Below are 57,671 nucleotides of genomic sequence, written 5' to 3'. Positions count from 1 at the left end.
TGTCTGCTGCGCTCATGCGCCGGTAGTGCACGTAGGGGAACGCCGGATAAAGGAAGTGACCATCGCGAGCAATGCCCTGACGCATCGCCCGCTCGAAGGCCGGCAGTGACCATTGGCCGATACCGGTCTCTACATCCGGGGTGATGTTGGTGCTGTACAGCGTACCGAACGGCGTTACCAGCGGCAGCCCGCCGGCCAGATATTCACCGCCGGGGCGGGTATGGCACACCGCACAATCGCCGGCCTCGACCACCCGCGCCCCGCGTTGCAACTGCGCAACATTGAAGGCCGGCGGGCGCTCGATCGGCGCAATTGCCGGGCGCCACATCAACCAAACGGCGCCGATCAGGCCGAGCACGGCGACGACTGCCACGCTGATCCATAGCGTTCTGGACTTCAGAAATGAGCTGTTCATGGGACGGAGAAAAACGCGGTAGGCAATGGCAGAACGGAGGGGATACGGGTCATGACAACGCTCCTTGTAACAGCCGGGGAAGGGCGCCGATGGGGACGACGGCGCCAGGGGCCAAAGCGTAGAGAAACCGTCTGCGCGGGAGAATCAGCGGCGCACGCAACAGCGCGTTGCGCGAGAAGCAACGCCTGCGCCGTTGCGCCGGACGCATCACTGCGTTGCCCGCCGTGTGGATTCTGTGCATCGCCACAGGGCCGTAGCCTTGGCAGCACTTTCCTGAACTCAATGAGGTGTCATCATGCTTACGGGCAATCCGGCCGTTGCGGCGAATGCCGAACAGCCAACTTCACTTTCCGGCCTGATGGTCGCGTTCCTGGCATTCTGCTGTGGCGCGGTCGTGGCCAATCTTTATTACGCGCAGCCGATCGTCGAGCTGATTGCACCGCAGATCGGTCTGTCCAGCGCCAATGCCAGCCTGATCGTTTCGCTGACGCAATTTGGCTACGCGCTGGGCCTGTTGCTGCTGGTACCGCTGGCCGACCTGATGGAAAACCGCCGGCTGGTGGTCGGCTTTACCTTGGCGGCGAGCGTCACGCTATTGTGCGCCGGGCTGACTCATTCGCCGTCGATGTTCCTGCTGTTGTCTTTGCTCATCGGTCTGACGTCGGTGGCTGTGCAGATCCTTGTGCCGCTGGCGGCGCACCTGGCGCCCGAGGCCAGCCGTGGCCGCGTCGTCGGCAATATCATGAGCGGCCTGCTGCTGGGCATTCTCTTGTCGCGGCCACTGTCGAGCCTGTTGGTTGAAGTGTTCGGCTGGCGTGGGGTGTTTTACAGCGCGGCGGCCCTGATGGCGGTCATCGCGCTGGTCACTGCGGTGGCGCTGCCGCGTCGGCTGCCGACGCATAAAGCCACCTATGCTGCGCTGATCGGTTCGGTGTTTGCCTTGGCCCGGCGCTATCCGCTGTTGCGTCAGCGCTCGCTGTATCAAGGGCTGTTGTTTGCCAGTTTCAGTCTGTTCTGGACCCTCGCACCGATTGAACTGATGCGTCACCACAGCTTTACTCAGGCACAGGTGGCGATCTTTGCCCTGGTCGGTGCGGTGGGTGCCATTGCGGCGCCGATTGCCGGGCGTCTGGCCGATGCCGGGCATGGTCGTCGCGGCACGCTGGTCGCCTTGTTGCTGGCGCCGGTTTCGCTGTTGATCGCTGCACTCCCGGGCAGTGGCTATGTCTGGCTGGTGGTGTGCGCGGTGCTGCTGGATTTCGCCGTGCAATTGAACATGGTGCTCGGCCAGCGTGAGGTCTACGCCCTCGATCCCCACAGCCGTGCGCGCCTGAATGCGGTGTACATGACCAGCATTTTCGTCGGCGGCGCCGTGGGTTCGCTGGTTGCCAGTCCGCTGTACGAGCACTTCGGCTGGAACCTGTCTGCCGTCGCGGTGGCGCTGCTGCCAGCGCTGGCGCTCGGATTGTTCCTGAGTCGCAAGGCCGATGACTGAACAGCCGGCAAGTGTTTTCAAGCACGGCGGTACAAGACGTCGGGGGAACAGTGATGCACAATCATCCGCGTTCCCTTTCGACCGGACTCCGCTTATGGACAAGTTGCTGGCACTGAAGATGTTTGTGGAAACCGTGCGCTGCGGGGGCTATTCCTCGGCAGCGCGCAAACTCGGGATATCCACGTCGTCAGTGACACGGCAAGTGGCCGGGCTGGAACACGAGTTGGGCGCGAGTTTGCTCAATCGCACCACGCGCAATACCAGTGTGACCGTTGCCGGCCAGACCTATTTCGAAAAAGCCGTGGCGATTCTCGACGCGATCGACGAAGCCGATGCCGTCGTCGCCGATCGTGGTGCCGAAGCGCAGGGCCGTCTGCGCATCAGCGTGCCGGTGGAGTTCGGCCGACGCCTGATCGCGCCGCACCTGAGCCGTTTGCTTGAACGGCATCCGGGGCTGGAGATCAGTCTGTCGCTGAGCGATCAGGTCAGCGACCTGCTCAGCGAACAGATCGATGTTTCGGTGCGTCTGGGGTCGTCCGTGGTCAGTGAAGACATTGTCAGCAAACGCGTGGGGCAGTTCGAACGCTGGGTGGTAGCCAGTCCGGCGTATCTGGCGCGTAGCGCGGCGCTCTGTCATCCACGGGATTTGCTGGAGCACCAATGCCTGCGTTTCGATTACGGCGGTACACACCAGCACTGGACCTTTCAGAATGAGGACGCGCCCATTCAACTCAACGTCCACGGGCGCCTGCAAAGCAACAACGCCGACATCCTGCGCGAAGCTGCCATCGGTGGAGGCGGGGTAACGCTGCTGGCTGACTGGCTGGTACGCGACGACGTCGCAGCCGGCCGCCTGACCCGATTGCTTGAGCAGTACGAAGTCAATCCCGGCAGTGCCAGCACCTGCATCAACGCCTTGTATTTACCCAATCACCGAGGCTCCAGCCGGATCAATGTGTTTATCGATTTCCTAATGGAAATTCTCAGCCCGTCGCCGGCACCCGCAGCGTGACCCCTGCGGCTCAACGGCGCCCGGTCCGCGTACTGACATCAACCCAAACCGCCAACACCAAGATGCTGCCCTTGACGATCATCTGCCAATAGCTGTCGACGTCGAGCATCGACATGCCGTTGTCGAGGCTGGTGATGACCAGCGCGCCGAGGAGGGCGCCGTACACCGTGCCGGAGCCGCCGCGCATGGAGGTGCCGCCGATAAAGCACGCGGCGATGGCGTCGAGTTCGCGTTCACGCTTCAAGTCCGTGTTGAGCAGGGTTTCATAGCCTTCTCGACCACCCCACAACACGTAGTTGGCGCCTTTCAGGCGATGGGTCGCGTTCATGGCGCTGAACACCTGAGCAGCGGCGCAGGCGAACACTTCCGGATCGGGGTTGCTCGCGGCACCTGCGGCGAAGCGCGGATTGCTGAAGCAGTTGGCGGTGCCCCACAGCAGCTTGATGCCGCTGGCTTCCTGGTGTTGCTCGAGGTGATCAACCATCTGCGCGAAGTGGTTGCGATACTCCTTCAGAGAGCTGCCTTCGGGGGCGACATCGGTGTCATGGAAGCAGTAATAGTCGATACCCAGTTTGGAGAAAAACTCGAAGGCGGCGGCTGCTTTGCCGATCGCCAGTTCCATGGGGTCCCCAGCGTGTTGCCAAGGGCGCTTGAACGTCCCCGCGCCGAACACATCGGAACCTGGCCAGACGAACGTATGCCAGTAACAGGCGGCCATGCGCAGGTGTTCGCGCATGGGTTTGCCGAGGATGAGTTTGTCGGCGTCGTAGTGACGAAAGGAGAGGGGAGAATCGCTGTCTGGACCTTCGAAGCGAATCGCATCGACATCGGGGAAATACTGCATGGACCTTGTCCTTGTTGTTCTTGGCGGTGTCTCGATACTAGCAACGGCTCTGTGCCCGCCGATTATGAAAAACATCAACACGGAGTGCGATTTTGCGTATTGAGCTTCGTCGTCCACGCGCCTAGTCTGTGCAAACCGTCTCCTTGAGAAGGGGGCCTCGAACAAGCATAAAAACAATGAAAACCGTACCGCCTGTTCACCGCATCGCCCTGTTGTTCAACGGCAGCAAGATCTACGACCGCGGCATCATCAGCGGCATCGGCAACTACCTGAGCAGCACCCGTGCCTCCTGGGACTTGTTCCTGGAAGAGGATTTTCTCTGTCGTTTGAAAGGCATCGAGCGCTGGCAGGGCGACGGGATCATTGCCGATTTCGACGATCCGCTGATTGGCGAGGCACTGGCCGATATCCAGATGCCGGTAGTAGCAGTAGGGGGCTCGTACGAGGATAAACGCGCCTATCCGAAAGCGATTCCCTACGTCGCCACCGATAACAACGCGTTGATGACACTGGCCTACACGCATTTGATCGAGGCGGGACTGCAGCGCTTTGCCTGCTTCAGCCTGCCGGAAGCGCAAGCCAATCGTTGGGCGCAGGAGCGGGAAAAAGCCTTTCGTAAACTGATGAAACGCGACGGCCTGCACGGCGAAATCTATCGCGGCATGGGCACCAGCGCACCGCTGTGGGACAGCGCCGTCGAACAACTGATCGCCTGGCTGCAAAGCCTGCCCAAACCCATCGGCATCATCGCCGTCAGCGACGCCCGCGCCCGCCAATTGCTGCAAGCCTGCCTGACCGCCGGCATTGCCGTGCCGGAGCAGGTGGCATTGATCGGCATCGACAATGATCCGCTGACCCGCAGCCTGACTCGAGTGCCGCTGAGCTCGGTTATTCAGGGCACGGAAACCATGGGCCGAACCGCCGCGCAACTGCTGCATCAGATGCTGCACGGCATGCCGTCGACCGGCACACAAATCCTGATCCCGCCGGATGCGGTCAACGTGCAGGTGTCGAGTTTGCACCAACCATTGGGCAATCCGTACGTCATGCAGGCGCTGCTGTTTATTCGCCAATATGCCTGCCAAGGCATCAAAACCGCGCAGGTGGCGGCTTATGTCGGTGTGTCGCGTTCGTCACTTGAAGCGCATTTTCGTGCTGAGCGTAGTTGCAGCGTGCATGACGAGATTCTACGTTTCAAACTGGCAGCGGCGACCAGTGGCTTGAAAAATACTGACTCGGTGATTGCCGACGTTGCGCGTAGTTGTGGGTTTAAGTCTGCGCAGTATTTGCACACGGTGTTTCGAAGGGAGTTTGGTTGTACGCCGCGTGAGTATCAGCAAGGGGCGGGAATGCGTTAAAGGATGCAGGTGGTTGCTGAGATCTACAGGTGCTGATGGATTGTCGAAATGGAAACAGACGTTGCTGCAAGGGCGCGCAGCGTAATACATGATTTAACATAATATACATTACACGCAACAAGATGTTGCGAGATCAGCTTCGTTGCCCACGAGATTTCATTTTCCTGCACAGCCTCAAAACGTCTTTCCCTTCAATCTGATAATCCTTTGAATCTGCGTCGCTCAATCCTCATCCCGCGTCAGCTTTTTAATCAACGCTCGATGCTGTGGAAACGCTGTCGTGAGCTTCTGGCGATTCCCCATCTCCATGTCGGCAAAATCAAACCCTGGCGAGACCGCTTCACTGATCAATCCAAATCCGTTTGCGCCATCCAGCAATCGTGATGCTTTCCAGATGCTACCGGGTACGTGCAATTGCAGATGCTGTCCTGCCAGAACATCGTTGCCCATGACGACTGTCAGCAATGAACCGTCCGCATGGATCAGGCTGTATTCGATCGCGTCGCCCAAATGGAAATAATGCAGGATGTCGGACTGGTTGAAATGAAACTGGCCCACCGGTGATTGCTCGGTCAGCAGATAGTAGATCGACGTCATCGGGTAACGCGATCCTGCAGCGGTTTCAAGCCAGTCACGATGGTCCGCCTGATAGGTTCTGCGAAAATAGCCGCCTTCGAGATGAGGTTCGAGATTCAACGCATTGATCACGTCTTGTGCGCTTGCTTTACGTTGAATCATCGCCTGCTCCGTTGATTTGATCTTTTTTTGATAGCTCAACTAAACGACCATTTAGTGTAGTTAAGCGCATATCAAAGACGAACGACGAATTTACCAGCTATATCTCGCTCGCATGCTGACTCACTCATCACTCGGGTCATAACTGTTCACATTGGGCACTTGCAAATGCAGGCGCCCAAGCAAGTCAATCAAAGTGTCGACCTCAGCCGGGGTCAATCCGCTGAGCAGTCGCGCTTCTCGCTCAAGTGCAACTTTCAGCACGCGGTCATGTAGTTCCTTGCCGCTGGCCGTCAATCGCACGGTATAACGCCGCGCATCCTTGGGATCCAGCTGACTGGTGATCCGCCCCGCCGCTTCCAATGTCTGCAATGAACGACTGACAGCGCTCTTGTCGAGACCGATGGCCTGGCAGATTCGATTGGCGGTGATGTCGGATTCAACGGCGAGCATTGAAAGCATCCGCCATTCAACAACGCCGATGCCGAAGTGTTTGCGATAGCACTGGGAGGCCCCGGTGGCGAGTTTGTTAGCCAGGAATGTCACCAGGCCAGGTACATAACGCGACAGGTTCAGTTGTGTATCGGTAGGCATCAAGAAACACCGTAGATCGAAGATCTTGCAATTTGGTTGACACCGCAACTAAATTATCTGAGGATTCACTCAGCCTGGCATTGCGGACGATGCGCCGCATGATACGCCCTAGCACAACCTCAAAAAAATAATTAACAGGTCTTGCTTATGAACCCTCGCCAACCGTGCCCTTCCCTGGCGCCCATGATTAGCCACTCCTCCTGCTTCTTCGCGCCCGGCTGATTCGTCACCCGCTCGCCCCCCTTTTTGCCATACGTTTTTCAGCAGCCACTTCAATGTGGAGGGAGAAGTCATGCTTCAAGTCAACGTCACCCGCAAAGTCGTTGAGGCCGAGGGCATTTGCAGTTTTGAGCTGTGCGCAGCAGACGGCCGGCCGTTACCACCGTTCAATGCCGGTGCTCACATCGACATCCATATTGCCGGCGGCCTCACCCGACAATACTCGCTGTGCAATGACTCCCGAGAGCGTCATCGCTACGTAATCAGTGTGCTGAAGGATCCCGCCTCTCGGGGTGGCTCCACTGCGATGCACGACACCATCAGTCAGGGACAGACACTCAGCATCAGCGACCCCCGCAACCTCTTCCCACTCGCTGATTCAGCCAAGCGCCACCTGCTGTTTGGCGGCGGTATTGGCATTACGCCGATGCTGGCAATGGCCCATGAGCTTCATCATCAAGGCGCGGATTTCGAGCTGCATTACTGCTTTCGATCCAGCGAGCGTGCCGCGTTTATCCAATACCTGCGACAAGCGCCGTTCGCCAGCCACGTGCACTTGCATGACGACAGCGGATCGCCCGAACAGAAACTCGATGCAACCGCCCTCCTCGCCGCGCCAGATACCACGACTCACCTTTACGTGTGCGGCCCCGCCGGTTTCATGAATTTCATCCTCGACACTGCGCAGGCCGCTGGCTGGCCGGAAGATCGCGTGCACAGAGAGTTCTTCGCCGCCGCACCTGTCGATGCAAGCGCTGATTCGCCCTTCGAAGTTCAACTGGCGAGCACAGGGCAGATTTTTTACATCCCCGCCGATCGCACCGTTTTCGAAGTGCTCGATGAGGCCGGAATTGCCATCGATTCATCGTGCGAGCAAGGGGTCTGCGGCACCTGTGTCACGGGCTTGCTTGAAGGCATTGGCGATCACCGTGACCAGTTCATGACGGCTGCAGAACACGCTGCCAATGACCGTTTCACCCCGTGCTGCTCACGTGCCAAATCGCCCCGCCTGGTATTGGACCTTTGACCTGAACCGAGCATCGACCGCTCGCCGGAGAACATCATGACTACCGCTGCCCAACCCCTCGCCCATGAAATTGCCCCGGCCACTGCGCCGAGCTTCCCCCTCGATCAATGGTATGTCGCGGCCTTGAGCCGGGAACTGAAAGACCAACCCCTTGGCCGTACGTTACTGAATAAACCGGTGGTGCTTTTCCGCACGGCAGATAACCAGGTCGCCGCGCTGGAAGACCGCTGCTGCCATCGTGCATTGCCGCTGTCCGGTGGCACAGTGGAGGAACGCGGTTTGCGCTGCGGTTACCACGGTCTGCTATTTAATGAAGGCGGTAAATGCATTGAAATTCCCGGCCAGGACAAGATCCCGAGCAAAGCCAAAGTCCCTGCTTACACTGTCCGGGAGCAGGATCAGATCATCTGGATCTGGTTCGGCAGCGCCGAGCATCCTGAGCCGACATTCGCGCCACCGGTCTACGACGTGCACAGCAGCGGCAAATACCTGTTCGACGGCGATGTCTATCACTACGACGCGCCCTATCAACTCATCCATGACAACCTTATGGATCTCAGCCACTTGGGCTACGTCCATTTGCATACCATTGGCGGCAACGCCAGCATTCACATGAACGCGCAGATGAGCGTGGACGGGGATGACTCGATGGTTCGCGTGGTTCGTCACATGCCCGATTCCGTTCCGCCGCCGACCTACACCGCGGCCTACCCGTTCAAAGGCAACATCGACCGCTGGCAGGAGATCGAATTTCACTTCAATCACCTGCGCATCTGGACCGGCGCGATAGACGCGGGCACAGACGACCTGAACAACCCGGATCGAGGCGGTTTTCATATGCGCGGCTTTCACGGTGTAACGCCGGAAACAGACACCACAAGCCACTATTTCTGGACCATGGCCACCAACCCTGAACATGATCCCGAGGCCGTCACAGCCAAAGTTCTGCATCAGACGCGATTGACGTTCGACGAAGACAAAGTGGTGATCGAAGCGCAGTACCAGAACATGTGCCGGTTCGGTACACGTCCGATGATTGATATTCATGTCGACGTCGGAGCCAATCGTGCCCGCAGAATCATCGAGCGACTGCGCAATCCGACAAGTTGATGGCCGCAACACAGTGGCGGCGGCAAACGCCGTCCACTGTGTTCAAAGCTTCTGCCGTGCTAACGCGGCGGAAAGGCTACGCCGACCCGCTCGGCATACTTGAGCCACGCGGCTTTGAGCCGTTCGACCGTCTGCGGCTGAGCGGCCGCCAGGTCATGGGTTTCACCCCGATCCTGCGCAACATCAAACAGCTGCCATTGCGGAGGCTGAGTGTTATCGCCGAAACCTGCTGCCGGGCGCATGCCCAACAATTTGAGGTTGCCCTCACGATAATAAGCATTGCCGAACAACTCTCCGGCCAGACTCTCAGCGTCGTGAGGGCTGCCCTTGCCTTCGAGCATGGGCAGGATGGATCGGCCGGTGATCGGGTGTTTATCCGCTTCTTTCGGTAAGGAAATGCCCGCCAACTCAAGGAATGTCGGCGCCAGATCATCCACCCGCGCCACGCCTCTTTCTACGCCCTGACGACGCAGTGTCTTGGGCAGTTGAATGATCGCCGGCACACTGATTCCGCCTTCGGCCGTGGTGCCCTTGAACAAGTGAAAAGGTGCGGCACTGACTTCCGCCCAGCGCAAACCATAATCGATCTGCGAGCCGCGCTGGCCCAAATTGGCCAGGCTGTTATCGGTGTTCGCGCCGGGTGGATAGAACTGCGCGTGGTTTTCCGCCGCCGCGCCGTTGTCGGACATGAACACGATCATCGTGTTGTCGTACTGGCCGCTTTGGCGCAGGTAGTCGATAACCCGGCCAATGTTGTGATCGAGGTTGTCGACCATTGCCGCGTAGATTTCCATTTTCCGCGCTTCGATTTTCTGCTGCTCAGCCGTGAGTTGCTGCCAACCGGGCAGTCGAGGGTTCACGGGCAACGGTTGCGCCGGCTGAAAGTCCTTGTCCAGCAAGCCGAGCTTTTTCAGCCGATCAATGCGCGACGAGCGCGCGGTGTCGTAGCCCTGATCGAAGCGGCCGCGGTATTTGTCCAGGTATTCCTTGGGCGCTTGCAACGGCCAGTGCGGTGACGTGTAGGCGGCATAGGCAAAAAACGGTTTGCCTTCACGTTGAGTGTTTTGCAGATAGCCAATCAGCTTGTCGGTGTAAAAGTCTGTGGAGTAGAACGTCTCGGGAACCTCTACCGGCTGGCCGTTTTCACGGTAATGCACTTGCTCCAGTGGCGTCGGTGCAACACTGGCGGGTTTGAAGTGCGTCGCCCCGCCTTCCAGCAGCGCGAACGACTGCTCGAAACCGCGTCGATCAGGACCTTGATCGGCCTCCAGACCCAAGTGCCATTTGCCGACCATCAGCGTGTTGTAGCCGCCCGTTTTGAGCAACTCGGCAACTGAGTAGGCCCGCCCGTTCAGGTACCCTTCATACCCCGGTTTACCGCGTTGAAACGGTTGCAAGGCTTCGGCCATGGTGCCCAGCCCGACGAGGTGATTGTCAGTGCCGGACAGCAACATCGAGCGGGTGATGGAACAGGTAGGCGCCGCGTACATGCTGGTGAATTGCACGCCCTGTTGGGCCAGTTCATCCAGCCTGGGCGTATGAATCTCGCCGCCATAGCTGCCCAGATCCGAGTACCCGAGATCGTCCGCCACGATCAGCAGAATATTCGGTTGGCTGGCCGCCATGGCCACGCCGCCGCCCATTGCCAGGGCGCAAAAAAGTGCCGTCAGCGGTAATCGCGATAGAGCCATCGGTTTTCTCTTATTGTCGTTGAAGGAATGCCTCAGACAGCCCGATCACTCTTCGAAAATAGCCACCGCGCGCACAAAACCTGCCGACGCATGCCGGATCTTGTATGGGAAGCACGACACCGTGAAACCACTTGCTGGCAGGGATTCGAGGTTGGCCAGTTTTTCCATTTGCCCGTAGCCGATATCGCGCCCGGCCTTATGCCCTTCCCAGATGATCGAGGCATCGCCGCTGGCAGCAAAACGCTCACGGGTGTATTTGAACGGCGCGTCCCAGCTCCAGGCGTCAGTGCCGACCACGCGCACGCCGCGTTCCAGCAGATACATCGTCGCTTCGCGTCCCATGCCAATGCCGGCGTCGAGATACCCGGGCTGACCGAACAGTGCACCGGCGCGTGTGTTGATCAGCACGATATCCAGTGGTTGCAGCGTGTGCTCGATACGCGCCAACTCCGCTTCGACCTCTTCTGCCGTGACCACGTGACCGTCAGGCAAATGGCGAAAGTCCAGTTTGACCCCCGGCTGCAAACACCAGTCCAGCGGCAACTCATCAATGCCAAACGCCGGCTCGCCGCCATCGGTGGTCGAGGCGTAATGCCACGGCGCGTCCATGTGGGTGCCGCTGTGGGTGGTGATCTGCAAACGCTCGGCGGCCCACGACTCATTGCCGGGCATTTGTTCAAGCTGCAACCCCGGGAACATCGCCGCCATCTCCGGCCAGCCTTGTTGGTGATCCATGTAATCGATTTTCGGCAACAGCGGCGGCGGATCCGTGTAAGGGTTGTTATCGAGGGTCACCGAAAGGTCGACCAGACGACGTTTACGCTGGATGGGCTGTGACATGAGGCGTATCTCCGTTCAACGGCAGAGGCCGATAAGGGGCTGGGTTGAGGGCGTTGCGAATAAGCGTGGCGACGCTGCCGTCATGGCTGAAGCCGGCAGCGCGGGCCTGCGGGGTTTTCAAGGGCGGCATGCGCCCGAACAGGGTTTCGAGGTCAAGGTCAGCGGCGAAACTGATCAGCGCACGGCGTTGCTCGCCGTAAGTTGCCGCCAGTGCATCGATGACCTGGGCGATGGACAAATGCAGCACCGGCAGTTGCCAGACCCGCTGTTGCGCGGTGGCGTCATCCAGTTCGGCGGCGTGGATCAGGTTGTTCACGCAACAGCGCGCCGACATCCACCACGCCGTTGCTTGCGGTGATACCGGGCAGCAATACTCAGCGCCCTCGGCAAAGGCACGCATCAAGTCGCTCATGAACGCCGAGCGCAAGCCGTTGGGTTCACGCGGGCGCGCGACAATCCCCGGCAGGCGTACCGCGCGGCTGTCGACTTCACCGCGCCGACCCAGATCGATCAGCGCGCGCTCGACCATCAACTTGTGTGTGCCGTACGACAGTTGCGGGTGCAGTTCAGCCTGCTCGTTCATCTTTGCCGGCAGATTAGCGCCGTACACCGCCACGCTGCTGGCGTACACCAACACCGGAGGTCGCGCCTTGTTGCGCAGTTGATCGAGCAGTTCGAGGCTGGCCAGCAGGTTGACCTGATAACCCGATTCGTAATGCGCCTCCGCCGCTCCGCCGGGGACGCTGACCAAGTGAAACACCACATCGATGCCATCGGCCAAGACCCGACGCATCAACGCCGCATCCGTCACGCTGCCGCTGTGCCGGCGCAGGCGCGGATCGTCTGGCAGGCCTTGGACGTCGGTGTCCAGTACCAGCAGGGAACGAATGACTTGCCCGCGCAAACTGCCGCGTGCGAGCAGACAACGCAGCAGTTCGCGACCGACAAAGCCATTGGCTCCGGTAATCAGTACACGCATGGGCGTTCCTTAGCCGTGGGCCTTGACGACGCGTTGATCGATCGCACCGAACAGGGATTGACCATCGCTGCCGGTGACGTCCATGCGCACGCGATCGCCGAAACGCATGAAGCCTGTCACCGGCGCGCCCTGCTCGATCATCTCGATGGCCCGACGTTCGGCGATGCACGCCGAGCCGACGTTGCGCTCGGCGTTCGACACCGTGCCGGAACCGATCAGCGTGCCGGCGCGCAAGCGTCGGGTTAAGGCTGCGTGGGCGATCAGTTGGCCAAAGTGAAAATTCATCTGCGCGCCGTGCGGCTGGCCAAACCACTCGCCGTTCCACTGCACTTGCAAGGGCAAATTGACGCGGCCGTCTCGCCAGGCTTCGCCGAGTTCATCGGGGGTAATCGCCAACGGGGCAAAACTGGAGGACGGTTTCGCTTGCAGAAATCCAAAACCGGTGCGCATTTCACGCGGTGCCAACGCACGCAGGCTGACATCGTTGATCTGCAGGATCAGCTTGATGTGCTGCAACGCCTTTTCCGCCGAACAGCCCATCGGCACATCATCGACCAGCACGACAAACTCGCCTTCGAAATCGATGCCCTGGCTTTCGCTCGGCAGTTCGATGTCATCGTGTGCACCGATGAAGTCATCACCGGCGCCCTGGTACATCAACGGCGTGCGGTCAGCGCCTTCGATTGGGTCGAGGTTGAACGCCTTCTGCATCAGTGCGCCGTGACTGAGAAACGCCGAGCCATCGCACCATTGATAAGCACGCGGCAACGGCGCCATCGCCTGCACGGGGTCGAAGGCAAAGGCCTCGCGGCAATCGTGGTTTTCAAGTTCACGCGCCAGGGCTTGCAAACGCGGCGCGGCTTCAGCCCAGTTTTCGATGGCTTGCTGCAAGGTCGGCGCTACCGAACGGGCGTCCAGCGCCCGGGCCATGTCGCGTGAAACCACCACCAACTGGCCGTCACGGCTACCGTTTTTCAAAGTCGCGAGCTTCATGCCGTTTCTCCTGGGCAGTCTTGCAGTTCAGCGGCGAAACGCCCGTCCAGCAGGATAAACACCATGCGCGCCATGGCCTCGGTACGGTTGCTCCACGCGTGATTGGTGCCACGCTGAACCACCACATCGCCGCGTTTGAGGTGGACTTCTGTATCGTCGAGCACCAGCCAGACTTCGCCTTCGGTGACGATGCCGTAATCGAGGGTTTCGGTGCGGTGCATCAGTTTGTGCCGCGAATTTGCCTGGCCGGTGCCGGCATGCGCCTGGCCAATCTCGGCGAATGCGGCCGCTGCATCGGCAGCGCTGACCTGGTTCTGCACGCTGTCCGGCGGAATGTCGACGACACGAATCACACTGCCTAGCGGGCCGGGGCTCAGTTGTAAGGGTTTGCTGGTTGGATCATCGGCATTGTCGAGCAGTGCCGGACTGCCGCTGCTGTTCCATATCTCATGAAACACCGTGCCAGGCACCGCTTGCAGTGCGAAGACGTTGGCCGTTGCTCCAAGACTGGCGACGACCGCACGGCCCTGGGCATCATGCCCGGTGACCATGCGTTTGAAGGGGGGAAGCGCTTGCATGGAATATCCTCGTTCAATGGCCGTTGCCGATGGAGTCGTGCCCGCCGACATGGCTGCGGGTCAACAGTCCACCGAGCCTCGGCACGGACAGACAAAACAGCGCCACAACCAGTTGCAGCCAACCGATCATGGCCAGTGCTTGAGGCAACGCCGTGGAAGCCCCGGAAGTGATGGCGAGTACCACCAGCGGGCTGATGAACTCGCCGGCAAAAATCGCCGCGGTGAAGCACCCCGCCGCTCGCCCACGCTGAGCAAAACCGACTTGCGCCATGATCCAGGTGATCAACGTCGGCAACATCAGGCCGATGCCCAGACCGTTGACCAGCACCGCGACCACCACGTGCGCGTGGCTGCTGGCCGCGGCCATCAACAAGCCGCCAATGCCGGCCAGGCCATAAGCAATCAGCAACACATGCTGGCTGCGCAGACCACTCAACAAACGGAAACTCAAGGCCCCGACGAGCACGCCGAGTTGATTGGCGCCCATGGTCATGCCGATTTGCTGCGGCGCATCCACGTGCAACAAGTTGAGCAAGTAGCCGGCCTGCACCGGCACGATGAACAGGCTCAGGCCCGCGAGCAGCGATAATCCATACAGGGGCGTCAGTGCGCGCCACGGAAAAACGCGCGGGGCTGGCACCGGCACCGTTGTCGCCGGTTGCACGCGGGGTTGCGGCTCCCAAAGTTTCCACGCCATCAGCGGCAGGAAAATCAGCCCGACTGCGTACAGCGCAAACGGTGTGCGCCAGTCTTCCTGACCGAGAAAACCACCCAGCGCGATAAACACCGCAGCGGACAGCGACGTCGCGACCATTTGCAGTGCAAACAGGCGTTCACGGCGTGCGCCGCTGTAGTAGTCGCCCATCAGCGTGGTGCAGCAGGTCATGATCCCCGCCTCCGCGAGACCGATCCCGGCCCGACTGGCGACAATCGCCGGCAGCGAATCCAGCCACAGCGGCAACACACCGCAGAGCGTGTACAGGGCCATGCTCGCTAACAACAGCGGTTTGCGTCCGAGCCGATCGACGATGACCCCGGCAAACGGTGCCAGTACTGCAATCATCAATGCCGGCAAGGTCAGCACGATCGGCACCAGCACCGTGCTGCCCACGACCTCGGCAAAATGGGCCTGCATGCGCGGCAATACCGGTGCGAGCAATACCGCGCCGAGCACTGGCAGACAGCTGCCGAGCAGCAACAGCAACGATTGCGTCAAACCGGCGCGGCGGCCGCTGTTTTCCAATGAAGACTCAACGGCCATGACAGGTCTCCCGATGACGCGATTGAACAACATCTACCGCCACGGCTCGCGACGGCAGGCTCATATTGAACGCCTCCTCCGGCGTTTCTGCGTCGGTATTCGTGTGCCGAGCAGGCAGCAGGAAGTACGCCAGCGCTGGCAACAGCAGCAGCGCGCCCACCATGTTCCAGACGAACATGAACGCCAGCAGCACGCCCATGTCAGCCTGGAATTTGATCGGCGAGAAAATCCACGTGGCCACGCCAATGGCCAGCGTGATGCCGGTGAGCATCACCACTTTGCCGGTGGACACCAGTGCGCGGTAATAGGCTTCTGAAAGGCTCGCGCCCTGGCGCAGATGGCCGAGCAGGATGCTCATCACATACAACGCATAGTCGACGCCAATGCCGACACCCAACGCGATGACCGGCAACGTCGCGACCTTCACGCCGATGTTCAGCCAGACCATCAACGCTTCGCAGAGGATCGAGGTGACCATCAGCGGAATCACTGCGCACAGCGTGGCCCGCCATGAGCGGAAGGTGATAAGACACAGGACGATGACCGCCCCGTAGACCCAGAACAGCATCTCGCGATTGGCCTGCTTGACCACGATATTGGTCGCTGCCTCGATGCCAGCATTGCCCGCCGCCAGCAGGAACTGCACATCCTTGTCGTTATTGGCGGCTGCGAATTGCTCAACGTGCTCGACCAGCCGCGTCAGCGTTTCCGCCTTGTGGTCGGTGAGGTAAGCGTACAGCGTGAGCAGGCTGCAATCCTCGTTGTACAAGCCGCGTGGCGCACTGGCGGTGATCATGTTGAGCATCGCCTGATTGTTCTGCAGCTCGTACCACTTGGCGCTGCCTTCGCTGAGGCCAACCAGCATGCGCCGGTTGAGCAAGGCCAGCGAGTTGGTCGAATCCACGCCCGGCAATGCACGCAGTTGCCAGTCCAGCGCATCGACTTTGGCAAGGATGTCGTAACGCGCACATTTCCCGGCCGGGGTCTTGACCATCACTGCGAACAAATCACTGCTGGCGCCGTAATGCCGGGTCAGAAAAGCATCGTCCTGGTTGTAGCGTGAGTCGGCCCGCAGCTCCGGTGCGCCGGCATCCAGATCACCGATCTTCAATTGCAGGCTGACGACAAAGCCCAATGCCGCCAACGCCAGGCTGATGGCAATGCACAGGCTGGCCCAGCGACGTCGGGTAAACAGATCGAGAAAACGCCAGAAGCCATGACGCCGCGCGCCGGCCTGATCGTTCTGCTCGCTCTTCAGGCTCAATTGCGCCGCACGTGGCGTTACGCCGACGTAGGACAGCAACACCGGCAGCAGAATCAGGTTGGTGAAAATCAGCACCGCCACACCGATACTGGCGATCACGGCCAGATCCTGAATCACCTGGATCTTGATCAGCATCAGCACGGCAAAACCCACTGCGTCGCAGAGCAATGCCGTCAGCCCGGCAAGAAACAGCCGTCGAAAGGTGAAGCGCGCGGCCACCACCCGGTGCATGCCGCGACCGATGTCCTGCATGATGCCGTTCATTTTCTGCGCGCCGTGGCTCATGCCGATGGCGAACACCAGAAACGGCACCAGCACCGAGTACGGATCCAGTTGATAGTCGAGCAACGGCAACAGACCCAGCTGCCAGACCACCGCCACCAGCGAACAGAACACCACGAGCAACGTGCTGCGCAGGCAGCGTGTGTACCAGAACAGCACGGCGGTGGTGATCAGAATCGCTACGGCGAAGAACAGCAGGATCTGCTTGAGCCCGGCAATCAGGTCGCCGACCTTTTTCGCGAAACCGGTGATGTGAATGTCGATCCTGTCGTTCTGGTACTCGCTGCGCAACGCCTCCAGTTGCTCGGACAGCACCGAGTAATTCAGCGCCTGGCCGTCGGCAGTCGTCGCCAGTAACGGCACGTAAATGATGCTCGAGGTTTGATCGAACGCTACCAGTTGGCCGAGCTCGTTGGAGCGCTGCACGTTGCGGCGCAAGGCCTCGAGACTGGCCGGGGTGCCGGCGTAATCGTCCGGAATCACCGGACCACCATCCAGCCCATCTTCAGTCACTGCGACCCAACGGGTTGCCGGCGTCCACAGCGACTTCATGTAGGCACGGTCGACGCCGGGCAGCAGGTAAAGCTTGTCGCTCAAGGCCTGCAAGGTTTTCAGATACTCAGCGTCGTAGATATCGCCTTGGCGATTGGCGACAACGATGCGCAAGGAATTGCCTAGACCGCTGAGCTGCTTTTGATGTTGCAGATAATTGGCGATGTAGGGTTGTTGCGTGGGAATCATCTTTTCGAAACTGGCGTTCAGCTCGACGCGCGTGGCCTGATAGCCCAAGAAAAGCGTGGTCACCAGGCACACCAGCAACACCCACAACCGGTGATTGAACAAAGTGCGCTCCACGACCGAGCCGGAGCGCGGGTCGAAACTCGCCAGGCTGGCCGTGGCGTTGTCGAATGGTTTCATAACCTCACTCCGAAGCGGTAGCAGTGGGCGACGCCAAGCGCGTCACCCCGGTGAAACCGGCCAGCACCAAGCTGCCATCGGCGGCCTGAACGACGCTGGCAATCGGTTTGCCCAGCGGTTTGCCGAAAGGCTGCAGGGTTGGTGCGTCGCCCGTGGTGCGAAACATTGCGCCCGCCTGATTGACCAACAACAGCTGGCCGTCAGCGCTGCGGATCGCCTCACTGAAGGACACGGGCACCGGTACGGCCGCGGGCATGAAGCTGTTGCCGTCGTCGGTGGAAATGAACGCGTTGCCTTTCAGGCCTGCCGCCAGCAGCGTGCCGTCATCGCGTACTTGCAGGGCGAAGAAGCTGCCGCTGTACGGGCTGTCGAGCGCGACGAAGGATCGTCCACCGTCCTCGGAACGCGCGACATAGCCTTGCTCGCCGGCGATGAACCAACGCTCGCCGTGTTGTGCGATGGAATACAGATGCGCGCCCATCGGATTGTCGATATGGCCCATTAGCGACTGCCAGCTCACGCCGCCGTCCTCGGTGGTAAACGCGAGGCCGTAGGCGCCGACGATCAGGCCGTGACGCGCATCGGTGAACTTGAGGCTCAGAAACGGTTTGTCCGCGCCTTCGCTGACCATCCGTTCGGCGGTTTGCACACGTGCCGTCGCTGCGTCGGGGTCAGTGGCTGTCGGCAGTTGTTCGCGTGCGGCGTCCAACTCCAGTTGCGCAGCGCGGTTGCCGTCCAGCTGCAACGCCCAGTTTTCGCCACCGTCGTGGCTGACCAGCACCGCACCGGCATGGCCGACCGCCCAGCCCGTGTTCGCATCGACAAACTGCACCGCGGTAAGGCTGACGGAGACCGGCACCTGCGCCTGCCGCCAACCGATACCGTTGTCATCGGAGAGCAAGACGATGCCGCGTTCGCCGACTGCCACCAACCGCGCACCTGCCCGCGCCAGATCAAGCAAGACCGCTTGCCGGGCCTGCGGCGCGCGCATCGCCGGGGTGTGCAATACATCGCCGACGGCGGCGGCCTGAGCCTGGCTTACGGGTAATACGCAAGGCAGCGCCAGCAGCGCTAACAACCGCCCGAGCACCTGACAGATTCTGTTCATACCGACCTCGAAACCACCTGTGAAACCGGATCGCCACACCTGTCGCGATCCGGCCCGATTCAACGAACCCCGGCACCCGCCATCGCCGCTGGCGAGAATTCAGATGCCTTGTAGCGATCGACCACGCCGTATTGCTCAGGCAGACCGGTGTAGACGTTCTGGATAAACCAGGCGCCGGAGGTCAGGTCGTAGAAACCCGAAGACAGCTGCGCTTGCGCTGGCAGATCCGGCAGCACGGCGGGCAGCGACCACAAGGTTTTGGCGAGTTGGCCGTTGGCGTCCCAGCGATCGCCGAGCATCGCTTGCCAGGTATCTTCGTCGAGGTAGTAGCGGCCCTTCGGCAGTTGGTGACGCTTGCCCGGCGCGAGTTCGGCGTCCACCACCCATACGCGGTGCAGTTCCCAGCGCACGTAATCGGGATTCATGTGGTGAGCCAGAAACAGGTCTTCCGGTTTGCCGGCGGTCAGGACCTTGTTGGTGTTGTAGGGGATATACATTTCCTGCTTGCCGACCAGCTTCCAGTCGAAGCGATCGATGCGCCCCTGGAACACGCTCAACTCATCGAACGACATCACCCCGGCGGTGGCCGGCGTCGGGGTGTCGCAGCAGGCATTCGGCAACTTGCGCACGCGGCGCTGGCCGGTCAGATAGACGTGTGCCTGGGACTTGTCGCCGTTGATATTGGTGCGCCCCATGATTTGCTCACCGGCACGCAACGGCGGGCCGACGTTCAGCAGGCGGAACAGCCAGTAATCACCGGCGAAGCTTTCCGGCGTGCCGTCCTGGTAGTAATACGGCATGTCCTGGATCGCCTGGCCGTCGGTGGTCATCACCTGTTTGCCGTCTGCGGTCATCAGGTAATGGCGAAAGTGCATGGCCAGTGACGTGCCGCGCCAGTTGAGGATGTGGTTCCACATGGCTTCGGCGCCGTTATGCGGAATCGGGAATGGAATACCGCCAAACGCGCCTTCGGGCACAGGTCCGGCGCTGCTGTCGACCAGCTTGGCGCGGGTCGCGTTTTTCAGGGTGTTGTCATACACCCATTGCGGTGCGGCGGCCGAGCGACGGGTCGGATAGACATCGATGCGATAGGTGTCAGGAAAACGCTTGAACATTTCCTTGGTGCCATCGCTGAGCTTGGCGGCGTATTGCGCCAGGTTTTTCGAGGTGATGCTGAACAGCGGCTTGTCGGCCGCAAACGGATCGTTGCGTTTGCCGCCCGGTTTATACGCCGGGTCGACTTTGGTGTAACCGCCCTGCCAGGCTGGAATGCTGCCGTCGGCATTGCCTGCGCGCTCGGCACCCATTGGCGTGAGACTGCTCGACAGTTTGGCGGCCTCTTCTGCGGTGGCCGCCGTCGCAACCTGGCTCAGGACGGTCAGCGTTCCGATCAAGGCAAAGCACAGGGCCGTAAGGCGCGGGAGACGATTGTGGTGGTGAGAATTCATGCGCAAGTCCTCTTAAAACGTGGTCTTGACGGAGAAGGCGAGGTAATCCCGATCCTTCAGCGATTGCTTGTAATTGAACTGGCTGAGACCGTTGAGATTGGTGTCCTCGGCGCCGTAGTAATGCGTGTAGGTCAGGCCGGCCGTGACGCGATCGAGGTAAGTGGCGGTGATGCCGATGTTGATGTCGCCACCCTTGTCCGGGCCGAACGAACTGACCACCGCTGATTTGCCCAGCGGGAAATAACTGACGCCAACCGGAATGCTGATATCGATGCCGGAGAAGAACTGGCGGTAGGTCGGCGTGTAGACGACTTTGAAACCGAGGCCATCATCGGTGGCGTTCGGGTCCAGCGCGGCGCGATTTTTGGTGACGCTGAGCAGGCGGTTCCACGCCACTTCACCAACCAGTCCGGACTCGCGGGCGATGAAGTTGGGGCCAAACGATGCCAACACGTTCAAGTTGACGTGAGCGGTGCGACCCACGGCGTAGAGCGCGTCATCATCGTTGTCGGCAATGACGCCGGGCAGCACGGTCTGACCGTTCGAGACCAGCGGCATGTTCCAGCGCATCGACGCTTCACCGGCGAAGCTGTATTCGTCCACGGTGGTGGAAAAACTCGCGCCCAGCGCTCGAATATCTTCGGGGTAAACCCAGTAGTACTCGCCGATCTGGCCGGTGCTGAAGTTCGGCGCCGCCGTCGACGGTTTCAGATACAGCTTCGGCGTCTTGTCGTGGTACTGGATGGCGTAGAGGCCGTACTCGACGGTCTCAGCGCTGTATTTCAGTTGCAGACCGCCCTGCCCCGAACTGCGCGCTTCCTTGTCATTACCGTGGAAAAACGCGGCGGGACTGGCCGGGTTGCCGCCAAGGAATGCCGGGAACGGCGCTCCGACGATCAAGCGCTCATTGCCTTCGCCAATGGTGTCGCTGGTGGAGAAATAACTGCCGGCGGCGGGCAGTCGGGTTTCTTCCCATTCGAGTTGGTAGTACGCGCCGAGCGATACGTCGTCCGTCAGTTGGAAGGTGCCCGACAGTTGATTGACCGGACGGGTGATTTCCTTGAACTGCGTGTTAGGCACCGACTGCGCCTTGACCACGTCAACCGGGGCCATGCCACCGGCAATGCCGTTGGCGCCGAAGAACAGGCTCTCGCCCCAGATCAGACCATGACGGCCGGCGCGCACCGACGTTGCGCGGTCGGCCAGTTCACCGTTCCAGTAGACGAACGCGTCGAGGATTTCGCCGTCACCACCGTGCAAATGACGGGTGTCATCGGTGAACTCGTCGTAGCCGACCGACCGTGCGTTGGCACGGGACGGATCGTTATTGTCGTTGTTGCCCTGGTACTCGCTGTCGTACCACGCTGCGCCGCTCAAACGTGCGCCGAAATCCTGAAACGACAGATCCAGCTCCGAGAGGATGTCGGTGCGATTGGAGATCAGGCCTTTTTTGAACGCACGGTCACCATCGTCCTGATTGAGCGCGACCTGCCCCTCGGTCAACTTGCTGCTCGGATTCTGCGTGCGCCAGGCAGCGCTGTACTTGATCGTGTTGTCCCAGCGCAGCTTGAAATCCGGGTTGCCGGTATCGATGTCGAAAGCGTGAGCGGCCTGGCTGCACAGCACCAGCAGCGCAGCAACGCTCAAACCAAAGGGTGCAGACGAGCAGACCGGGCGACGCGCGAGCGCCGCAGTCGTAGAACTAACCATCGCGTTAACCTCTTGTTTTTATAGTGGTAACTGCTGTGGATGCGTTGCAGGTAGGCTTAGATTGGCTCGGCAGTGCGCGCGAGCATTTGCTTGACCAGGCCAATGCGATCGAAGGCGCGGTCGTGCTGCATCTCCTTGTCGCCGGCCAGCACCGAGCTTTCGCTGATGTACTTGCAACGTTCGAAGCGCCGCGCCATGAAGCGCTGCAGTTGCTGCTCGACGCTGGTGGCGGCGGACTGCTCGCGAATCAGTTCTTCGCTGAGCACAATTGCGTCTTCGATGGCCATGCCGGCGCCTTGACCGAGGTGCGGAGTGGTGGCGTGGGCCGCATCGCCGATCAGCAGGACGCGTCCGCGATGCCACGGTTCATCGACGAACACCACTTCCATCGGCTTGTAGACGACCTGGCTGTTGTCGGTGATTTGCTCGCGCAGTTCGCCGATCAGCCCGGTAAAGCCTTGCAGGCGCTGGCGCATCTGCGCAGCCAGATCGGCAGGATCCATCCACGGATTGGACGGTTCGTGGGACGTCAGAAACAGGTACATCAAGTTGTCGGCCAGCGGCACCAGCCCGGCGTTGCCGTCAGCGCTTTGATAGTTGGCCAGATGGTCGATTTGTGGCGCGCGGGGAAAGTTGTAGCGCCACACCGACTGACCAGTGAAACGCGGGGTGTAGGCATCGCCAAAGACCAGGCTGCGCACTTTCGAGAACAGACCATCGGCGCCGACCACCAGGTCGTAGTGGCCGCGATTGCCGTCGGTAAACAACACATCGACCTCTGTGCCGTTGTCGTCCAGCGCTTCCACACTCAAGCCCAAACGGACGTTGGCGCCGAGTTGCAGGGCGGTTTCGCTGAGCACTTTGTGCAGTGCCAGGCGGGAAATACCGACGTTGGCGGGATACTGCGGGCCGGCCAGTCGCTGACCCGGAATGCGCGCCAGTTGCTGCCCGCCGGGGCCGTAGATAGCGACGTCTTCGAAGGCATAAGCGGCATCGAGATAGCCGTCGAGAACGCCCAGCTTGGCCATTTCACGGACGACGTTGCTCTGCTGAATAATCCCGACGCCATAGACTGTCCATTCGGACTTGAGCTCGATCAGGTCGACCTCGATACCTTTACGCCGCAAGGCGATGGCCGCACACAAGCCGCCGATACCACCGCCCACGATCAGAACGTTGTTCACTGCACTCATGGTGTTCTCTCTTTTTATTCTTGTGATCGATGCTGCGTCGGGCACGGCATCGTTGGATGAAGCTTCCCGGCAAAGCAGGGATTTGACTAATCGCAAGTAAGGATGCGATGTATCGCCGTACGCGATACCTCGATTTATCCCGGCAGCGGCAACTCTTCAGGCATTTGCACCAGCAGCCAGCCATCCTTCTCGCTGAACGGCAGCGCCTCCAGCCTCTGGCCCAGGCACGGGCCGTAGATGCACTCGCCCGTCGCCGGCAGAAATTGCGCACCGTGGGCATAGCAGACGATCAACTGGCCATCGGCGGACAAGAAGCGGTCCTTGCGATACTCCAGGCGCACGTCCAGATGCGGACAACGGTTGCGATAGACCCGCACCTGATGGTCATGACGCAGGGCAAACACGCTGTCGCGTCCCTGCGCCAACGGATCGAATCCGCGCGCCCGGCCCTCCTCCAGTTCGTCCAGCCGACACAATGGCTGCGCGATACCGCTCATGATCAGCGCGGCCTCAACCGAGTTTTGGCGGTGGTCCGCCCGGCGCCCATTTTTCTTTGGCGCTGAACAGGAACAGCTGCGAGTTATCCGCCGACAGCGGCGCGCGACGGGCCTCCCAGGCGTCATCGTGCTTGTCCATGTCGGCGTCATATTCGATGTGGCAGCCCAGCGGACTGTTGAAGTACCAGAACCAGTTGGAGCCAAACAGGTGACGGCCCGGCCCCCAGAAACTGGTCCAGCCTTTTTGCTCGAATCGCGTCCCGGCCAGCAGCACTTCGGTGCCACTGCCCATGTGGAAGGTGAAGTGTTCGCAGCCCTTCATGTGCGGCGGGGTCTGGATCATGAACAGGCAATGGTGATCGTCAGAGCCGGCCGGACGCATGAACGGCCCGGCGCCAATGAAGGTGTCGGTGGTGCGAAAACCCAGCCGCTCGGCGTAAAAGGCTTCTGCTTTCGCTGCGTCGGGTACGAAATACACCACGTGCGACAGAGTGCGCGGTACAGCCGCCATTTCGAGGGTAATGCCCGGCTGGTTGAGCGGCCGCTGTGGCGCATGGCCGGCGGCGTTGGTCAGGTCATCCGGTGCGCTGTAAGGCTTGCGTACAGTGACCTGAAAAGCGATGGCGAAACCCATGTCGTCAACGCTGTGCAGCACGCCGTTTTGATCGCGACTGACGGGGCGGTCACGGGCTAGCTCATCTTCGATGGCATCCAGATCGCTGAGCGCAGCGACCCCGTAGACCGTCTCGCGAATCGACGGCGCCGGGCCGATTGCCGCCGGCAAATCAGGATCGTCGGCTCGACGAATAATCACCGCGGTGCCGTCCAGCGCTTCGAAACGCCCGCCGTTGCTGTCAACGCCGACCGGCGCAAGGCCGTAGTCGCGCAGGCAATCGGTGCAGGCTTGAATGTCATCGACGCCAAAAATCAGGGCATCAAGGCCAATGATGTTCATGGCTTACCACTCCATTGAAATTATGATCCGGTGACGGTCGCCATGGACGCCTTGCAGCGCGCCGGGCCTGACTGGAAACCGGTGGTGGTGTCGGCTGCAGGGCCGACTGCGGCGAAGATTGGCGCAAGGGCTGACAGCTGACTAATCGCGAGTCGGGATGCGACCTATCGGCAAACGCGATACCTGCGACGAAGGTTGACGTGCCGATGGATTCGTTCGAATGTATTGCGAAAATAAATACAAAAACGGACCTGCCCATGCGTTTCAACCATCTGGATCTGAACCTGCTGGTCGCGCTCGATGTGTTGCTCGAAGAGCAGAACATCACCCGCGCTGCCGAACGCCTGCACATGACCCAATCCGCCACCAGCGGCGTGCTCGCGCGTTTGCGTACCTACTTTGAGGATGAGTTGCTGGTCCAGGTCGGACGCAAGATGCAGCCCACGCCCTACGCCACGGAACTGGCTAAACCGGTGCGTGAAGTGCTGCTGACGATCCAGTCTTCGATTACCGCCAAACCGGTGTTCGACCCGGCCACCAGCAAGCGACATTTTCGCTTGGTGACCTCGGACTATCTGATCAGCGTGCTGTTCGCCCAGGTGATCCAGAACATTCATCAGCAAGCACCCAACATCACCTTCGAAATGCTCGGCCCCAGCGACAATTCCGGCGAGTTGCTGGTACGTGGCGAGGTCGATCTGATGATTGTTCCCGAGCGCTACATCATCGAAGGCCACCCTTCACGCCTGCTGTTCGAAGAAGAACACGTGTGCGTGGTGTGGCAAGGCAATACGCAAGTCGGCGACACCCTGACCCTTGAGCAGTACATGGAGATGGGCCATGTCTCGGTGGGTTTCGGCCGTACCCGACACATGAGCATCGAAGAATGGTTCATGAATCAATACGGCTTCAATCGGCGCATTGAAGTGATCACCAGCGACTTCAATACCCTGCCGCAACTGATTGTCGGCACGCAGCGCATCGCCACGATGCACCAGCGTCTGGCGAACCTCTACGCGCACTATCTGCCGCTGCGCATCCTGCCGCCACCGGTGAAAATCCCGGTCATGCGCGAGTACATGTTGTGGCACCGCAGCGTTGACGGCGACCCGATGCACCGCTGGCTGCGCGAACGCATCAGCGAATCCATCCAGCATCTGCAACACGTGCCCATCGTATCTCGCGATACCTCGTATCCGCCGTCACGATTGGCCAATTAGTCGGGTGATCCTTAACGTGCCTTGGGAATGCCAAGGCAACCATAAGGACAACAATAATCATGTTTCGCTATTTCCCGACCAACTACGTTTGGAATCTCTCTGTCGACCTGGCCATTGAAATGGGCGCCCGCATGGGTGAAATCGAAGAGATGTGCGCCCCACTGCAAGAGGCGGCCAAGCAGCCGGACGCGGCCGGCACCCGCGCCTTTCGCGAAACCTGGGCGAAAATGGCTGACAAGCTTTGCGGTCTGGCTGAGGAAGACGAAGGCAATGGCCGGATGCTCTCGGCTGGCGAAAAATACAACCGCGCCGCCACCTATTATCTGACCTGCGAGCGCCTGCAAGGCCACGGCGCGCCGGGCCGTACCGAGCTCTATCAACGCTTCCTGCAAACCTTCAAGCGCGGCGTCGAACTGTCGCGTGAAAACTGTGAACGGGTGGAAATCCCTTACGAGGGCAAACATCTTTCCGGCTTGCTGGTGCGCGCCGAAGGCGTCGAGGGGCCGGCGCCGATACTGGTGCAGGTCAACGGTCTGGACTCGACCAAGGAAATGAAATACCGCGTGGGCCTGCCAGCGTGGCTGGCGAAACGCGGCATCTCTTCGCTGATCATCGACCAGCCCGGCACCGGCGAAGCGCTGCGCCTGCATGGCCTGACCGCACGATTCGACAGTGAACACTGGGCCAGTCGCGTGGTGGATTGGCTGGAAACCCGAAGCGACGTTGATGCTGCACGCATTGGACTCGAAGGTGTCTCGTTGGGCGGCTATTACTGCCCGCGTGCGGTTGCATTCGAACCGCGCTTCGCCTGCGGCGTTGTGTGGGGCGCCAACCACGACTGGCGTGATGTGCAAAAGCGTCGACTGGAAAAAGAAGGCAGCTTCCCGGTACCGCACTACTGGGCGCATGTCTGCTGGGTCTGGGGCGCCAAGGACGTCGAAGAGTTCATGACCATCGCCGAAGACGTCCACCTCGATGGCGTGCTCGACCGGATCAAGGTGCCCTTCCTCGTGACCCATGGTGAGCAGGATTCACAGATTCCGTTGAAGTGGGCGCATCGCACCTACGAACAACTGGTCAACAGCCCAAAATGTGAACTGAAAATCTTCACCGAACGCGAAGGTGGCGTGCAGCATTCGAGCTTCGACAACAGCATCAATGCAGGGCAATACATTGCCGACTGGGTTGCCGAAACCCTGGGCGGTCGCACCGCTTGATCCACTGAAAGACACGCACAAAAAACGCCGGACAATCTCGCGATTGTCCGGCGTTTTCGTTGATGGCTTCAGCCCGGCGCAGCTATTGATGCCATCAATGCGCAGGCATCGATGCAATCTGTTGGTCGTCCCCTCGCCTGCTCTCTAGCCTCTCTTTGCATAACAATCACATAGCGAAGACGCCATGACTGCCCTGCACCTGAAATGCCAGACCCTGTTTGACGGCACCGGACTGCAAACCCGCCAGCAACAGACATTGATCGTCGAAAACGGCCTGCTCAGTTACGTCGGGCCCACCGCGCTGGCACCCGCTCCCAAGCCAGGCGATACCCAGGTGGATGCGGGGGATAATTTCGTCATGCCGGGGCTGGTGGATGTGCACACGCATCTGGCCTTTGGTAACGCGCAGAGCGAGGAAGACATTGATCTGTGGACCAGCGACGAATTTCGCGCATTGCGCGGGATGTTCTTCGCGCAACACGTACTGGCCGCCGGCGTCACCAGCATGGTCTGCCCCGGCGACAGTGGCCAGCTCAGCATCGCCGTGCGCAATGCCGTCACCGCAGGTTTATTCGAAGGTCCGAGGATCGCGGCCAGCAGCCGCGTCATCACCAATCGCCAGAGTCTCAATGACTGGTTCCCGAGCCGGGTCGGCGCTCCGGAATACTTCACCGCGCAGTTGGTCACCAGCCGTAGCGACGCCCTCGCGGAGATCCGCAAGCAGGCCAAGGACGGCGTTGATCTGATCAAGATTGCCATGGACGGCACGCACCGCCGCCCCAACGGCGAAATCATTGCGGCCTTCACCGCCGACGAAACCTTCGAAATGGTTGAGGAAGCGCATCGTCTGGGCTGCAAAGTCGCCACGCATGCCTACGGTCGCGAAGCCGTGATGTACGCGGCGCGCGCGGGCGTTGATCTGGTTTTCCATGCCTTTTACATGGACGACGCGTGCATCGAAGCGTTGCTCGAGGCCGGCAGCATCCTGGCCCCGACCATGACTTTCCCGCAAAACACCGTGGATTTCTGCCAGCCCCATGATCCGGCGATCAGCACGGGTTATGCCGGTTATTGTGCTCGCACATTGGAGGTCGGTTCGGCGGTACTCAAACGCGCCAAAGCGGCGGGTGTTCCGTTCGCCTGCGGCAGTGACAGCGGGTTCGCGGTAACGCCTTACGGCGAATGGCACGCCCGTGAACTGGAACTGCTGGTGACCCGGCTCGGATTTACCCCGGCCGAAGCGTTATACGCCGCGACAGCTGTCGGTGCGCGCTGTATGCCGCGCGGTGAAACCCTCGGCTCGCTGCAGGTGGGCAAGCAGGCAGACTTCCTCGTGCTCGACGGTTCACCACTGGACGACATCCGCATCCTCCAGGATCGTTCGCGCCTGAAGGCCGTTTACAAGGCCGGACAACCGGTGCGCATGGATCGCAGCCCTTACAACCCCAAGCAAGTGTCCGACTTCAACTCGCTGAAATGGACGGATCTTTACACCCGCGACCGCGTTGCCCAACTGGGCAAGTGGGCTGTATGAGGACTGAGGCCATGCAACGACTTGATTTACTGACTGCGACGAACATGGCCAGCGATGCCATCCGCATCGCTCGGGAAACCGGGATCAAACCGCTGGGCGTCGCGGTACTGGATGCCGCCGCCCATCCGTTGGCGGTTCTGCGCGACGAAGACGCCACCTTCCTGCGGCCGCAAATCGCCACCGGCAAGGCGCGTGGTTGCCTGGGCATGGGTTTTGGCGGACGTGAACTGGCGCGACGCGCGCAGGCCATGCCGGCGTTTTTCGACGCGATCAACAGTTTGACCGGCGGCGAAGTTATTCCGGTAGCGGGCGGCGTGCTGATTCGAAATGCCGAGGGCATGATTCTCGGGGCCATCGGCATCAGCGGCGATACCTCGGACAATGACGAACGCTGCGCGTTACTGGCTATCGCCAAGGCAGGATTAATCGCCGACAGCGGCGATCAACCAGAGGGCTGATCGAGCAATGCGGCCTGTTCCAGGAGCAGGCCGCGAAACCATTGCATGGCCGGGTCATGTTCTTGATAGGGATGCCATTGCAAGACTTGCACGGCCTCGGGAAAAGCCAGCGGTGCCGGGTGGACGCGTAATGGATAACACTGGGCGAAGCGCTGAGCCTGTCGTTGAAACACCGTGGCAATACGCGCAGTGCCAACGATGTACTGCGGCATCAGCACAAAGCTTTCAACTGTCACCGCCACTTGCCGCTCAATCCCGAGTTCATGCAGGTGCATGGCATCCATCGCCAGGTTGTGCCCGTCGGCAAACTCGCGCACCACATGCGCTGCCGCGCGATAGTCAGCCATGCTCAGTTGCTCGGCAAACTGTGGCTGTTGCGCGCAGACGATACAACAGAGCTGGTCAGTCATGAGCCGCACATGGGGATAGGCCGGGTTCAACCGTCGCTGTGGCACGATTACGCAATCACTGCGCCGATAATCGAGCGCTTCGCTGACGACATCACCGTCGCGCGGGACAGGCATGTCGCGCAGGCTCAAGCGAATGCCCGGACCGATACGCGCCAAAACACGGCTGACCGCTGGGAGCAGCACGTCGGCGACGTAATCGGAGGCTACCAGAGTGATGTGCCGGTCGCAGTTCGCCGGATCAAAATTCAGCGGCGCGTCAACGATCTCCCGGGTCAGTGCCAACGCTGCACGCACTTTTGGCAGCAACTCCAGGCCCAGCGCTGTGGGTTCGAGGCGGCGCCCAACTTGTACCAGTAACGGGTCGTTAAAATGTTCACGCAAGCGGCCCAGTGCCGAACTGGCAGCTGACTGCCCCAAACACAGACGCTCGGCCGCCCGGCTGACGCTGCACTCGCTCAGCAAAGCATCCAGCGCAACCAAGAGATTAAGGTCGAGGCGTCGATATCGCATGTCGGTCCGCTGAAGTGGGTTCAGGTGTGTGCCCGGAATGGCGGGCATGGTCCACACACAATCATGACCTTAACCAGCGGCTTACCGATGTACCAATCGCATGTATTGCTGGCAGGTATCGTCAACAACGATACCAAACACCAGCGAGGAGTGACTCAGGTTGGGAACTCCCTGCACCCTGGCTCAGCGGCGCAGCAGTCGATTGACCAGGAGCAGGACGGCCGCGCCAATGGCAATCGCGGCGACGGGTTTCTCTTTGACGAACGTCGAGACGCTGTCGAGTGTATCGCCGTAGGTTTTGGTCAGTTGGCCAGCCGCCTGACGACCTGCACCTTCAGCCTCCATTGCCGAGTCACCCATCAGTCTGCCGACTGCGCTCTGCGCCTTGCCGGCCAGCTTTTCTGCTACACCTTCTACCTGTTCGCTCTTCATGATTGATCAACCCTGCGTGCATGAGTGGGGAATGCCGACAGCCCTACCCGAGTGGCTATCAGCACGACATTAGGGGCGCACGCCTGATGATTAGTTCAAAGATGATGAGTCCATTCAGTCAGAAATCCACTGTCGCTGAAAGCAGATAGGTTCTCGGCGTCGACAACGTCAACCCCGGCTCGCTGTCATCAGACGCCCCTGCTGAACTCCAATAACGCTTATCCAGCACGTTCTCGATATTGCCGCGCAAGGTGATGGTTTTGTCGTCAACCTTGAACGCGTAGCGCGTGCCCACATCGAAGCGCTCCCAGGAATCGATTTCCTTTTCGTTGGACTGATCAAGATACTGCGAACTGGAATAGATGCCACGGCTTGTCAGCGTCAGCCCCTGCACTGTCGGCACGTCCCACTCGGCGCCAAGATTGACATTGTATTTCGGCGTCGCCGGCGCGCGATTGCCGTCGAAGGTGCCATTGGTGGTGTGGGTCAGCTCGCTGTCGATGTACATCACGCCGCCGAGCAAGCGGAAGCCTTTGAGCGGTTCGCCGAACACGCTCAGCTCCACGCCATTGTTCTCGCGCTTGCCATTGGGCCCAAAGACTCGCGTGGTGGCGTTGGTTTCGTACGCCGGTTGCTTGATGCGGAACACTGCAGCAGTCAACGCGTAGGCACCGGCGTCGTACTTGGCACCGACTTCAACCTGGCGGCTGATAAACGGCGGGAAGATTTCATCTTCGTTCACCGAGGTCGACGGCGCGATCTTGCCCTGGCTCAGGCCTTCCATGTAGTTGGCGTACAACGACAGTTTGTCGGTCGCCTTGAACAGAATGCCGCCCGATGGCGAAACCTTTTCTTCGTCGTAAGCGGTGTCACCTTTGACGTCATCGCTCCAGTCGTCGACTTTCACCCGCTGCCAGCGAGCGCCGAGGGTCAGCAGCAATCGATCGTCGAAAAAGCCCAGGGTGTCGGACAGCGCGACGCCGCTGAAGCGGTTTTCGGTGTAGACCTTGGCGTCATTGCGTGTCGGCGTGCCGGGTTTTGCTGTTTCCACCGGGTCATACAGGTTGCTGCGCCCTGCCGCGTAACGCGCGCCGCCGTTCTCGAAATCCATGTAGAAGTAGCTGGCCGCGAGGTTGACCTCATGGCTCACCGGCCCGGTATGGAACCAGTTGCGCACGCCTGCCGTGGCGGTACGGACATTCTCGTCACGGGTGAAATCACGCGGTTGCACGCTGAAATCACCGGCATCGTTGGTCACGGAAACGGCGTGGCGCAAGAAGTCATGATTACTTTTGCGCGCGCCGACGCCGCCGTACAGCATCACCGAATCATTGACGTCGAACTCAGCGTTGAGCGTGCCGAAGGTGTCCTCGGTTTTCGCCTGGCTCCACGGTTGCGCGTAGTTGCGATGCACCTTATTGGCGCTCGGAACCTTGGCATTGGCGGCGACTTGCACGCGCTCCTGCGGCGCGTCGGTATCGCGTTCGGTGTGGCCGATATCGGTCGAAAGTCGCAAGCGCTCACCGCGAAAATCCAGGCCGAGCACGGCCATGTCACGGTCGACACTTTGATGATCCCACTCGGTATCACCGGACTGCTTGACGCCGTTGAAGCGCAGGCCGAACTGGTTGTCCTCACCGAAACGACGGCCGACATCCACCGCGCCGCCGACCTGATTGTTCGAGGCGTAATTGGCCGTAAGAGAGGTGATCGGTTTGTCGGTGGCACGCTTGGGCACCACGTTGATCCCCCCGCCTACGCTGCCTCGGGGCGAAATGCCGTTGATAAGCTGGCTCGGGCCTTTGATGATATCCACACGATCGGCCATTTCCATGTCAATGGTGTACGTCGGCAGCACGCCATAGAGCCCGTTGTACGCCACGTCGCTGTTGAACAGGCTGAAACCACGGATGGTGAACTGCTCGTAGCGGCCACCGGCCGGATTGGTTGCACGCACCGATGGATCGCTGGAAATCAGATCGCCCAAGGTGCGCGCCTGCTGATTCTTCACCGCCTCGCTGGTGTAGGTGGTCATGCTGAACGGGGTTTCCATGAAGTCTTTCGACCCTAGTAAACCCTGCGAACCACGCCGCGCGACCTGGCCGCCGGCAAACACATCGGCATCGCTGGAACCGGTGGCACCGAGAATCGACGTCGGCGCCAGTTGCAGGCTGCTGCCCTCGGCGACTGGAATCAATGTGTAGGCATGATCGCCCAGCGGTTGCAGTTGCAGACCGGAACCCAGCAACAAGCGAGCGAACCCCTCTTCCACAGCGAATTCGCCGGATAAACCATTGCTGTTGCGGCCACTCACCAGTGCCGGATCGACCGACAGATTGACCCCGGCCAACCCGGCAAAGCGGGTCAGTGCTGCACTCAAACTACCGGCCGGCACCTGGTAACTGCGCCGAGCGGCGTCTTCGGCCCAACTGGATTGAATCAACACAGGGCTGGCACTCAGGCTCAGCATAAGGCTCAACTGCAACAACGGACGCAAACGACTTGGGAATACGGCGGGCATTGGAAGAAGCTCTCGATTTTGTTCACTTACCTGCAATGACCGGTGAGGCGAAAAAAAGGGACAGGCTTCAGACGATATTTTTTCGCGGCGCCAGCGTTACCCAGAAACGCGTGCGCGAATGGACCTCCAATGGCAGGCTCGCCGCCAGCAGGGCCAGCACTTTATCGGTGTCGTCGAGACGGAAACTGCCGGTGACACGCAGACGTTCAAGTGCCGGTTCCCAGCGCAGAAGCCCCGAGCGATAACGGCTCAACTCGCGCAGGAAATCCCCCAACGGCTGGTTTTGCGCCATCAACACACCGTCACGCCAACCCGGCATTTTGGCGTCGAACAGCACGACCGGGCCGGCGCCGGAGGCCTGCAAATTGACCTGTTGCCCGGCGTTCAACTGCAGCGCCGGCCCGTGCAACGGCTGCAATTGCACCGAACCGCTGACCACCGACACGGTGCAATCACGTTCGTTAAGGCGCACGCAGACTTCGCTGCGGCTGACAATGATCCGACCGTACGGCGCGTTGACCGTCAATGCCGTGCTACCCGGAACGTTGAGCGCCATTTCGCCACGAACCAACGTCAACTGACGGCTGGCCAGATCGACGTTCACCGCACTGGCAGTGTTCAGTTGCAAGGTGCTGCCGTCCGCCAGTCGTGTTCGCGTGTGCTCGCCGGTGGAAGTGTGCAAATCCGCGCGCCAGACGTCGAGCGGCAACTGGCGACTGATCAACCACGCCGTCGGCACCAGCGCCGCCAGACCCAGCGCCCTTTTCAGAGCTGCACGCCGCGCCAGATCCGGGCGATCGAGTGTGGCCATGGCCAATTCTGCTGGCAGACTGGAAAAGCGCTGGCGCAGTAATTGAATCTTCTGCCAGGCGTTTTCATGGCGGCTATCGCTGTCGCGCCAGTGCTTCAGTCGCATGTGATCGGCTTCACTGGCCTCGCCGGATTCGAGCAATGCCAACCACTGTGCAGCGGCACGCGCCACTTCACGCGCTTCGGTGCTGGGTGCGACGCGCATCATAGATCCAACATCAAACAATGCTCGTAAGCCATTGCCATGTAACGTTTTATACTGCGCTCCGAAACCTGCAAACGTTCGGCGATTTCACGGTAACCGAGGCCTTCGAGCTGACTCAGGAGAAAGGCCCGACGCACCGCTCGCGGCAAACCATCGAGCAGCTCATCCAGCGCTTGCAGGGTTTCCAGCAACAGCCAACGTTGCTCGGGCGACGGCACGCATTCTTCGGGCAACTGCGCGAGGGCTTCGAGATAGGCCTTTTCGAGGCTGCGGCGGGTGTAGAAATTGCTCAGCAGGCGTTTGCCCACGGTCAGCAAATACGCACGCGGTTCGCGCATGTCGGCGATCGGTTGCGCACTGCAGAGTACGCGCAGGAAGGTGTCCTGACTCAGGTCCGCCGCATCCCACGCGTTGCCCATGCGCCGCCGCAGCCAGGTTTCCAGCCAGCCTCGATGGTCGCGATACAGTTCGTGCAGGTGCTGCGGCGATGGCGTCGCTGCTTCAGTCATCTCAAGAGTCCTGCGCGAAGTCAGTTTCAAATGAGAGTGATTCTATTTAACTTCAGCGCCGAGACAAAGCCTTTTTAACCGCCAAGGCTTTCATGAGCGCTTCAAGGTCTCGCTCGGCAACTCCTTGAACAACGCCCGGTAACTGCTGGAAAACCTTCCCAAATGCCAGAACGACCACTGCATTGCCACCTCGGCAACTGTAGTTTCCGTGGGCCGGCGCTTGAGCAATTCACGGTGTGCGCTGTTCAACCGGCGCAGGCGCAGCCAGTGACTCGGGGTCATCCCGGTGTAGGCCTTGAACGCCTGCTGCAATTGCCGCAACGGCACTCCGGCCACGTGGGAAAGTTCGAGCAGATTGACGGTGTCCTCCGGCGAATCCGCTGCCCATTCCCCTACACGCTTCATGATCATCCGTTCTTCGCTACGTCTCTGTAACCCGCCGCGATCAAGGCTGGTATGAGCGTTGTCGAGGATGAACAAACAGTCTTCGAGTAGTTGCTTTGTCAGCGCATCTTTATCAAACGGATCAACAGCTTGCGACAACTTCGTGAGAATCGAGCTTAACCAGCGGCTGAACAAGGCGTTCTGTCCGCAGTTGAGTTGCGTCATGAACAACCCTTCAAGTTTCGCCACATTCAGACCGTGCTGACGAACAAACTCCGGGCCGAACACCACGGCGATTTCCTGGTAATTCTCCGGGGTGATCCAGATGTTGCGGCTCTCTTCATTGAGCAGGTAAAGCGCGTTGTCGCTGCGATCAAAACAGAATGCCAAAGCACCCGATGGCGCGCTGAAATTCTGCTCGACGCGGGTGTTCATCTGCTCTTCATAGACCTCGACACCCTGCAGATCCAGATAGCGGATCTGCCCGGCGAAATGGCCCGGCGACATCTGTTGGTAATGCTGGACCCAGCCCGGTGTGGCGCGGACTTGCTCGGCCACATCGGCGGTGTTGAACGCTTGAACCTGGAGCGGATTGCACGTTGTCATGGGGTGACCTTGCGCACTCTTTTGGTGCGCTTTGGTGCTGCTTAAAGTGGATAGATGGAACTGCAAGGCTCGCCCAAGATAGTCGTCAACGCGCCACAGGGGAAGGGGCGGAAGATGAAACCCGCCCTCCCCGGCGTCTATAAAACCAATAACGAGGTCTTTATGAATGCCCCTTTCGATCAGCTGTTCACGTGGCTGAAAGATCACAAGATTACCGAAGTCGAATGTGTGGTCAGCGACCTGACCGGCATTGCCCGCGGCAAGATCGCACCGACCAACAAGTTCCTGCATGAGCGAGGCATGCGCCTGCCGGAAAGTGTGCTGCTGCAAACGGTAACCGGGGATTTTGTCGACGACGACATCTACTACGACCTGCTCGATCCTGCCGACATCGACATGGTCTGCAAACCGGTGGCTGACGCGGTCTACGTGATTCCGTGGGCGATCGAACCGACCGCCATCGTCATCCACGACACCTTCGACAAGTTCGGCAACCCGATCGAACTGTCGCCGCGCAACGTGCTGAAGAAAGTCTTGCAGCTCTACACCGACAAAGGCTGGAAGCCGATTGTGGCGCCGGAAATGGAGTTTTACCTGACCCAACGCTGCGAAGACCCGGACTTGCCGCTGAAAGCACCACTGGGCCGCTCGGGCCGTGCTGAAAGCGGTCGGCAGTCGTTCTCCATCGATGCGGCCAACGAATTCGATCCGCTGTTCGAAGACGTCTACGACTGGTGCGAACTGCAAGGCCTGGACCTCGACACGCTGATCCATGAAGACGGCCCGGCGCAGATGGAAATCAACTTCCGTCACGGCGACGCCCTCGATCTGGCCGACCAGATCACCGTGTTCAAACGCACCATGCGTGAGGCCGCACTCAAGCACAACGTCGCCGCAACCTTCATGGCCAAGCCGATTGGCGACGAGCCGGGCAGCGCCATGCACATTCACCAGAGCGTGGTGGACATCGCCACGGGCAAACCGGTCTTCGCCAACGCCGACGGGCAAATGAGCGAACTGTTCCTGCATTACATCGGCGGTTTGCAGAAGTACATCCCGAAAGTGCTGCCGATGTTCGCGCCGAACGTCAACTCGTTCCGCCGCTTCCTGCCGGACACCTCGGCACCGGTCAACGTTGAATGGGGCGAAGAAAACCGCACCGTCGGCCTGCGTGTGCCGACTTCCAGTCCGGAAGCCATGCGCGTGGAAAACCGCCTGCCGGGCGCCGATGCCAACCCGTATCTGGCGATTGCCGCCAGTTTGCTCTGCGGTTACATCGGCATGGTCGAAGGCATCGCGCCGAGCGCTGCGGTACAGGGCCGCGCTTACGAGCGTCGCAACCTGCGCCTGCCGATCACCATCGAAGAAGCGCTGACGCAGATGGAAGAATGCGAAACCGTCGCGCAATACCTCGGCGACAAGTTCGTCCGTGGCTATGTCGCGGTGAAGCGTGCCGAGCATGAAAACTTCAAGCGCGTGATCAGCTCGTGGGAGCGTGAGTTCCTGATGCTGAGCGTTTAACCCAACCCAAAAGTCCCCTGTGTCGATCGTTCCCACGCTCTGCGTGGGAATGCAGCCCGGGACGCTCCGCGTCCCATCCAAAGCCGAACGCGGAGCGTCCGTTGAGGCATTCCCACGCAGAGCGTGGGAACGATCATTATAAGAAGAGGTGTCGAAATGCGTCTATTGAAAACCATGGTTCCCGCCGCTCTGGCCCTGATGTGCAGCGTCGCAGCGCACGCCCAACCCCAGGTCAGCGTCTACAACTGGACCGACTACATCGGCGAAACCACCCTCGCCGACTTCCAGAGCAAAACCGGGATCAAGGTGATCTACGACGTTTTCGATTCCAACGAAACCCTCGAAGGCAAACTGCTCGCCGGGCGCACCGGTTATGACGTGGTGGTGCCGTCCAACCACTTCCTCGCCCGTCAGGTGAAGGCCGGCGCGTTCCTCAAACTGGATCGCTCGCAACTGCCGAACTTCAAGAACCTCGACCCGAAACTGCTCGAACTGCTGGAGAAAAACGATCCGGGCAACGAGCACTCGGTGCCGTACCTGTGGGGCACTAACGGCATCGGCTACAACGTCGACAAGGTCAAGCAAGTGCTGGGCATCGACCACATCGATTCCTGGGCCGTGCTGTTCGAGCCTGAGAACCTGAAAAAACTCAGCCAGTGCGGCGTGTCGATGATGGACTCCGCCGACGAAGTCTTCCCCGCCGTGCTCAATTACATGGGCCTGGACCCACGCAGCGAAAACCCGGAAGACTATAAAAAGGCTGAAGCAAAACTGCTGAGCATCCGCCCGTACATCACCTATTTCCATTCTTCGAAATACGTCTCGGACCTCGCCAACGGCGATATCTGCGTAGCCTTCGGTTATTCCGGGGACGTGTTCCAGGCGGCCAACCGCGCCAAGGAAGCCAAGAATGGTGTGAACATCGCCTATGCCATTCCGAAGGAAGGTGCCAACCTCTGGTTCGACTTGCTGGCCATCCCTGCCGATGCCAGCAACACCAAAGAAGCCCACGCCTTCATCAATTACCTGCTCGATCCGCAAGTGATCGCCAAGGTCAGCGCCTCCGTCGGTTACGCCAACCCGAACCCGGCCGCCAAGCAATACATGAATCAGGAGCTGGTCAACAACCCTGAGGTTTACCCATCCCAGGCAGTGCTCGACAAGCTCTACATCTCCTCTACCCCGCCCCAGGCGATCATGCGTCTGATGACCCGGTCCTGGAGCAAAGTGAAGTCGAACAAATGAATCAGTACACCCAGGAACACGCCCGCTCTTACTACGCCGCTTCGGCCCGGGCGAGCACACCTTATCCGCTTTTGGACGGTGACTTGACCGCCGATGTCTGCGTGATCGGCGGCGGGTTCACCGGGGTCAACACCGCCATCGAACTGGCCCAGCGCGGGTTGTCGGTGGTGTTGATCGAGGCCCGGCGTATCGGCTGGGGCGCCAGCGGGCGCAATGGTGGTCAGTTGATTCGCGGCATCGGGCATGAGGTTGAAGGCTTCGCCAAGTATGTCGGCCAGGAAGGCGTGCGTTACTTGCAGCGCGCCGGCATTGATTCGGTGGATCTGGTTCGGCAGCGCATTGCTGACAACGGTATCGAGTGCGACTTGCGCTGGGGCTTCTGCGATCTGGCCAATACCCCCGCGCAATTCGCTGCGTTCAAGGATGAGCTAGTCGACCTCGCCGAACTCGGTTACGCCCACGAAACCCGACTGATCGGCCCCGAGCAGATCCGCCAGCAGGTGGTCAACTCCGACATCTATGCCGGTGGGCTGGTGGATATGGGTTCCGGTCATCTGCACCCGCTGGACCTGGTGCAAGGCGAAGCGCGATTGGCAGCATCGTTGGGCGTAAGGATTTTCGAGCAGAGTGAAGTGCTGGAAATCATCCATGGCCCGACCGTGCAGGTGCGCTGCGCAAGCGGCACGGTGCGGGCTGGCAGTCTGGTGCTCGGCTGCAATGCGCATCTGGACGAACTCGAACAGCAACTCAGTGGCAAGGTGCTGCCGGCCGGCAGTTACATCATCGCCACCGAACCGTTGTCCGAGGCGCGCGCCGCGCAACTGATCCCGCAGAATCTGGCGGTGTGCGACCAGAAAGTCGGCCTCGATTACTACCGGCTCTCGGCGGACCGGCGCTTGCTGTTCGGCGGTGCCTGCCACTATTCCGGGCGCGATCCGGCGGACATCGCCGCTTATATGCGGCCGAAGATGCTCAAGGTCTTCCCGCAACTGGCCGACGTGCGCATCGATTACCAATGGGGCGGCAAGATCGGCATTACCGCCAACCGTTTTCCGCAGGTCGGCCGGCTTAAGCAACACCCGAACGTGTTCTATGCGCAGGGCTATTCCGGCCATGGCCTGAACGTTACGCACTGGTGCGCAAAACTGCTCGGCGAGGCGATTCATGCCGGTCACAGCCAAGGCATGGACGTGTTCAGCGGCGTGCCGCACATGACCTTCCCCGGTGGCCCGGCCTTGCGCTCGCCACTGCTGGCACTGGGGATGTTCTGGTATCGCCTGCGGGAAATGCTCGGCTGACAGCGCGGTTTGATCGTTCCCACGCTCTGCGTGGGAATGCAGCCCGTGACGCTCCGCGTCACTGGACGCAGAGCGTCCCATGAGGCATTCCCACGCAGAGCGTGGGAACGATCATCAAGCACAGGTGAGCTATTCACATTTGCTCTATCGCCAAGCACTTCTATATTGATGAGGTGCTTTTGCGTTCCTGACGCTCAGTGCCCATTCAATCGAGGAGACATGGATGAAGTCGTCAGCCACCGACGAGCCGCGAGCGCCAGGCCAAGCCCCCGTCAAAACCCGCCGGTTCGGCATCTCACTCGTCTGGATCGTGCCGATCGTGGCGGTACTGGTGGGTATTTCGCTGGTGGTGCACAACATCCTGCAGGAAGGGCCGACCATCGTGGTCACCTTCAAGACCGGCAGCGGTCTGACGGCCAATAAGACCGAAGTCAAATACCGTAATGTGGTGATTGGCCAGGTCACCGATGTCGAGTTGAGCGACGACCAGAAAAGCGTCAACGCCACGATCAAACTGGCCAAGCAGGCCGAAACCTTCACTCGCGAAGACTCGCAATTCTGGGTCGTGCGCCCACGTATCGGCGCAGGCGGTGTGTCGGGCATCGACACCCTGCTCTCCGGCGATTACATCGGTGCCGACATCGGCCAGTCCAATTCCCGCGCGAAAAACTTCAAAGGTCTGGAAAACCCGCCTCCGATCACCTACGGCGAACCGGGCAAGCGATTCATGCTGCACACCCAGGATCTCGGTTCACTGGACATTGGTTCGCCGGTCTATTACCGCAAGATCCCTGTCGGCCAGGTCGTCACCTACGAGCTGGCGCCTGACGGTAAAGGCGTGAACATCGAAGTGTTCATTCACGCGCCCAACGATGCGTTCGTCACCGAAAACACACGATTCTGGAACGCCAGTGGCATTGATGTCAGCGTTGGCGCCAACGGTTTTCAGGTAAAAACCGAATCCCTGTCCTCCATGCTGGTGGGCGGTATCGCGTTCCGCGCGCCGGATTACAGCCCTAACGACGTGGCCGCCGCCGATGACAAAGAATTCGAACTGTTCGCCGACCAGACCACCGCGCTCGCCCCACCCAATGGCAAGGCGCAATACCTGAGTCTGCGTTTTGATCAATCCTTGCGCGGCCTTAAGGTCGATGCGCCAGTGGAGTTTCTCGGCATGGAAATTGGCCGGGTGGTGGCGATCAATCTGGATTTCGACGCGAAAAAACGCAGCTTCCCGCTTAACGTCGGCATCGTGATTTACCCGCAACGCCTGGGCATGGCTTACGGAAAAATGCTCACCGCGTTCAAGCATGATCCCAACGATGAGGCCGCCGGCATTCGTCTGATGGGCACCTTCATCGACAATGGCCTGCGCGCCCAGGCCCGCAGTGGCAACCTGCTGACGGGGCAACTGTACGTGGCGCTGGACTTCTTCCCGAAAGCCGAAAAAGTTGCCTTTGACCCCACGGCGCGCCCGGTGGTGATTCCAACCGTGCCCGGCAGCCTCGAACAGCTGCAGGAAAAACTCGAAGCGGTGGTCGACAAGCTCAACAAGCTGCCGGTCGATCGCATCGCCAACAACCTCGACAGCAATCTGATCGAGTTGCGCAAAGGCCTGACCCAATTCAACGCCAAGACCCTGCCGGGCGTGCAGAGCACCCTCGCCGATGTCAGCAAGACCTTGCAGTCCGCCAGCTCGACCCTGGCCGAAGATTCGCCGCAACGCGAGAAACTCACGGAAACCCTCGACGAACTCGGGCGCATGTCGCGTTCGCTGCGTGAACTGTCGGATTACCTCGGCCGGCACCCGGAATCGCTGATCCGTGGTCGCCCCGACAACGCCGCACCTATCGACCTGAAAGGCCCGCCACGCAACTGAGCACAGGAGCTGAACCATGGCTGTACCGCTGAAAATCACCGTGCTCGCTGCGTTTGTGCTGCTGGGCGCCTGTCGCAGCGACCCGATCAGTTTTCACACACTGACGCCGGTGCAGGTCGCCAACACACGGAGCGGCGCGCAGATTCCGATTGAAGCGCTGAGCGTGCCGCCGCAGGTCGACCGGGCGCAAATCGTTATCCGCCAGGGCAACAGCGGCCTGGCGATCCTGGAAACCGATTGGTGGGGGGCGACACTGGCGGATGAGTTGCGCGGTGCGTTGGCCGATCAATTGAGCAATACCAGTGGCCAAGGTAACGTTTCGGTGCGCATCGAAGTGCAACGCTTCGACTCGATCCCCGGTCAGTACGGCCTGATCGACGCCAAATGGCGCTTGCGACCCGTCGGCGCCACTGACAATGGCTCGCTGACCTGCCGTTCGACCCTGCAAACACCGTCCGGCCCGACCATCGATGATCTGGTGGGCGCCCAGCAGCACAACGTCAAACGGCTGGCCGAGCAGATCAGTCGGGCGGCAACCGGCAACGCGCGCACCTGCCCTTCCCCGTCCTGACTGGGCCTACAGATCGAACCGATCCACCGCACGCCGCCGCTCGTTGTCATCACGCACATCGTAGTTGGCGGTGGTCTGGATATTGCTGTGGTGCGCGAGCTTCTGCGCAATCGACAGATCATGTTCCTCGATCACCCGCGTGATAAACGAACGGCGGAAATCGTGCGGCATGATCTTCACCCCGACCTGGGTGCCACGCTGGCGGGCGATGTAATAGATCGCGTGTTTGGTGATGCGCTCGCGGGTGATATGGCTGCCGCGACGGATGCGGTTGAACAGAAAGGCATCGTCAGTCTCGCCTTCCTTGAGTTGCGAGCGGCGCAGTTCTAGCCACGCGTCGAGTTTGGCAAATGCCCAGGCCGGCGCGTACTTGATCAGTTGTTTATTGCCTTTGCCAGTAACGGTGAGGCTGCGCTCGGTGAAGTCGACCTGCTTCAAGTCCAGGTCCACCGACTCCGATTTACGCATGCCGGTGCCGTACAACAACGCAATCACTGCCGCGTCGCGCAGGCCCTGTGGGCGTGGATCAGCGGCACAGACTTCCATCAATTCGTGGATCAAGGTGCGCTTCAAGTTGCGCCCCTGCGATAAACGCGTGCCGGCAATGCCCTTTACCGAGCGCATCTTCAGCAAATGGTCCTGACTGATCAGGCTCATGCGCCAGGCTTCATTCATAACGCCGCGCACGGCATTTACATACAGCGACGAGGTATTCGGCGCATAGCCGTCGGCGCGCAATGCGGCGACCAGCGCCACGACGTCTTCCGGTTGCAACCCGTGCCAGGGGATTTCTTCGATATCCACGTCTTCGAAACCGAGGCGGTCCGCAGCATCCTGCAAGACATAGCGCATGGTCAGTTGGCTGGAGGGCGCCAGGCGGGCCAGATAAAGCGTCAGCGGATTAGTGGTGGACGGTGTGGATTCAGTACTCGACAAGTCAATCAAACGAAACGGCCTTGAATAGAAAACAGTTCAACAAAACAACTTAAAAGTGCAAACAAACTTATATAAAGAGCGACTCTTCCGTAAGACTTTTCGACTAAAACAGCCGATGAACGGAAGAAGTCTGAACGGTGGCTGTATGGCTTACAGATAGACGAATCGCCGACCGTTTTTTCATGTTCCTTTGACAAAAACGCGCATAACCTTAGTTACAACAGGTTGCCCCGAAAGGCCTGCAACCCTGCCGGCCGCGGACTGGAAAGTCAATCAGGTATTCCCCGACCGGTAACTCAACCCTTTGAAATTCCGTGTTTTTCAGACAATCGGCTGAAGGATGGCTGTCGCCCCGAGGTTCTTATGAGTCAAGCGTTTATGCCGTTTTCCCGGCCGAGTATCGGCGATGAAGAAATAGCCGCGGTTGAACAAGTATTGCGTTCGGGCTGGATTACTACCGGCCCTAAAAACCAGGCACTGGAAGAACAGTTTGCCGACTATGTCGGCTGCAAGCATGCAGTGGCACTTTCCTCGGCAACCGGTGGTATGCACATCACGTTACTGGCCTTGGGCATCGGCCACGGTGATGAAGTGATTACGCCCTCGCAGACCTGGGTCTCAACCGCCAACATGATCTCGCTGCTCGGTGCCAAACCGGTATTCGTCGACGTTGATCGCGACACCTTGATGACCGACGCCGCGCGCATCGAAGCCGCCATCACCCCACGCACCAAAGCAATCATTCCCGTGCATTACGCCGGCGCCGCGTTCGATCTTGATCCGCTGTACGCGCTGGCCGACAAACACGGCATCGCCGTTATCGAAGACGCCGCCCACGCTGCTGGCACCCGTTACAAGGGTCGCCACGTCGGCTCGCAGGGCACGGCGATTTTCTCCTTCCATGCGATCAAGAACATGACCTGTGCCGAAGGCGCGATGTTCGTCACCGACGACGAAGCCTTGGCCAATCGCGTGCGCATGCTCAAGTTCCACGGTCTGGGCGTTGATGCCTACGATCGCCTGACCGGTGGCCGCAAGCCGCAGGCGCAAGTGATGGAGCCGGGGTTCAAATACAACCTCGCCGACATCAACGCCGCAATTGCCCTGGTGCAACTGCAGCGTCTGGACGCCATCAATGCGCGTCGCACCGAACTGGCCGCCGCCTACCGGCAAAAACTCGAAGGCCTGCCGGTGCAACCACTGGCCGTGCCCGCCTATGCACAAACCCACGCCTGGCACCTGTTCATCCTGCGCATCGACAGCGAGCGCTGCGGCATCGACCGCGAAGCCTTTATGAAAGGTTTGCAGGATCAGGGCATCGGCACCGGCATCCATTTCATCGCCACCCACTTGCACACCTGGTACCGCCAGCGTGATCCCGACCTCTACCTGCCCGACACCGAGTGGAACTCGGCGCGGCTGTGCTCGATTCCGTTGTTTCCCGACATGAGCGATCAAGACCTTGATCGCGTGGTCGGCGCCATCGCCTCCCTAATGGACAAACGCCCGTGAAACCTTATCCGATCCGCTGTGTGTCGATCGTCATACCGGTCTACAACGAACAGGACAGCCTGCCAGAACTGCTGCGCCGCACTGAAGCGGCGTGCCGGATGCTGCGTCACGACTATGAAATCGTCCTCGTCGACGACGGCAGCCGTGACGAGTCCGCGAATATGCTGGAAGAAGCCGCAACCCGTGAGGACAGCCCGTTCGTGGCGGTCATCCTCAACCGCAACTACGGCCAGCACGCAGCAATCATGGCCGGTTTCGAGCAGTGCAAAGGCGATGTGGTGATCACCCTCGACGCCGACCTGCAGAACCCGCCGGAAGAAATCCCCCGGCTGGTTGCTGAAGCGGAAAAGGGTTACGACGTGGTCGGCACCGTGCGCGGCAACCGTCAGGATTCGGCCCTGCGCCGCTACCCGTCGAAGCTGATCAACCTTGCTGTGCAACGCTCGACCGGCGTCGCCATGAGCGACTACGGCTGCATGCTGCGCGCGTACCGCCGCACGATCATCGACGCGATGCTCGCCTGCCGTGAACGCAGCACCTTCATTCCGATTCTGGCCAACAGCTTCGCCCGCCACACCACCGAAATCGTCGTGGCCCACGCCGAACGTGAGCACGGCGATTCGAAGTACAGCCCGATGCGTTTGATCAACCTGATGTTCGACCTGATCACCTGCATGACCACCACGCCGCTGCGTCTGTTGAGCATCGTCGGTTTCGCTATGGCTGGCCTCGGCGTGTTGTTTGCCGCCGCACTGATCTTGTTGCGCCTGGTGTTCGGTGCCGGCTGGGCCGGTGACGGCATGTTCGTGCTGTTCGCGGTGTTGTTCGTGTTCACCGGTGGCCAGTTCATCGGCATGGGCCTGCTCGGCGAATACCTGGGGCGCATGTACAGCGACGTGCGCGCCCGCCCGCGTTTCTTCGTTGAAAAAGTCTTGCGCGGCCAACCCGCCATGCCGCCGCGCGCCATCACCGTCGACGGTCTCTCCTCCTCCAATGATCAGGTTCTCTCATGAGCGCAAAAACGGTTGTCTTCGCTTATCACGATATCGGCTGCGCCGGCATTCAAACTCTGCTCGACAGCGGCTATGAGATTGCGGCGGTATTCACTCACGCCGATGATCCGAAAGAGAACGCGTTCTACGGATCGGTAGCGCAACTGTGCGCCGCCAAGGGCATCCCGGTGCACGCCCCGGAAGACGTCAATCACCCACTGTGGATCGAGCGGATTGCCAAGCTCAATCCGGACTACCTGTTCTCCTTCTACTATCGCCACCTGCTGAGCGAATCGTTGCTGGCCACCGCGAAAAAGGGCGCGTTCAATCTGCACGGTTCATTGCTGCCGAACTACCGTGGCCGCGCGCCGGCGAATTGGGTGCTGGTCAACGGTGAGACTGAAACCGGCGTGACCCTGCACCGCATGGTCAAACGTGCCGATGCCGGCGCCATCGTTGCCCAGCAGCGCGTGGCCATAGAGCGCAGCGACACCGCGCTGAGCCTGCACGGCAAATTGCGCGTGGCAGCCGTTGACCTGCTGCGCGACACCTTGCCAGCGATGCTGCAAGGCAAGATCAGCGAAACCGCGCAGGACGAATCGAAAGCTACGGTATTCGGTCGTCGCACCCCCGCGGACGGCAAACTGCTCTGGGCGAAACCTGCCGAGCAACTGTTCAATCTGGTGCGCGCCGTGACCCAACCGTATCCGGGCGCTTTCTGCGCGGTCGGTGAGCACAAACTCATCGTCTGGAGCGCCGAAGTCGTACAAGGCAACGACGGCCAGGCGCCGGGCCGGGTGATCAGCGTTGATCCGCTGCGCATTGCTTGTGGTGAAGATTCGCTGGTGATCCTCTCCGGCCAACGCAACGACAACGGCCTGTTCCTCAGTGGCCCGCAACTGGCCAACGAACTCGGTCTGGTCGACGGCTCGCTGTTGCGCGGAGCTGAATCCGGCCGCGCACCGCGTCGCACTCGCGTGCTGATCCTTGGCGTCAACGGCTTTATCGGCAATCACTTGTCCGAGCGCCTGCTGCGCGATGACCGCTATGAAGTCTACGGCCTGGACATCGGTTCCGACGCCATCGACCGTCTGCGCAGCCATCCGCACTTCCACTACGTCGAAGGCGACATCAGCATTCACTCCGAGTGGATCGAGTACCACATCAAGAAGTGCGACGTGGTCCTGCCGCTGGTGGCCATCGCCACGCCGATCGAATACACCCGCAACCCGCTGCGCGTGTTCGAACTCGACTTCGAAGAAAACCTGAAACTGGTGCGCTACTGCGTCAAGTACAACAAGCGCGTGATCTTCCCGTCGACCTCGGAAGTCTATGGCATGTGCCAGGACAAGCACTTCGACGAAGACACCTCCAACCTGGTGGTCGGCCCGATCAACAAGCAGCGCTGGATCTACTCGGTGTCCAAACAACTGCTGGATCGGGTGATCTGGGCCTACGGCGCCAAGGGTCTGAATTTCACCCTGTTCCGCCCGTTCAACTGGATGGGCCCGCGTCTCGACCGCCTGGATTCGGCACGCATCGGCAGCTCCCGCGCCATCACTCAGTTGATCCTCAATCTGGTTGAAGGCACGCCAATTCGCCTGTTCGACGGCGGCGAGCAGAAACGCTGCTTCACCGATATTGCTGACGGCGTCGAGGCACTGGCGCGGATCATCGATAACGACAACGACGTCTGCAACGGCCAGATCATCAACATCGGTAACCCGGACAACGAAGCCAGCATCCGTCAGTTGGGCGAAGAGCTGCTGCGTCAGTTCGAAGCGCATCCGCTGCGTGACAACTTCCCGCCGTTCGCCGGTTTCCGCGACGTCGAGAGCAAGGCGTTCTACGGCGCCGGTTACCAGGACGTCGAACACCGCAAGCCCAGCATCGCCAACGCCAAGCGTCTGCTCGACTGGACGCCGACCGTGGAAATGCGCGAGACCATCGGCAATACGCTGGATTTCTTCTTGCGTGAAGCCATGCTCGAACAAGCGGACAAGCGTTGATGCAGGCCGGTCTACGCATCGACGTCGACACCTTTCGCGGCACCCGTGAAGGTGTGCCGCGCTTGCTGGAAATGCTCGACGAGGCGCAGATCAAGGCGACGTTTTTCTTCAGTGTCGGCCCCGACAACATGGGCCGGCATCTGTGGCGTCTGATCCGCCCGCAGTTCCTCTGGAAAATGCTCCGCTCCAATGCCGCCGGCCTGTATGGCTGGGACATTCTACTGGCCGGCACCGCGTGGCCGGGCAAACCGATTGGCCGTGACCTCGGGCACCTGATGCGTCAGGCCCGCGATGCCGGTCATGAAGTCGGTCTGCATGCCTGGGATCACCACGGCTGGCAGGCCAACGCCGGGCGCTGGAGCAATGCGCAACTGATCGAGCAGATCCGTCAGGGCGTCGACACCTTGAGCGACATTCTCGGCGAAAAAGTCGAGTGTTCGGCCGCCGCCGGTTGGCGTGCGGATGAACGCGTGATCGAAGCCAAGCAAGCCTTCGGCTTTCGCTACAACAGCGATTGCCGTGGGCAACGCCTGTTTCGCCCGTTGCTGGCCGACGGTACGCCGGGTACTCCACAGATTCCCGTGGACCTGCCGACCTTCGACGAAATCGTTGGCCCCATCGTCGCAGCGCGCGACTTCAACAGTTTCATTCTCGATCACTTCCGCCCGCAACAGCTCAACGTCTACACCATTCATGCCGAAGTGGAAGGGATTCTGATGGCTGAGGATTTTCGTCAATTGCTGGCCGCTGCACGTCAGCGCAACATCGCGTTCAAAGCGCTGGGCGATTTGTTGCCCGAGTTCTTCAACACCTTGCCCGTGGGCCGTGTGCAACGCGGCGCCCTCGACGGCCGTGAAGGCTGGCTGGGAGTGCAAGGCGCATGACTAAAAGCTGGACTCTGCCACTGTTGTTGCTGGTCATTTGCTTGCTGGCCTATCTGCTGCCGCTGAGCACGCATGGTTTGTGGATTCCCGACGAAACCCGTTACGCGCAGATCAGTCAGGACATGCTGCTGAGCGGCAACTGGGTGTCGCCGCACTTCATGAGCCTGCGCTATTTCGAGAAGCCGATTGCCGGTTACTGGATGATCGCGCTGGGGCAGGAATTGTTTGGGCAGAACCTGTTCGGCGTGCGCTTTGTGTCGGCGCTGAGCATCGGCCTGAGCGTGCTGCTGTGCTATCTGCTCGCCCGGCGTTTGTGGAACGAACCGCGCAAAAGCTTCGTCTGCGCCCTGCTCTACATGAGTTTCACCATCGTCGCCGGTCAGGCCGGTTACGCCAACCTCGATCCGCAGTTCACTTTTTGGGTCAACCTGAGTCTGCTGGCGCTGTGGTTTGCCCTCGACAGCCACACCAGCGGCAAGCGCATGGCGGCCTGGGCACTATTGGGCCTGGCCTGCGGCATGGGTTTCATGACCAAGGGATTCCTCGCCTGGCTACTGCCGGTGTTGATCGCCCTGCCATGGATGCTCTGGCAAAAACGCTGGCGTGAACTGCTGATGTTCGGCCCGGTGGCGATTGCCGTGGCGATCCTCGTCAGCCTGCCGTGGGTGCTTTCGGTGCATGCACAGGAGCCGGACTACTGGCGGTTCTTCTTCTGGCACGAACATATTCGTCGCTTTGCCGGTGATGACGCGCAACACGATGCGCCGTGGTGGTTCTATCTGCCGCTGCTGGTGGCGTTCAGTTTACCGTGGGCGGGATTGCTACCGACGGCGTTCAAGCAAGCCTGGCAAAGCCGCGCTCAGCCCAACGTCGTGTTTTTGCTGCTGTGGCTGCTGATGCCGCTGCTGTTTTTCAGCCTGAGCAACGGCAAATTGCCGACCTACATCCTGCCGTGCCTGCTGCCGATGGCGTTGCTGCTCGGTCATGCGCTGGCCGATCGTTTGCGTCTGGAGCAAGGTCGGGCGCTGAGCATCAACGGTGTGCTGAATCTGTTGCTGGGCGTCGTCACGCTGATCGCGCTGGTCTATCTGCAACTGACCAAACCGGTCTACGACCACGAACTGCACAGCATGGTGCTGGTGTTTATCGCGCTGATCGGCTGGATCATCGCCAACCTGCTGCAAGCCTTTCTGCCGCTGCAATGCTGGGCCGCGCCGGCGCTGGGCAGCCTGTTGCTGATCGCGGTGTTGCCGGCGGCGCTTCCGAAGTCGGTGGTCGCCAACAAGATGCCGGATCAGTTCATCAAGCATCACGTCAGCGAACTGGCGCAGACCGATCACCTGCTGAGCAACGATCTGGGTGCCGCTTCGGCGTTGGCCTGGCGCCTGAAAACCCCGCAAGTGGCGTTGTACAACACGATAGGCGAATTGAAATATGGCCTTGCCTATCCTGACGGCATCCAACAGCGGGTCGATCCCGAACACGTACAACAGTGGATGCGCGAGGTGCGCCGCAGCGGTTCAGTCGGCGTGGTGATGCGCGTCAAGGGGCAGGACGAACTGGACGAAATCGATAGATTGCCAAAGGACGGCGTCCGTTATGAGCAGGGCAACCTGGTGATCATGATCCTGCCCAGGGAGGCGTCATGAGCCTGTTGCTGCTGTTGGCTGCGTGCCTGCTGACCTGTCTCGGCCAGATCGCGCAGAAATACGCCGTGGAGAGCTGGCGCGGCGTCGACTCGGGCTGGGCCGACAAACTGCGGACGCCTTGGTTGTGGCTGGCCCTGCTCGCCCTCGGCGCGGGTCTGTTGGTCTGGCTGTTGGTGTTGCAGCGTTTGGAGGTCGGCATCGCCTACCCGATGCTCAGCCTCAACTTCGTGCTGATCACCCTGATCGCGCGCTTCGTCTTTCGTGAGCCCATCGACCGCCAGCATTGGCTTGGCGTGGCATTGGTCATCGGCGGCGTGGTTTTGCTGGGGCAACCGTCATGAATCAACGTCGCGGCATCACGTTCGCGCTGAGCAGCGTGCTCCTCGTCAGCGCTGCGCAACTGGGCATGCGCTGGAGCATGACCCGCCTGCCCACACCGGAACAATGGCTGCACATCGACAGCCTCGATTGGCGCGCGCTGGCCGTGGTCGTCGCGGCGATTTTCGCCTACGCCCTCTCGATGCTCTGCTGGCTCGCGGCTCTGCGCGACCTGCCGCTGGGTCGGGCTTACTCACTGCTGAGCATCAGCTATGCGCTGGTGTACCTGCTGGCGGCCAGTCTGCCGCTGTTCAACGAATCCTTCAGTTTCACTAAATCACTGGGCGTGGCGCTGGTCATGCTCGGGGTCATCACCATCAACACTCGTCCGGCTCGTGCGCCCGAATTCAGGAGTGCTCCATGAAAATCACAGTATTTGGCAGCGGTTACGTCGGTCTGGTGCAAGCGGCTGTGTTGGCCGAGGTCGGCCATGATGTCGTGTGCATGGACGTCGACCAGAAGAAGGTCGACCTGTTGCGCCAGGGTCACGTGAGCATTTTCGAACCGGGGCTGGCCAGCCTGGTACGTGAAGGTCTGGATTCGAAACGCCTGCAATTCACCACCGATGAAAAGCTCGCTGTGCAGCACGCTCGGGTGGCGTTTATTGCCGTGGGTACGCCGTCGCGAGAGGACGGCTCGGCGGATCTGCGTTACGTGCTGTCGGTCGGCGATGCGATTGCCCGGCATCGTGAGCAGCCGTTGATCATCGTCGAGAAATCCACGGTGCCGGTGGGCACGGGCGACACCCTGCGCACGCACATCGAAAAAGCCTTGATCAAGGTTGGCCGCCTGCTGCAATTCGATATCGTCTCCAATCCAGAATTTCTCAAGGAAGGCTCGGCGGTTGCCGACTGCCGCCGTCCGGACCGTATCGTTATCGGTTGCGACGGCGATGACGTGCGCGACGTGATGCGCGATCTGTACTCGCCGTTCAACCGCAACCACGACCGCATCATGTTCATGGACCTGCGCAGCGCCGAGCTGACCAAATACGCCGCCAACTGCATGCTGGCGACCAAGATCAGCTTCATCAACCAGATCGCCGAACTCGCCGAACACCTGGGCGCCGACATCGAATCGGTGCGTCAGGGCATCGGTGCCGACACGCGCATCGGTTACCACTTCATCTACCCCGGCTGCGGTTATGGCGGCTCGTGCTTCCCCAAAGACATGCGCGCGCTGATCCACAGTGCCGAAGAAGCGCACTGCTCCAGCGACTTGCTGCAAGCGGTCGAGGCGATCAACCAACGGCAGAAACACAAGCTGTTCGAGCGTATCAACGCCTTCTATCGCGGCGATCTGCGTGGCAAGACCTTCGCCCTGTGGGGCCTGGCGTTCAAACCCAACACTGATGACATGCGCGATGCGCCTAGCCGGGTGTTGCTGGAGGAGTTGTGGGCGGCCGGTGCCAGCGTGCGCGCGTTCGACCCGGAAGCCATGCAGGAAACCCAGAACCTCTACCCGGACGAGTCGAAGCTGATGCTGATGGGCACGCCGGAATCGGTGTTGCCCGGCGCCGATGCGCTGATCATCTGCACCGAATGGCAGCAGTTCAAAGCCCCGGATTTCGATTTGATCAAACAGCGCCTCAACACCCCGGTGATTTTCGACGGCCGCAACCTGTACGACGCCGAGCGCCTGGCACGCAATGGCTTCCAGTACTTCCCGATGGGCCGTGGCGAATCGCGCAAGTTGCCGATCCCGCTGCAACAGTGGCCGAATGCGTCCGACGTCGCTTGATGACGCCATCACTCTGTACACCGCCCCCTTGTAGGAGCTGCCGAAGGCTGCGATCTTTTGATCTTGTTTCTTGAAATCCAGATCAAAAGATCGCAACCGGCGGCAGCTCCTACATGAACATGATCATTCGCCCCGCAAGGCCCGCTGACGCGGCAGCCCTCCCTGCCATCGAACGCTCGGCTGCCGCGTTGTTTCGTCTTGACCCGCAACTGGCCTGGCTGGCGGATGCCGAAGTGGCGGAGGTTGCACAACATCTGCGGGCTATCGAGGAGGCGCATGTGTGGGTCGCCGAAACTACCGAACTGGCGGGTTTTCTTCGCGCGGTCGAAATCGACGAGCACTTGCACATTGAAGAGCTGTCCGTCAGTCAGGCCTTTCAGGGGCAAGGCATCGGTCGACGGTTGGTTTCGGCGGCGATTGAAAACGCACGCGCGTTGCGGTTGAAAGCAGTGACATTGACCACGTTTCGCGACCTGCCGTGGAACGCGCCGTTCTATCAGCGCATGGGGTTTATCGAGTTGATTCCTTCAAAAACTGATCACCATTTACGCGAAGCACTGCAAGCCGAAATCACCCACGGCTTTCCCCCGGAACGTCGCTGTGCCATGCGCCTGCTCCTGATTTGAAAGCAACGGAAATCCCCTGTGGGAGCGAGCCTGCTCGCGAATGCGTTGTGTCAGATACATCAATATTGACTGACACTGCGCCTTCGCGAGCAGGCTCGCTCCCACAGGAAATGGTGTTATGGCGGCTTGACCGGTGCTGACTGGCCGGTGAGGATGACGCACGCCCGCTAGGCATTCTCAAATAAGGACATTGACCCTTCGTGGCCACCTACTCGCGCCTCATCCGCCGGTTGATGATCAGCTCACTGACCGTCGTTATCAGCCGCGCCCTGATCAGCCCGCTGCTGACCCTGTACCTCAGCAACAAGCTCGGCCTCAACCCGCAAGACGTCGGTCTGCTGTTGGGCATCGCGGTGTTCAGCGCCACGTTGTTGTCGCTGTACGGTGGTTACATCATCGATCGGCTGGACAAGCGCCAGTTGCTGATCCTGACCATGCTCTCCAGCGGCATCGGTCTGATCCTGCTGACCTTCGCGCAGAATCTGTACCTGGTCACCCTGGTGCTGATCATCAGCGAAACGGCGTCGGCGCTGTTCCTCATCTGCTCCAAAGCCATCCTCAGTGAAAACCTGCCGGTGGGCCAGCGGGTCAAGGCGTTTTCCCTGAACTACACGCTGACCAACATCGGTTACGCCGTCGGCCCGATGATCGGCGTGGTGATTGCCGGCGTTCAGCCGTCAGCGCCGTTTATCGTCGCGGGGGCGATTGCCATCGGCAGCATCTTTCTGCTGTTCGGTGCCGTGCGCGAAGTGAATCCGGTCGCTGCGGTCGCTCAGCCACAAAGCTTTCTGAAGACCCTGATCATTCTGAAAAACGATCGCACGATGATCCTGTTCACCCTGGGCTGTCTGCTCAGCACATTGGTGCACGGGCGTTTCACCCTGTACCTGTCGCAATACCTGCTGGTGACCCACACCCAGCAACAGACGCTGGACACCATGGCCGCCCTACTCGCCTGTAACGCGATCACGGTGATTGTGTTGCAGTACCAGATCGGCCGATTACTCACCCGCGAGCACCTGCGCCACTGGATAGCCGGCGGCACCGCGTTGTTCATCGTCGGGCTGATCGGCTTCAGTCTGGCTGACAGCCTGGTCGGCTGGTGCGTGGCGATGTTCATCTTCACCTTGGGTGAGATGATCATTTACCCGGCTGACTTTCTGTTTGTCGACACCCTTGCGCCTGAAGAACTGCGCGGTAGCTATTACGGCGCGCAGAACCTTGCGGCCCTGGGCGGCGCGGCCAGTCCGGTGATGTGCGGGTTTCTGCTGATGCACACGCCGGCGCCGAGCATGTTCTACGCCTTGAGCGCACTGGCGGCGGTGGGCGGCTACTTGTGCTTCGTCAGTGGCCGTCGAGCTGCTTCAATTCAAAATTAATGCACTAAATCTTCATTAATATGAATTTGTCAGCATCGAGTTTGAACGGCACACTGTGCACGTTCCTCCCCCAATGTTGGAACACTTCGAGGGCTTTCCGGATATGCCGGACAAGTCCTTTTTTTTGCCTCGAATTTGCTGCAAGGATCGGATTCACATGCTCGCTCGCTGGTTGCCCGCCGCCATTAACACCCGCCCGACCGAATGGAGCCGCGCCGCCATCGGCATGGCGCTGGGCACATTGTTCAGTGTGTGGTTGTGCGCGCAGGTGTTCGGTCATGACGTCGCCTATCATCTGATCGGTCCGCTGGGCGCTTCGGCCGTGTTGCTGTTTGCCGTGTCATCCGGCGCCCTCGCCCAGCCATGGTCGATTCTCGGTGGTTATTTGTGTGCCGGCGTCGTCGCGTTGCTGGTGGCCCATGTGCTTGGGCGCACGCTCGGCAGCGCCTGCCTGGCGGCGGGTATGGCGCTGATTCTGATGTGCTGGCTGCGCTGCCTGCATCCGCCGGCCGGGGCGTTGGCACTGACGCTGGTGCTGGCCGATCCGGCGACCATCGCCATGGACTGGAAAGCCATGGAACCGGTGATGCTCGGCGCGGCGTGCATGCTGCTCAGTGCCTTGGCCTACAACAACCTGACGCGCATTCGTTATCCGAAACGTCCGGCTGAACCGGCGCCGATCGTTGCCCCCGTCGACAGTCAGGCCATCACCGCCGAAGACCTCAAACTCGCCTTGGCCGATATGGAAGCCTTCATCGACATCACCCCCGAGGATCTCGAACAACTGATCCACGCCAGCGAACTGCACGCCAAACGTCGCAGCATTACCCAAACCTTCCGCTGACCCCCTGTAGGAGCTGCCGCAGGCTGCGATCTTTTGATCTTGCTTTTTAACGGTCAACAGATCGCAGCCTTCGGCAGCTCCTACATGAGCGCGCACATTTTCGACCAAGGTAAAAACGCAAACTCCGCCTGCGAATATCCCCGTTGTACACGACAAATTTGCACTGTTACGATCCGGTAACGCTCGCGCGCGAGCTTCTCGAATAAAGACAATAAAAGCAGGGAGTTACTGATGACAGCTCAGGCTTCATCCCAGCGGACACCGTCCATGGATGCCACGCAACACGAAGTGCTGGCCGACGTTCGCAACCACATCGGTCACCTGACCCTCAATCGCCCCGCCGGTCTCAACGCCATTACCCTCGACATGGTGCGTTTGCTGCAACAGCAGCTCGATGCCTGGGCGACTGACGCCAATGTTCACGCCGTGGTCCTGCGCGGTGCCGGTGAAAAAGCCTTCTGTGCCGGGGGTGACATTCGTTCGCTATACGACAGTTTCAAAAGCGGCGACACGCTGCACGAAGATTTCTTTGTCGAGGAATACGCCCTCGACCTGACGATTCATCACTACCGCAAACCGGTGCTCGCATTGATGGACGGTTTCGTCCTCGGCGGCGGCATGGGTCTGGTGCAAGGCGCGGATTTGCGCGTGGTCACCGAGAAGAGCCGTTTGGCGATGCCGGAAGTGGCCATCGGGTATTTCCCGGATGTCGGTGGCAGCTATTTCCTGCCACGCATTCCCGGAGAGCTGGGCATATATCTGGGCGTCAGCGGCGTGCAGATTCGTGCGGCGGATGCGCTGTATTGCGGCCTCGCCGACTGGTACCTGGACAGCAGCAAACTGGCGCTGCTTGACGAAAAACTCGATCAGATGGAATGGCAGGACACGCCGCTCAAGGCGCTGCAAAACCTGCTGGCCAAACACGCCGTGCAAACCCTGCCCGATGCGCCGCTCGAAGCCTTGCGCCCGGCCATCGATCATTTTTTTGCCCTGCCGGATGTGCCGAGCATGGTCGAGCAACTGCGCACGGTGACCGTCGCCGACAGCCACGAATGGGCTACTGCCACGGCCAATCTGCTGGAAACCCGCTCGCCGCTGGCCATGGCCGTGACCCTCGAAATGCTTCGTCGCGGCCGCCACCTGAGCCTGGAAAACTGCTTCGCACTTGAGCTGCATCTGGATCGCCAGTGGTTCGCCCGCGGCGACCTGATCGAAGGCGTACGCGCCCTGCTGATCGATAAAGACAAGACACCTCGCTGGAACCCGCCGACCCTCGCTGCACTGGATGCTGCGCATGTCGCGAGTTTCTTCCACGGTTTTCCTGAGAGCGGGAGCTGAGCCATGCACGATCTCGAACTGACTGAAGAACAAGTGATGATCCGCGACATGGCCCGGGACTTTGCCCGTGGCGAAATCGCGCCCCACGCGCAGGCCTGGGAAAAGGCTGGCTGGATCGACGACGCGCTCGTCGCGAAGATGGGTGAGCTGGGGCTGTTAGGCATGGTAGTGCCTGAGGAATGGGGCGGCACTTACGTCGATTACGTCGCCTACGCCTTGGCCGTGGAAGAGATTTCCGCCGGTGACGGCGCGACGGGCGCATTCATGAGCATTCACAACTCGGTCGGCTGCGGCCCGGTGCTCAACTACGGCAGCGAAGCGCAGAAACAGACCTGGCTGGCGGATCTGGCCAGCGGGAAAACCATTGGCTGCTTCTGCCTGACCGAACCGCAGGCCGGTTCCGAAGCGCACAACCTGCGCACCCGTGCCGAACTGCGTGACGGCCAATGGGTGATCAACGGCGCCAAGCAATTTGTCAGCAACGGCAAACGGGCGAAGCTGGCGATCGTCTTTGCCGTGACGGATCCGGATCTGGGCAAGAAAGGCATTTCGGCGTTTCTGGTACCGACCGATACCGCCGGTTTTATCGTTGATCGTACTGAGCACAAAATGGGTATCCGTGCTTCAGACACCTGCGCGGTGACGCTGAACAACTGCAGCATTCCCGAGGCCAATCTGCTCGGCGAGCGCGGCAAAGGCCTGGCGATTGCACTGTCCAACCTTGAAGGCGGACGCATCGGCATTGCCGCGCAAGCACTGGGCATCGCCCGTGCGGCGTTTGAAGCGGCGCTGGTGTATTCGCGTGATCGTATCCAGTTCGGCAAACCGATCAACGAACACCAGAGCATCGCCAACCTGCTGGCTGACATGCACATGCAGATCAATGCGGCGCGACTGATGATCCTGCATGCGGCGCGGCTGCGTACGGCGGGCAAACCGTGTTTGTCCGAAGCGTCACAGGCCAAGTTGTTTGCATCGGAGATGGCCGAGAAGGTCTGCTCGTCGGCGATTCAGATTCATGGCGGGTATGGGTATCTGGAAGATTATCCAGTCGAGAAGTATTACCGCGATGCGCGGATTACCCAGATCTATGAAGGCTCGAGCGAGATTCAGCGGATGGTGATTGCGCGGGAGTTGAAGAACTATCAGTTGTGATGGTGTTGGCCCCTTTCCCTCACTGTAGAGACCGGTACATCCTTTACAAATTAGACCGGGGACATCGTTTACACCTTTACAGGCTTGAAACGCGTTTGGCGCCGTTTTCAAGCCTGCCTAAACAGTGGCTGCAAAGGTACAGTTCCCAAGCGTCATCAGCCACTTCCTTCAGCGCGATGTCCTCTCCAATCAGAGCCTCTCCTAGAAAAATCAGCTGTCCTTTCCATTTAATTTCCCCATTTGACCGAACCTTGCGCACTTCAACATCGGAACCGTATTCAAGCGCAGGCAAGTAACCGGGATAAGCGCGTGTCGACGGGCTATAGACAGATGCCGGCGGTTTCATGCCCAGCGCGGTGTGCGGTCGGTGGTG

General features: G+C 60.2%; 50 protein-coding genes and 3 pseudogenes (1 of these 53 running past the window's edge). 27 read left to right on the top strand and 26 right to left on the bottom strand.

What is annotated here, in order from left to right; all coding sequences use genetic code 11:
* Positions 1 to 373, bottom strand: the 5' end (the start) of a protein-coding gene (locus M5G26_RS06240) for a c-type cytochrome (protein ID WP_443218374.1). It extends 866 nt beyond the left edge of the window; only the first 373 of its 1,239 coding nucleotides appear in the window; the start codon lies at positions 371 to 373; its stop codon lies off the left edge, out of view.
* A 337-nt stretch (positions 374 to 710) separates the two neighbouring features.
* Here M5G26_RS06240 and M5G26_RS06235 point away from each other — a divergent pair, with 337 nt between their 5' ends.
* Entirely contained in the window at positions 711 to 1,910 is a 1,200-nt protein-coding gene (locus tag M5G26_RS06235; RefSeq protein ID WP_273914719.1) for an MFS transporter, read from the top strand.
* A 94-nt stretch (positions 1,911 to 2,004) separates the two neighbouring features.
* Positions 2,005 to 2,922, top strand: coding sequence for a LysR family transcriptional regulator (locus M5G26_RS06230; protein WP_116030312.1), 918 nt, complete (start codon positions 2,005 to 2,007; stop codon positions 2,920 to 2,922).
* 10 nt (positions 2,923 to 2,932) lie between these two features.
* Here the strand turns inward: M5G26_RS06230 and M5G26_RS06225 are convergent.
* Positions 2,933 to 3,151 (bottom strand): annotated as a pseudogene (locus M5G26_RS06225) (ABC transporter permease subunit); the annotation flags it as partial.
* Positions 3,149 to 3,766, bottom strand: a pseudogene (locus M5G26_RS06220) (xylose isomerase); the annotation flags it as partial. The pseudogenes M5G26_RS06225 and M5G26_RS06220, both read right to left, overlap by 3 nt.
* A gap of 176 nt (positions 3,767 to 3,942) precedes the next feature.
* Between M5G26_RS06220 and M5G26_RS06215 the strand changes: the two are divergent.
* Positions 3,943 to 5,124 carry a XylR family transcriptional regulator gene (locus tag M5G26_RS06215; protein ID WP_273914718.1) on the top strand — a complete coding sequence of 394 codons (1,182 nt, stop codon included), beginning with the start codon at positions 3,943 to 3,945 and terminating at the stop codon, positions 5,122 to 5,124.
* 222 nt (positions 5,125 to 5,346) lie between these two features.
* Here M5G26_RS06215 and M5G26_RS06210 read toward each other — a convergent pair whose 3' ends face one another.
* A complete protein-coding gene (locus M5G26_RS06210) occupies positions 5,347 to 5,862 on the bottom strand; it encodes a cupin domain-containing protein (protein ID WP_273914717.1) in 516 nt (171 codons plus the stop codon).
* A 120-nt stretch (positions 5,863 to 5,982) separates the two neighbouring features.
* Entirely contained in the window at positions 5,983 to 6,453 is a 471-nt protein-coding gene (locus M5G26_RS06205; protein ID WP_095125967.1) for a MarR family winged helix-turn-helix transcriptional regulator, read from the bottom strand.
* A gap of 292 nt (positions 6,454 to 6,745) precedes the next feature.
* Here M5G26_RS06205 and M5G26_RS06200 point away from each other — a divergent pair, with 292 nt between their 5' ends.
* A complete protein-coding gene (locus tag M5G26_RS06200; protein WP_273914716.1) occupies positions 6,746 to 7,699 on the top strand; it encodes a PDR/VanB family oxidoreductase in 954 nt (317 codons plus the stop codon).
* A 36-nt stretch (positions 7,700 to 7,735) separates the two neighbouring features.
* On the top strand, positions 7,736 to 8,809 hold the full coding sequence (locus M5G26_RS06195; protein ID WP_273914715.1) for an aromatic ring-hydroxylating dioxygenase subunit alpha: 1,074 nt from the start codon (positions 7,736 to 7,738) through the stop codon (positions 8,807 to 8,809).
* A gap of 59 nt (positions 8,810 to 8,868) precedes the next feature.
* Here the strand turns inward: M5G26_RS06195 and M5G26_RS06190 are convergent, their stop codons facing one another.
* The 13 genes from M5G26_RS06190 to M5G26_RS06130 all read right to left on the bottom strand — a co-directional run bounded on the left by M5G26_RS06190 (position 8,869) and on the right by M5G26_RS06130 (position 24,526).
* Positions 8,869 to 10,500, bottom strand: a complete 1,632-nt coding sequence (locus M5G26_RS06190) for an arylsulfatase (RefSeq protein ID WP_273914714.1) — start codon at positions 10,498 to 10,500, stop codon at positions 8,869 to 8,871.
* 45 nt (positions 10,501 to 10,545) lie between these two features.
* Positions 10,546 to 11,340: a cyclase family protein gene (locus tag M5G26_RS06185; protein ID WP_110718488.1), complete on the bottom strand. Its 795-nt coding sequence runs from the start codon at positions 11,338 to 11,340 to the stop codon at positions 10,546 to 10,548.
* A complete protein-coding gene (locus tag M5G26_RS06180; protein ID WP_273914713.1) occupies positions 11,318 to 12,319 on the bottom strand; it encodes an NAD-dependent epimerase/dehydratase family protein in 1,002 nt (333 codons plus the stop codon). Before M5G26_RS06180 ends, M5G26_RS06185 begins: the two co-directional genes overlap by 23 nt.
* A 9-nt stretch (positions 12,320 to 12,328) precedes the next feature.
* Positions 12,329 to 13,312, bottom strand: coding sequence for a fumarylacetoacetate hydrolase family protein (locus tag M5G26_RS06175; protein ID WP_273914712.1), 984 nt, complete (start codon positions 13,310 to 13,312; stop codon positions 12,329 to 12,331).
* Positions 13,309 to 13,890, bottom strand: a complete 582-nt coding sequence (locus M5G26_RS06170) for a cupin domain-containing protein (RefSeq protein WP_273914711.1) — start codon at positions 13,888 to 13,890, stop codon at positions 13,309 to 13,311. The genes M5G26_RS06175 and M5G26_RS06170 overlap by 4 nt, the downstream gene beginning before the upstream one ends.
* A 13-nt stretch (positions 13,891 to 13,903) precedes the next feature.
* Positions 13,904 to 15,151, bottom strand: a complete 1,248-nt coding sequence (locus M5G26_RS06165; RefSeq protein WP_273914710.1) for an MFS transporter — start codon at positions 15,149 to 15,151, stop codon at positions 13,904 to 13,906.
* The gene (locus M5G26_RS06160; RefSeq protein ID WP_273914709.1) at positions 15,141 to 17,615 is read right to left on the bottom strand and encodes an efflux RND transporter permease subunit; all 2,475 of its coding nucleotides are present in this window, start codon (positions 17,613 to 17,615) and stop codon (positions 15,141 to 15,143) included. Before M5G26_RS06160 ends, M5G26_RS06165 begins: the two co-directional genes overlap by 11 nt.
* Before the next feature lie 4 nt (positions 17,616 to 17,619).
* Positions 17,620 to 18,723: a WD40/YVTN/BNR-like repeat-containing protein gene (locus M5G26_RS06155; protein WP_273914708.1), complete on the bottom strand. Its 1,104-nt coding sequence runs from the start codon at positions 18,721 to 18,723 to the stop codon at positions 17,620 to 17,622.
* Between the two features lie 59 nt (positions 18,724 to 18,782).
* Positions 18,783 to 20,171, bottom strand: coding sequence for a DUF1329 domain-containing protein (locus tag M5G26_RS06150; RefSeq protein ID WP_273914707.1), 1,389 nt, complete (start codon positions 20,169 to 20,171; stop codon positions 18,783 to 18,785).
* A 12-nt stretch (positions 20,172 to 20,183) separates the two neighbouring features.
* Positions 20,184 to 21,881 (bottom strand): DUF1302 domain-containing protein, encoded by a 1,698-nt coding sequence (locus tag M5G26_RS06145; protein ID WP_077572837.1) that lies wholly within the window; start codon positions 21,879 to 21,881, stop codon positions 20,184 to 20,186.
* A 56-nt stretch (positions 21,882 to 21,937) separates the two neighbouring features.
* On the bottom strand, positions 21,938 to 23,074 hold the full coding sequence (locus M5G26_RS06140) for an FAD-dependent oxidoreductase (RefSeq protein WP_273914706.1): 1,137 nt from the start codon (positions 23,072 to 23,074) through the stop codon (positions 21,938 to 21,940).
* 134 nt (positions 23,075 to 23,208) lie between these two features.
* Positions 23,209 to 23,571 carry a Rieske (2Fe-2S) protein gene (locus M5G26_RS06135; protein ID WP_273914705.1) on the bottom strand — a complete coding sequence of 121 codons (363 nt, stop codon included), beginning with the start codon at positions 23,569 to 23,571 and terminating at the stop codon, positions 23,209 to 23,211.
* A gap of 13 nt (positions 23,572 to 23,584) precedes the next feature.
* Positions 23,585 to 24,526 carry a VOC family protein gene (locus M5G26_RS06130; protein ID WP_273914704.1) on the bottom strand — a complete coding sequence of 314 codons (942 nt, stop codon included), beginning with the start codon at positions 24,524 to 24,526 and terminating at the stop codon, positions 23,585 to 23,587.
* A gap of 257 nt (positions 24,527 to 24,783) precedes the next feature.
* On the opposite strand from M5G26_RS06130, the gene M5G26_RS06125 reads away from it, so the two are divergent.
* From M5G26_RS06125 to M5G26_RS06110, 4 genes are all read left to right on the top strand, one after another.
* Positions 24,784 to 25,746, top strand: a complete 963-nt coding sequence (locus M5G26_RS06125) for a LysR family transcriptional regulator (protein ID WP_007910238.1) — start codon at positions 24,784 to 24,786, stop codon at positions 25,744 to 25,746.
* A 59-nt stretch (positions 25,747 to 25,805) separates the two neighbouring features.
* Positions 25,806 to 26,963, top strand: a complete 1,158-nt coding sequence (locus tag M5G26_RS06120; RefSeq protein WP_273914703.1) for an alpha/beta hydrolase family protein — start codon at positions 25,806 to 25,808, stop codon at positions 26,961 to 26,963.
* A gap of 184 nt (positions 26,964 to 27,147) precedes the next feature.
* A complete protein-coding gene (locus tag M5G26_RS06115) occupies positions 27,148 to 28,497 on the top strand; it encodes a metal-dependent hydrolase family protein (RefSeq protein WP_273914702.1) in 1,350 nt (449 codons plus the stop codon).
* A gap of 11 nt (positions 28,498 to 28,508) precedes the next feature.
* Positions 28,509 to 28,955, top strand: a complete 447-nt coding sequence (locus M5G26_RS06110; RefSeq protein WP_273914701.1) for a GlcG/HbpS family heme-binding protein — start codon at positions 28,509 to 28,511, stop codon at positions 28,953 to 28,955.
* Here the strand turns inward: M5G26_RS06110 and M5G26_RS06105 are convergent.
* The 6 genes from M5G26_RS06105 to M5G26_RS06080 form a co-directional block, all read right to left on the bottom strand.
* Positions 28,940 to 29,875 (bottom strand): LysR family transcriptional regulator, encoded by a 936-nt coding sequence (locus M5G26_RS06105; protein ID WP_273914700.1) that lies wholly within the window; start codon positions 29,873 to 29,875, stop codon positions 28,940 to 28,942. The genes M5G26_RS06110 and M5G26_RS06105 overlap by 16 nt on opposite strands.
* Before the next feature lie 183 nt (positions 29,876 to 30,058).
* Positions 30,059 to 30,307, bottom strand: a complete 249-nt coding sequence (locus M5G26_RS06100; RefSeq protein ID WP_150649392.1) for a CsbD family protein — start codon at positions 30,305 to 30,307, stop codon at positions 30,059 to 30,061.
* Positions 30,308 to 30,425: 118 nt separating this feature from the next.
* Positions 30,426 to 32,828, bottom strand: coding sequence for a TonB-dependent receptor (locus M5G26_RS06095; protein ID WP_273914699.1), 2,403 nt, complete (start codon positions 32,826 to 32,828; stop codon positions 30,426 to 30,428).
* Positions 32,829 to 32,895: 67 nt separating this feature from the next.
* A complete protein-coding gene (locus tag M5G26_RS06090; RefSeq protein WP_273914698.1) occupies positions 32,896 to 33,843 on the bottom strand; it encodes a FecR domain-containing protein in 948 nt (315 codons plus the stop codon).
* Positions 33,843 to 34,352, bottom strand: a complete 510-nt coding sequence (locus M5G26_RS06085; RefSeq protein ID WP_038361341.1) for a sigma-70 family RNA polymerase sigma factor — start codon at positions 34,350 to 34,352, stop codon at positions 33,843 to 33,845. The genes M5G26_RS06090 and M5G26_RS06085 overlap by 1 nt, the downstream gene beginning before the upstream one ends.
* 90 nt (positions 34,353 to 34,442) lie before the next feature.
* Positions 34,443 to 35,342, bottom strand: a complete 900-nt coding sequence (locus M5G26_RS06080; protein ID WP_273914697.1) for a helix-turn-helix domain-containing protein — start codon at positions 35,340 to 35,342, stop codon at positions 34,443 to 34,445.
* Between the two features lie 162 nt (positions 35,343 to 35,504).
* Between M5G26_RS06080 and M5G26_RS06075 the strand changes: the two genes are divergently transcribed.
* From M5G26_RS06075 to M5G26_RS06055, 5 genes are all read left to right on the top strand, one after another.
* A complete protein-coding gene (locus M5G26_RS06075) occupies positions 35,505 to 36,863 on the top strand; it encodes a glutamine synthetase family protein (protein ID WP_273914696.1) in 1,359 nt (452 codons plus the stop codon).
* Between the two features lie 156 nt (positions 36,864 to 37,019).
* Complete coding sequence (locus tag M5G26_RS06070; protein WP_273914695.1) at positions 37,020 to 38,108, top strand: polyamine ABC transporter substrate-binding protein; 1,089 nt, start codon at positions 37,020 to 37,022, stop codon at positions 38,106 to 38,108.
* On the top strand, positions 38,105 to 39,406 hold the full coding sequence (locus M5G26_RS06065) for an NAD(P)/FAD-dependent oxidoreductase (RefSeq protein ID WP_134175333.1): 1,302 nt from the start codon (positions 38,105 to 38,107) through the stop codon (positions 39,404 to 39,406). Before M5G26_RS06070 ends, M5G26_RS06065 begins: the two co-directional genes overlap by 4 nt.
* A 223-nt stretch (positions 39,407 to 39,629) precedes the next feature.
* Positions 39,630 to 41,285, top strand: coding sequence for a PqiB family protein (locus tag M5G26_RS06060; protein WP_273914694.1), 1,656 nt, complete (start codon positions 39,630 to 39,632; stop codon positions 41,283 to 41,285).
* A gap of 16 nt (positions 41,286 to 41,301) precedes the next feature.
* Complete coding sequence (locus M5G26_RS06055) at positions 41,302 to 41,856, top strand: PqiC family protein (RefSeq protein ID WP_273914693.1); 555 nt, start codon at positions 41,302 to 41,304, stop codon at positions 41,854 to 41,856.
* 6 nt (positions 41,857 to 41,862) lie between these two features.
* Here M5G26_RS06055 and M5G26_RS06050 read toward each other — a convergent pair whose 3' ends face one another.
* The gene (locus M5G26_RS06050; protein ID WP_273915157.1) at positions 41,863 to 42,708 is read right to left on the bottom strand and encodes a site-specific integrase; all 846 of its coding nucleotides are present in this window, start codon (positions 42,706 to 42,708) and stop codon (positions 41,863 to 41,865) included.
* A gap of 447 nt (positions 42,709 to 43,155) precedes the next feature.
* Between M5G26_RS06050 and arnB the strand changes: the two genes are divergently transcribed.
* The 13 genes from arnB (at position 43,156) to M5G26_RS05985 (ending at position 57,298) form a co-directional block, all read left to right on the top strand.
* The gene (gene arnB, locus M5G26_RS06045) at positions 43,156 to 44,304 is read left to right on the top strand and encodes a UDP-4-amino-4-deoxy-L-arabinose aminotransferase (RefSeq protein WP_273914692.1); all 1,149 of its coding nucleotides are present in this window, start codon (positions 43,156 to 43,158) and stop codon (positions 44,302 to 44,304) included.
* Entirely contained in the window at positions 44,301 to 45,317 is a 1,017-nt protein-coding gene (arnC, locus tag M5G26_RS06040) for an undecaprenyl-phosphate 4-deoxy-4-formamido-L-arabinose transferase (RefSeq protein WP_273914691.1), read from the top strand. Before arnB ends, arnC begins: the two co-directional genes overlap by 4 nt.
* Positions 45,314 to 47,305: a bifunctional UDP-4-amino-4-deoxy-L-arabinose formyltransferase/UDP-glucuronic acid oxidase ArnA gene (arnA, locus tag M5G26_RS06035; RefSeq protein WP_273914690.1), complete on the top strand. Its 1,992-nt coding sequence runs from the start codon at positions 45,314 to 45,316 to the stop codon at positions 47,303 to 47,305. Before arnC ends, arnA begins: the two co-directional genes overlap by 4 nt.
* On the top strand, positions 47,305 to 48,189 hold the full coding sequence (gene arnD, locus M5G26_RS06030; protein ID WP_007910188.1) for a 4-deoxy-4-formamido-L-arabinose-phosphoundecaprenol deformylase: 885 nt from the start codon (positions 47,305 to 47,307) through the stop codon (positions 48,187 to 48,189). The genes arnA and arnD overlap by 1 nt, the downstream gene beginning before the upstream one ends.
* Positions 48,186 to 49,838, top strand: coding sequence for a lipid IV(A) 4-amino-4-deoxy-L-arabinosyltransferase (gene arnT, locus M5G26_RS06025; protein WP_273914689.1), 1,653 nt, complete (start codon positions 48,186 to 48,188; stop codon positions 49,836 to 49,838). The genes arnD and arnT overlap by 4 nt, the downstream gene beginning before the upstream one ends.
* On the top strand, positions 49,835 to 50,179 hold the full coding sequence (gene arnE, locus M5G26_RS06020) for a 4-amino-4-deoxy-L-arabinose-phosphoundecaprenol flippase subunit ArnE (RefSeq protein ID WP_273914688.1): 345 nt from the start codon (positions 49,835 to 49,837) through the stop codon (positions 50,177 to 50,179). The genes arnT and arnE overlap by 4 nt, the downstream gene beginning before the upstream one ends.
* Positions 50,176 to 50,580, top strand: coding sequence for a 4-amino-4-deoxy-L-arabinose-phosphoundecaprenol flippase subunit ArnF (gene arnF / locus M5G26_RS06015; protein ID WP_273914687.1), 405 nt, complete (start codon positions 50,176 to 50,178; stop codon positions 50,578 to 50,580). Before arnE ends, arnF begins: the two co-directional genes overlap by 4 nt.
* Entirely contained in the window at positions 50,577 to 51,956 is a 1,380-nt protein-coding gene (locus M5G26_RS06010; RefSeq protein ID WP_273914686.1) for a UDP-glucose dehydrogenase family protein, read from the top strand. Before arnF ends, M5G26_RS06010 begins: the two co-directional genes overlap by 4 nt.
* A 113-nt stretch (positions 51,957 to 52,069) precedes the next feature.
* The gene (locus tag M5G26_RS06005) at positions 52,070 to 52,582 is read left to right on the top strand and encodes a GNAT family N-acetyltransferase (RefSeq protein ID WP_273914685.1); all 513 of its coding nucleotides are present in this window, start codon (positions 52,070 to 52,072) and stop codon (positions 52,580 to 52,582) included.
* Between the two features lie 200 nt (positions 52,583 to 52,782).
* Entirely contained in the window at positions 52,783 to 53,961 is a 1,179-nt protein-coding gene (locus M5G26_RS06000; protein ID WP_273914684.1) for an MFS transporter, read from the top strand.
* Positions 53,962 to 54,118: 157 nt separating this feature from the next.
* A complete protein-coding gene (locus M5G26_RS05995) occupies positions 54,119 to 54,805 on the top strand; it encodes an HPP family protein (RefSeq protein WP_223026841.1) in 687 nt (228 codons plus the stop codon).
* 231 nt (positions 54,806 to 55,036) lie between these two features.
* Positions 55,037 to 56,143, top strand: coding sequence for an enoyl-CoA hydratase/isomerase family protein (locus tag M5G26_RS05990; protein WP_150692566.1), 1,107 nt, complete (start codon positions 55,037 to 55,039; stop codon positions 56,141 to 56,143).
* A gap of 3 nt (positions 56,144 to 56,146) precedes the next feature.
* Complete coding sequence (locus M5G26_RS05985; protein WP_064390160.1) at positions 56,147 to 57,298, top strand: acyl-CoA dehydrogenase family protein; 1,152 nt, start codon at positions 56,147 to 56,149, stop codon at positions 57,296 to 57,298.
* A 76-nt stretch (positions 57,299 to 57,374) separates the two neighbouring features.
* On the opposite strand, the pseudogene M5G26_RS05980 reads toward M5G26_RS05985, so the two are convergent.
* Positions 57,375 to 57,671 (bottom strand): annotated as a pseudogene (locus tag M5G26_RS05980) (IS481 family transposase); the annotation flags it as partial.

The organism is Pseudomonas sp. TNT2022 ID642 (assembly GCF_028656995.1).
In the GTDB taxonomy this organism is placed as follows: domain Bacteria; phylum Pseudomonadota; class Gammaproteobacteria; order Pseudomonadales; family Pseudomonadaceae; genus Aquipseudomonas.
Note: the sequence above shows the minus strand (reverse complement) of the source record. Positions and strands in the feature narration are given on the sequence as shown.

Excerpts from the sequence above, each read along its gene's own strand:
- M5G26_RS06100 (WP_150649392.1), bottom strand. The coding sequence starts at position 30,307 with ATGAAGAGCGAACAGGTAGAAGGTGTAGCAGAAAAGCTGGCCGGCAAG.
- M5G26_RS06140 (WP_273914706.1), bottom strand. The coding sequence starts at position 23,074 with ATGAGTGCAGTGAACAACGTTCTGATCGTGGGCGGTGGTATCGGCGGC.
- M5G26_RS06180 (WP_273914713.1), bottom strand. The coding sequence starts at position 12,319 with ATGCGTGTACTGATTACCGGAGCCAATGGCTTTGTCGGTCGCGAACTG.
- arnF (WP_273914687.1), top strand. The coding sequence starts at position 50,176 with ATGAATCAACGTCGCGGCATCACGTTCGCGCTGAGCAGCGTGCTCCTC.
- M5G26_RS06175 (WP_273914712.1), bottom strand. The coding sequence starts at position 13,312 with ATGAAGCTCGCGACTTTGAAAAACGGTAGCCGTGACGGCCAGTTGGTG.
- M5G26_RS06095 (WP_273914699.1), bottom strand. The coding sequence starts at position 32,828 with ATGCCCGCCGTATTCCCAAGTCGTTTGCGTCCGTTGTTGCAGTTGAGC.
- M5G26_RS06205 (WP_095125967.1), bottom strand. The coding sequence starts at position 6,453 with ATGCCTACCGATACACAACTGAACCTGTCGCGTTATGTACCTGGCCTG.
- M5G26_RS06160 (WP_273914709.1), bottom strand. The coding sequence starts at position 17,615 with ATGAAACCATTCGACAACGCCACGGCCAGCCTGGCGAGTTTCGACCCG.
- M5G26_RS06130 (WP_273914704.1), bottom strand. The coding sequence starts at position 24,526 with ATGAACATCATTGGCCTTGATGCCCTGATTTTTGGCGTCGATGACATT.
- M5G26_RS06195 (WP_273914715.1), top strand. The coding sequence starts at position 7,736 with ATGACTACCGCTGCCCAACCCCTCGCCCATGAAATTGCCCCGGCCACT.
- M5G26_RS05985 (WP_064390160.1), top strand. The coding sequence starts at position 56,147 with ATGCACGATCTCGAACTGACTGAAGAACAAGTGATGATCCGCGACATG.
- M5G26_RS06235 (WP_273914719.1), top strand. The coding sequence starts at position 711 with ATGCTTACGGGCAATCCGGCCGTTGCGGCGAATGCCGAACAGCCAACT.
- M5G26_RS06010 (WP_273914686.1), top strand. The coding sequence starts at position 50,577 with ATGAAAATCACAGTATTTGGCAGCGGTTACGTCGGTCTGGTGCAAGCG.
- M5G26_RS06125 (WP_007910238.1), top strand. The coding sequence starts at position 24,784 with ATGCGTTTCAACCATCTGGATCTGAACCTGCTGGTCGCGCTCGATGTG.
- arnA (WP_273914690.1), top strand. The coding sequence starts at position 45,314 with ATGAGCGCAAAAACGGTTGTCTTCGCTTATCACGATATCGGCTGCGCC.
- M5G26_RS06085 (WP_038361341.1), bottom strand. The coding sequence starts at position 34,352 with ATGACTGAAGCAGCGACGCCATCGCCGCAGCACCTGCACGAACTGTAT.
- M5G26_RS06075 (WP_273914696.1), top strand. The coding sequence starts at position 35,505 with ATGAATGCCCCTTTCGATCAGCTGTTCACGTGGCTGAAAGATCACAAG.
- M5G26_RS06165 (WP_273914710.1), bottom strand. The coding sequence starts at position 15,151 with ATGGCCGTTGAGTCTTCATTGGAAAACAGCGGCCGCCGCGCCGGTTTG.
- M5G26_RS06070 (WP_273914695.1), top strand. The coding sequence starts at position 37,020 with ATGCGTCTATTGAAAACCATGGTTCCCGCCGCTCTGGCCCTGATGTGC.
- M5G26_RS05995 (WP_223026841.1), top strand. The coding sequence starts at position 54,119 with ATGCTCGCTCGCTGGTTGCCCGCCGCCATTAACACCCGCCCGACCGAA.
- arnD (WP_007910188.1), top strand. The coding sequence starts at position 47,305 with ATGCAGGCCGGTCTACGCATCGACGTCGACACCTTTCGCGGCACCCGT.
- M5G26_RS06210 (WP_273914717.1), bottom strand. The coding sequence starts at position 5,862 with ATGATTCAACGTAAAGCAAGCGCACAAGACGTGATCAATGCGTTGAAT.
- M5G26_RS06170 (WP_273914711.1), bottom strand. The coding sequence starts at position 13,890 with ATGCAAGCGCTTCCCCCCTTCAAACGCATGGTCACCGGGCATGATGCC.
- M5G26_RS06120 (WP_273914703.1), top strand. The coding sequence starts at position 25,806 with ATGTTTCGCTATTTCCCGACCAACTACGTTTGGAATCTCTCTGTCGAC.
- M5G26_RS06065 (WP_134175333.1), top strand. The coding sequence starts at position 38,105 with ATGAATCAGTACACCCAGGAACACGCCCGCTCTTACTACGCCGCTTCG.
- M5G26_RS06105 (WP_273914700.1), bottom strand. The coding sequence starts at position 29,875 with ATGCGATATCGACGCCTCGACCTTAATCTCTTGGTTGCGCTGGATGCT.
- M5G26_RS06200 (WP_273914716.1), top strand. The coding sequence starts at position 6,746 with ATGCTTCAAGTCAACGTCACCCGCAAAGTCGTTGAGGCCGAGGGCATT.
- M5G26_RS06155 (WP_273914708.1), bottom strand. The coding sequence starts at position 18,723 with ATGAACAGAATCTGTCAGGTGCTCGGGCGGTTGTTAGCGCTGCTGGCG.
- M5G26_RS06135 (WP_273914705.1), bottom strand. The coding sequence starts at position 23,571 with ATGAGCGGTATCGCGCAGCCATTGTGTCGGCTGGACGAACTGGAGGAG.
- arnE (WP_273914688.1), top strand. The coding sequence starts at position 49,835 with ATGAGCCTGTTGCTGCTGTTGGCTGCGTGCCTGCTGACCTGTCTCGGC.
- M5G26_RS06185 (WP_110718488.1), bottom strand. The coding sequence starts at position 11,340 with ATGTCACAGCCCATCCAGCGTAAACGTCGTCTGGTCGACCTTTCGGTG.
- M5G26_RS06115 (WP_273914702.1), top strand. The coding sequence starts at position 27,148 with ATGACTGCCCTGCACCTGAAATGCCAGACCCTGTTTGACGGCACCGGA.
- M5G26_RS06190 (WP_273914714.1), bottom strand. The coding sequence starts at position 10,500 with ATGGCTCTATCGCGATTACCGCTGACGGCACTTTTTTGCGCCCTGGCA.
- M5G26_RS06150 (WP_273914707.1), bottom strand. The coding sequence starts at position 20,171 with ATGAATTCTCACCACCACAATCGTCTCCCGCGCCTTACGGCCCTGTGC.
- M5G26_RS06215 (WP_273914718.1), top strand. The coding sequence starts at position 3,943 with ATGAAAACCGTACCGCCTGTTCACCGCATCGCCCTGTTGTTCAACGGC.
- M5G26_RS06145 (WP_077572837.1), bottom strand. The coding sequence starts at position 21,881 with ATGGTTAGTTCTACGACTGCGGCGCTCGCGCGTCGCCCGGTCTGCTCG.
- arnB (WP_273914692.1), top strand. The coding sequence starts at position 43,156 with ATGAGTCAAGCGTTTATGCCGTTTTCCCGGCCGAGTATCGGCGATGAA.
- M5G26_RS05990 (WP_150692566.1), top strand. The coding sequence starts at position 55,037 with ATGACAGCTCAGGCTTCATCCCAGCGGACACCGTCCATGGATGCCACG.
- arnT (WP_273914689.1), top strand. The coding sequence starts at position 48,186 with ATGACTAAAAGCTGGACTCTGCCACTGTTGTTGCTGGTCATTTGCTTG.
- M5G26_RS06055 (WP_273914693.1), top strand. The coding sequence starts at position 41,302 with ATGGCTGTACCGCTGAAAATCACCGTGCTCGCTGCGTTTGTGCTGCTG.
- M5G26_RS06090 (WP_273914698.1), bottom strand. The coding sequence starts at position 33,843 with ATGCGCGTCGCACCCAGCACCGAAGCGCGTGAAGTGGCGCGTGCCGCT.
- M5G26_RS06005 (WP_273914685.1), top strand. The coding sequence starts at position 52,070 with ATGAACATGATCATTCGCCCCGCAAGGCCCGCTGACGCGGCAGCCCTC.
- M5G26_RS06110 (WP_273914701.1), top strand. The coding sequence starts at position 28,509 with ATGCAACGACTTGATTTACTGACTGCGACGAACATGGCCAGCGATGCC.
- M5G26_RS06060 (WP_273914694.1), top strand. The coding sequence starts at position 39,630 with ATGAAGTCGTCAGCCACCGACGAGCCGCGAGCGCCAGGCCAAGCCCCC.
- M5G26_RS06230 (WP_116030312.1), top strand. The coding sequence starts at position 2,005 with ATGGACAAGTTGCTGGCACTGAAGATGTTTGTGGAAACCGTGCGCTGC.
- M5G26_RS06080 (WP_273914697.1), bottom strand. The coding sequence starts at position 35,342 with ATGACAACGTGCAATCCGCTCCAGGTTCAAGCGTTCAACACCGCCGAT.
- M5G26_RS06050 (WP_273915157.1), bottom strand. The coding sequence starts at position 42,708 with ATGCGCTATGTCTTGCAGGATGCTGCGGACCGCCTCGGTTTCGAAGAC.